The sequence below is a fragment of the Nonomuraea glycinis genome, from assembly GCF_014646515.1.
GTDB classification, from domain to species: Bacteria; Actinomycetota; Actinomycetes; order Streptosporangiales; family Streptosporangiaceae; genus Nonomuraea; species Nonomuraea glycinis.
This window is the reverse complement of sequence record NZ_BMNK01000008.1, coordinates 283,039-339,707: the sequence shown is the minus strand read 5'-3', so window position 1 is coordinate 339,707 and position 56,669 is coordinate 283,039. Positions and strand designations below refer to the sequence as shown.

The 56,669-nt window shown below is 70.6% G+C and carries 51 protein-coding genes (2 of these 51 only partly in view); 29 read left to right on the top strand and 22 right to left on the bottom strand.

Translation table 11 applies throughout. The features are described from left to right. On the bottom strand, positions 1–635 hold the 5' portion of the coding sequence (locus IEY87_RS24160) for a GlxA family transcriptional regulator (protein WP_189141028.1). 316 nt of this gene lie to the left of the window's left edge; 635 of the gene's 951 nt are visible here — the first part of the coding sequence; the start codon lies at positions 633–635; its stop codon lies beyond the left edge, outside the window. 71 nt (positions 636–706) lie between these two features. Between IEY87_RS24160 and IEY87_RS24155 the strand changes: the two genes are divergently transcribed. Together IEY87_RS24155 and IEY87_RS24150 are read left to right on the top strand one after the other, a co-directional pair. Next, positions 707–1,969, top strand: a complete 1,263-nt coding sequence (locus IEY87_RS24155) for an MFS transporter (protein ID WP_189141027.1) — start codon at positions 707–709, stop codon at positions 1,967–1,969. Further along, on the top strand, positions 1,966–2,625 hold the full coding sequence (locus IEY87_RS24150) for a peptidyl-tRNA hydrolase (protein ID WP_189141026.1): 660 nt from the start codon (positions 1,966–1,968) through the stop codon (positions 2,623–2,625). Before IEY87_RS24155 ends, IEY87_RS24150 begins: the two co-directional genes overlap by 4 nt. 209 nt (positions 2,626–2,834) lie before the next feature. Here IEY87_RS24150 and IEY87_RS24145 read toward each other — a convergent pair whose 3' ends face one another. Beyond that, complete coding sequence (locus IEY87_RS24145) at positions 2,835–3,173, bottom strand: hypothetical protein (protein WP_189141025.1); 339 nt, start codon at positions 3,171–3,173, stop codon at positions 2,835–2,837. On the opposite strand from IEY87_RS24145, the gene IEY87_RS24140 reads away from it, so the two are divergent. The 6 genes from IEY87_RS24140 (at position 3,172) to IEY87_RS24115 (ending at position 8,871) form a co-directional block, all read left to right on the top strand. Beyond that, the gene (locus IEY87_RS24140; protein ID WP_189141024.1) at positions 3,172–3,696 is read left to right on the top strand and encodes a hypothetical protein; all 525 of its coding nucleotides are present in this window, start codon (positions 3,172–3,174) and stop codon (positions 3,694–3,696) included. The two genes, IEY87_RS24145 and IEY87_RS24140, sit on opposite strands and share 2 nt — an antisense overlap. A 30-nt stretch (positions 3,697–3,726) precedes the next feature. After that, on the top strand, positions 3,727–5,664 hold the full coding sequence (gene ftsH, locus IEY87_RS24135; protein ID WP_189141023.1) for an ATP-dependent zinc metalloprotease FtsH: 1,938 nt from the start codon (positions 3,727–3,729) through the stop codon (positions 5,662–5,664). 78 nt (positions 5,665–5,742) lie between these two features. Continuing rightward, positions 5,743–6,282, top strand: a complete 540-nt coding sequence (locus IEY87_RS24130) for a DUF937 domain-containing protein (RefSeq protein ID WP_225277571.1) — start codon at positions 5,743–5,745, stop codon at positions 6,280–6,282. 9 nt (positions 6,283–6,291) lie between these two features. Then, positions 6,292–6,873 (top strand): Maf family protein, encoded by a 582-nt coding sequence (locus IEY87_RS24125; protein ID WP_189141021.1) that lies wholly within the window; start codon positions 6,292–6,294, stop codon positions 6,871–6,873. Positions 6,874–6,883: 10 nt separating this feature from the next. Further along, positions 6,884–7,627, top strand: coding sequence for an EI24 domain-containing protein (locus IEY87_RS24120; protein WP_189141020.1), 744 nt, complete (start codon positions 6,884–6,886; stop codon positions 7,625–7,627). A 155-nt stretch (positions 7,628–7,782) separates the two neighbouring features. After that, positions 7,783–8,871, top strand: coding sequence for a DUF4192 domain-containing protein (locus IEY87_RS24115; protein ID WP_189141019.1), 1,089 nt, complete (start codon positions 7,783–7,785; stop codon positions 8,869–8,871). Here the strand turns inward: IEY87_RS24115 and IEY87_RS24110 are convergent. Then, positions 8,868–9,215, bottom strand: coding sequence for a hypothetical protein (locus IEY87_RS24110; protein ID WP_189141018.1), 348 nt, complete (start codon positions 9,213–9,215; stop codon positions 8,868–8,870). The two genes, IEY87_RS24115 and IEY87_RS24110, sit on opposite strands and share 4 nt — an antisense overlap. A gap of 176 nt (positions 9,216–9,391) precedes the next feature. Between IEY87_RS24110 and IEY87_RS24105 the strand changes: the two genes are divergently transcribed. Continuing rightward, positions 9,392–9,940 (top strand): DUF1707 and DUF4870 domain-containing protein, encoded by a 549-nt coding sequence (locus tag IEY87_RS24105; RefSeq protein WP_225277529.1) that lies wholly within the window; start codon positions 9,392–9,394, stop codon positions 9,938–9,940. A 375-nt stretch (positions 9,941–10,315) separates the two neighbouring features. Beyond that, a complete protein-coding gene (gene tnpB, locus IEY87_RS24100) occupies positions 10,316–11,701 on the top strand; it encodes an IS607 family element RNA-guided endonuclease TnpB (RefSeq protein ID WP_189141017.1) in 1,386 nt (461 codons plus the stop codon). 25 nt (positions 11,702–11,726) lie between these two features. On the opposite strand, the gene IEY87_RS24095 is transcribed toward tnpB, so the two are convergent. Further along, entirely contained in the window at positions 11,727–12,626 is a 900-nt protein-coding gene (locus tag IEY87_RS24095) for a pyridoxamine 5'-phosphate oxidase family protein (RefSeq protein ID WP_189141016.1), read from the bottom strand. Between the two features lie 73 nt (positions 12,627–12,699). Beyond that, a complete protein-coding gene (locus IEY87_RS24090; protein ID WP_189141015.1) occupies positions 12,700–13,146 on the bottom strand; it encodes a VOC family protein in 447 nt (148 codons plus the stop codon). A 117-nt stretch (positions 13,147–13,263) separates the two neighbouring features. Here IEY87_RS24090 and IEY87_RS24085 point away from each other — a divergent pair, with 117 nt between their 5' ends. The 3 genes from IEY87_RS24085 to IEY87_RS24075 all read left to right on the top strand — a co-directional run bounded on the left by IEY87_RS24085 (position 13,264) and on the right by IEY87_RS24075 (position 14,852). Beyond that, positions 13,264–13,917 (top strand): CGNR zinc finger domain-containing protein, encoded by a 654-nt coding sequence (locus tag IEY87_RS24085; protein ID WP_189141014.1) that lies wholly within the window; start codon positions 13,264–13,266, stop codon positions 13,915–13,917. Next, positions 13,848–14,087, top strand: a complete 240-nt coding sequence (locus tag IEY87_RS46745) for a ferredoxin (protein WP_308426451.1) — start codon at positions 13,848–13,850, stop codon at positions 14,085–14,087. Before IEY87_RS24085 ends, IEY87_RS46745 begins: the two co-directional genes overlap by 70 nt. A 309-nt stretch (positions 14,088–14,396) precedes the next feature. Next, positions 14,397–14,852, top strand: coding sequence for a nuclear transport factor 2 family protein (locus tag IEY87_RS24075; protein WP_189141013.1), 456 nt, complete (start codon positions 14,397–14,399; stop codon positions 14,850–14,852). A 144-nt stretch (positions 14,853–14,996) separates the two neighbouring features. Here the strand turns inward: IEY87_RS24075 and IEY87_RS24070 are convergent, their stop codons facing one another. From IEY87_RS24070 to IEY87_RS24060, 3 genes are all read right to left on the bottom strand, one after another. After that, positions 14,997–15,938, bottom strand: a complete 942-nt coding sequence (locus tag IEY87_RS24070; RefSeq protein ID WP_189141012.1) for a YbgA family protein — start codon at positions 15,936–15,938, stop codon at positions 14,997–14,999. Between the two features lie 100 nt (positions 15,939–16,038). Then, positions 16,039–17,565 carry an ATP-dependent DNA ligase gene (locus IEY87_RS24065; RefSeq protein ID WP_189141011.1) on the bottom strand — a complete coding sequence of 509 codons (1,527 nt, stop codon included), beginning with the start codon at positions 17,563–17,565 and terminating at the stop codon, positions 16,039–16,041. A 164-nt stretch (positions 17,566–17,729) separates the two neighbouring features. Then, the gene (locus IEY87_RS24060) at positions 17,730–18,104 is read right to left on the bottom strand and encodes an FKBP-type peptidyl-prolyl cis-trans isomerase (protein WP_189141010.1); all 375 of its coding nucleotides are present in this window, start codon (positions 18,102–18,104) and stop codon (positions 17,730–17,732) included. Between the two features lie 67 nt (positions 18,105–18,171). Here IEY87_RS24060 and IEY87_RS24055 point away from each other — a divergent pair, with 67 nt between their 5' ends. Beyond that, positions 18,172–18,996 (top strand): SDR family NAD(P)-dependent oxidoreductase, encoded by an 825-nt coding sequence (locus tag IEY87_RS24055; protein ID WP_189141009.1) that lies wholly within the window; start codon positions 18,172–18,174, stop codon positions 18,994–18,996. A 3-nt stretch (positions 18,997–18,999) separates the two neighbouring features. Here IEY87_RS24055 and IEY87_RS24050 read toward each other — a convergent pair whose 3' ends face one another. Beyond that, a complete protein-coding gene (locus IEY87_RS24050; RefSeq protein ID WP_189141008.1) occupies positions 19,000–20,439 on the bottom strand; it encodes a GuaB1 family IMP dehydrogenase-related protein in 1,440 nt (479 codons plus the stop codon). Between the two features lie 100 nt (positions 20,440–20,539). On the opposite strand from IEY87_RS24050, the gene IEY87_RS24045 reads away from it, so the two are divergent. Then, on the top strand, positions 20,540–20,992 hold the full coding sequence (locus IEY87_RS24045; protein WP_189141007.1) for a GyrI-like domain-containing protein: 453 nt from the start codon (positions 20,540–20,542) through the stop codon (positions 20,990–20,992). Here IEY87_RS24045 and IEY87_RS24040 read toward each other — a convergent pair. Beyond that, positions 20,989–21,522 (bottom strand): TetR/AcrR family transcriptional regulator, encoded by a 534-nt coding sequence (locus tag IEY87_RS24040; protein WP_189141006.1) that lies wholly within the window; start codon positions 21,520–21,522, stop codon positions 20,989–20,991. The two genes, IEY87_RS24045 and IEY87_RS24040, sit on opposite strands and share 4 nt — an antisense overlap. A 90-nt stretch (positions 21,523–21,612) precedes the next feature. On the opposite strand from IEY87_RS24040, the gene IEY87_RS24035 reads away from it, so the two are divergent. Beyond that, the gene (locus IEY87_RS24035) at positions 21,613–22,842 is read left to right on the top strand and encodes an FAD-dependent monooxygenase (protein WP_189141005.1); all 1,230 of its coding nucleotides are present in this window, start codon (positions 21,613–21,615) and stop codon (positions 22,840–22,842) included. Here the strand turns inward: IEY87_RS24035 and IEY87_RS24030 are convergent. After that, complete coding sequence (locus IEY87_RS24030) at positions 22,822–23,943, bottom strand: CaiB/BaiF CoA transferase family protein (protein ID WP_189141004.1); 1,122 nt, start codon at positions 23,941–23,943, stop codon at positions 22,822–22,824. The genes IEY87_RS24035 and IEY87_RS24030 overlap by 21 nt on opposite strands. Positions 23,944–24,097: 154 nt before the next feature. On the opposite strand from IEY87_RS24030, the gene IEY87_RS24025 reads away from it, so the two are divergent. The 4 genes from IEY87_RS24025 (at position 24,098) to IEY87_RS24010 (ending at position 29,372) form a co-directional block, all read left to right on the top strand. Then, positions 24,098–25,648, top strand: a complete 1,551-nt coding sequence (locus IEY87_RS24025) for a serine/threonine-protein kinase (protein WP_189141003.1) — start codon at positions 24,098–24,100, stop codon at positions 25,646–25,648. Next, the gene (locus tag IEY87_RS24020) at positions 25,645–26,628 is read left to right on the top strand and encodes an NAD(P)-dependent oxidoreductase (RefSeq protein WP_189141002.1); all 984 of its coding nucleotides are present in this window, start codon (positions 25,645–25,647) and stop codon (positions 26,626–26,628) included. The genes IEY87_RS24025 and IEY87_RS24020 overlap by 4 nt, the downstream gene beginning before the upstream one ends. Before the next feature lie 121 nt (positions 26,629–26,749). Further along, entirely contained in the window at positions 26,750–28,108 is a 1,359-nt protein-coding gene (locus tag IEY87_RS24015; protein ID WP_189141001.1) for an FAD-binding oxidoreductase, read from the top strand. 4 nt (positions 28,109–28,112) lie between these two features. Further along, entirely contained in the window at positions 28,113–29,372 is a 1,260-nt protein-coding gene (locus tag IEY87_RS24010) for an SAM-dependent methyltransferase (RefSeq protein WP_189141000.1), read from the top strand. Here IEY87_RS24010 and IEY87_RS24005 read toward each other — a convergent pair whose 3' ends face one another. Both IEY87_RS24005 and IEY87_RS24000 read right to left on the bottom strand, forming a co-directional pair. Continuing rightward, positions 29,373–30,185, bottom strand: coding sequence for an alpha/beta fold hydrolase (locus IEY87_RS24005; protein WP_189140999.1), 813 nt, complete (start codon positions 30,183–30,185; stop codon positions 29,373–29,375). Between the two features lie 113 nt (positions 30,186–30,298). After that, positions 30,299–31,834, bottom strand: coding sequence for a long-chain-fatty-acid--CoA ligase (locus tag IEY87_RS24000; protein ID WP_189140998.1), 1,536 nt, complete (start codon positions 31,832–31,834; stop codon positions 30,299–30,301). A 147-nt stretch (positions 31,835–31,981) separates the two neighbouring features. Here IEY87_RS24000 and IEY87_RS23995 point away from each other — a divergent pair, with 147 nt between their 5' ends. Together IEY87_RS23995 and IEY87_RS23990 are read left to right on the top strand one after the other, a co-directional pair. Continuing rightward, positions 31,982–33,523, top strand: a complete 1,542-nt coding sequence (locus tag IEY87_RS23995) for a GMC family oxidoreductase (protein ID WP_189140997.1) — start codon at positions 31,982–31,984, stop codon at positions 33,521–33,523. A gap of 137 nt (positions 33,524–33,660) precedes the next feature. Then, positions 33,661–34,902, top strand: coding sequence for a cytochrome P450 (locus IEY87_RS23990; RefSeq protein WP_189140996.1), 1,242 nt, complete (start codon positions 33,661–33,663; stop codon positions 34,900–34,902). Between the two features lie 9 nt (positions 34,903–34,911). Here IEY87_RS23990 and IEY87_RS23985 read toward each other — a convergent pair whose 3' ends face one another. After that, entirely contained in the window at positions 34,912–36,822 is a 1,911-nt protein-coding gene (locus tag IEY87_RS23985) for a hypothetical protein (protein WP_189140995.1), read from the bottom strand. A 446-nt stretch (positions 36,823–37,268) separates the two neighbouring features. On the opposite strand from IEY87_RS23985, the gene leuS reads away from it, so the two are divergent. Further along, positions 37,269–39,719, top strand: a complete 2,451-nt coding sequence (leuS, locus tag IEY87_RS23980) for a leucine--tRNA ligase (protein WP_189140994.1) — start codon at positions 37,269–37,271, stop codon at positions 39,717–39,719. Between the two features lie 142 nt (positions 39,720–39,861). Here leuS and IEY87_RS23975 read toward each other — a convergent pair whose 3' ends face one another. Together IEY87_RS23975 and IEY87_RS23970 are read right to left on the bottom strand one after the other, a co-directional pair. Further along, a complete protein-coding gene (locus tag IEY87_RS23975; protein WP_189140993.1) occupies positions 39,862–40,830 on the bottom strand; it encodes a TIGR03557 family F420-dependent LLM class oxidoreductase in 969 nt (322 codons plus the stop codon). 33 nt (positions 40,831–40,863) lie between these two features. Continuing rightward, on the bottom strand, positions 40,864–41,316 hold the full coding sequence (locus IEY87_RS23970; RefSeq protein ID WP_189140992.1) for a hypothetical protein: 453 nt from the start codon (positions 41,314–41,316) through the stop codon (positions 40,864–40,866). A 174-nt stretch (positions 41,317–41,490) separates the two neighbouring features. On the opposite strand from IEY87_RS23970, the gene IEY87_RS23965 reads away from it, so the two are divergent. Continuing rightward, positions 41,491–44,640, top strand: coding sequence for a S41 family peptidase (locus IEY87_RS23965; protein ID WP_189140991.1), 3,150 nt, complete (start codon positions 41,491–41,493; stop codon positions 44,638–44,640). A 128-nt stretch (positions 44,641–44,768) separates the two neighbouring features. Here the strand turns inward: IEY87_RS23965 and IEY87_RS23960 are convergent, their stop codons facing one another. The 4 genes from IEY87_RS23960 to IEY87_RS23945 all read right to left on the bottom strand — a co-directional run bounded on the left by IEY87_RS23960 (position 44,769) and on the right by IEY87_RS23945 (position 47,650). Further along, positions 44,769–45,881, bottom strand: coding sequence for a MalY/PatB family protein (locus tag IEY87_RS23960; RefSeq protein WP_225277531.1), 1,113 nt, complete (start codon positions 45,879–45,881; stop codon positions 44,769–44,771). Positions 45,882–46,069: 188 nt separating this feature from the next. Continuing rightward, entirely contained in the window at positions 46,070–46,477 is a 408-nt protein-coding gene (locus tag IEY87_RS23955) for a DoxX family protein (RefSeq protein WP_189140990.1), read from the bottom strand. 185 nt (positions 46,478–46,662) lie between these two features. After that, positions 46,663–47,370: a transcriptional repressor LexA gene (gene lexA / locus IEY87_RS23950; protein ID WP_225277532.1), complete on the bottom strand. Its 708-nt coding sequence runs from the start codon at positions 47,368–47,370 to the stop codon at positions 46,663–46,665. Positions 47,371–47,398: 28 nt separating this feature from the next. Continuing rightward, entirely contained in the window at positions 47,399–47,650 is a 252-nt protein-coding gene (locus IEY87_RS23945; protein WP_189140989.1) for a hypothetical protein, read from the bottom strand. Between the two features lie 1,127 nt (positions 47,651–48,777). Between IEY87_RS23945 and IEY87_RS23940 the strand changes: the two genes are divergently transcribed. From IEY87_RS23940 to IEY87_RS23930, 3 genes are all read left to right on the top strand, one after another. Then, positions 48,778–49,056 (top strand): hypothetical protein, encoded by a 279-nt coding sequence (locus tag IEY87_RS23940; protein WP_189140988.1) that lies wholly within the window; start codon positions 48,778–48,780, stop codon positions 49,054–49,056. 835 nt (positions 49,057–49,891) lie between these two features. Further along, positions 49,892–50,347, top strand: a complete 456-nt coding sequence (gene nrdR, locus IEY87_RS23935) for a transcriptional regulator NrdR (RefSeq protein ID WP_189140987.1) — start codon at positions 49,892–49,894, stop codon at positions 50,345–50,347. After that, positions 50,344–53,154 (top strand): vitamin B12-dependent ribonucleotide reductase, encoded by a 2,811-nt coding sequence (locus IEY87_RS23930; protein ID WP_189140986.1) that lies wholly within the window; start codon positions 50,344–50,346, stop codon positions 53,152–53,154. Before nrdR ends, IEY87_RS23930 begins: the two co-directional genes overlap by 4 nt. A 72-nt stretch (positions 53,155–53,226) precedes the next feature. Here the strand turns inward: IEY87_RS23930 and IEY87_RS23925 are convergent, their stop codons facing one another. Both IEY87_RS23925 and IEY87_RS23920 read right to left on the bottom strand, forming a co-directional pair. Then, positions 53,227–53,769: a TIGR03618 family F420-dependent PPOX class oxidoreductase gene (locus IEY87_RS23925; protein ID WP_189140985.1), complete on the bottom strand. Its 543-nt coding sequence runs from the start codon at positions 53,767–53,769 to the stop codon at positions 53,227–53,229. Between the two features lie 82 nt (positions 53,770–53,851). Continuing rightward, positions 53,852–54,250, bottom strand: coding sequence for an ester cyclase (locus IEY87_RS23920; protein ID WP_189140984.1), 399 nt, complete (start codon positions 54,248–54,250; stop codon positions 53,852–53,854). Positions 54,251–54,313: 63 nt separating this feature from the next. Here IEY87_RS23920 and IEY87_RS23915 point away from each other — a divergent pair, with 63 nt between their 5' ends. Together IEY87_RS23915 and IEY87_RS23910 are read left to right on the top strand one after the other, a co-directional pair. Beyond that, positions 54,314–55,513 (top strand): amidohydrolase, encoded by a 1,200-nt coding sequence (locus IEY87_RS23915; protein WP_189140983.1) that lies wholly within the window; start codon positions 54,314–54,316, stop codon positions 55,511–55,513. A 64-nt stretch (positions 55,514–55,577) separates the two neighbouring features. Next, positions 55,578–56,669, top strand: the 5' portion of a protein-coding gene (locus IEY87_RS23910; RefSeq protein WP_189140982.1) for a PrsW family intramembrane metalloprotease. It continues 6 nt past the right edge of the window; only the first 1,092 of its 1,098 coding nucleotides appear in the window; its start codon is at positions 55,578–55,580; its stop codon lies beyond the right edge, outside the window.

Here is a 56,669-nt window from a genome sequence, read left to right as displayed (position 1 = left end):
CCGGTGCCGGTGGCGGGTGGCACGAGGCGCTCGATGTACTGGGCCTGGCCGCCGTCCCGCCAGGGTGGCATGACGCACCGCCGGGCCGCCCGGTTGGCCACCTCGCTGCCGTGGTCGCGCCTGATCACGTGCAGGCACAGGTCCAGCCCGGCCGCGATGCCCGCCGAGGTCAGCACGTCGCCGTCGTCGATGAACAGCACGTCGGCGTCCAGCTTGACCCGGGGGAACAGCTTGGCGAAGCGGCCCGCCTCCCGCCAGTGCGTGGTGGCGGGCCGGTCGTCGAGCAGCCCGGCGGCGGCCAGCACGAACGCGCCCGTGCAGATCGACATCACCCGGGGCCGTCCCTGCAGCGCCTCGCGCAGCTCGCCGTCGATGGTGCCGTCGCGCAGCACCTGCCCGCCGTGGACGCCGGTCACCAGCACCGTGTCCGCGCTGTCGAGCACGCCGAGGTCGTGGTCGGGCAGCACGGTGTAGCCGGCCGAGCAGCGTACGGGGGCGCCGCCGGGCGAGCAGGTCACCACCTCGTACAATCGCTCCCCGGCCGGCGACTCCGCGGTCCGGAACACCTGCCCCGGCGTCCCCAGGTCGAGCGGGGCGAAGCGGTCGAGCACGACGACCGCGATCCGATGCACCATGGCCGAATTCTTTCACATATTGGCCATCCGGCCACTCACGCCCGTATGACCAGATAAATCAGGATTGGCGAATGGCCCTGAGCACCACCACCAGGCGTCCCCGGCTGCACAGGGCCTGGTTCGTCGCCGCCGTCGCGTTCGTCGCCATCCTGGGCGCCGCCGGCTTCCGGGCCACGCCCGGCGTGCTGATCACCCCGCTGCAGGACGAGTTCGGCTGGAGCAAGGGCACGATCTCCCTCGCCGTCTCGATCAACCTGGTGCTCTACGGCCTGACCGCGCCCTTCGCCGCCGCCCTGATGGACCGCTTCGGCATGCGCCGCGTGGTCGCTCTCGCCCTGCTGCTGGTCGCGGCCGGCAGCGGCCTCACGACCCTGATGACGGCGAGCTGGCAGCTCCAACTGCTGTGGGGCGTGCTCGTCGGGCTCGGCACCGGGTCGATGGCGCTGGTGTTCGCGGCGACGGTGACCGACCGGTGGTTCGTCCGGCACCGGGGGCTCGTCATGGGCGTGCTGACGGCGGCGGGCGCCACCGGCCAGCTCGTCTTCCTGCCCGTGCTCGCCCACCTCGCCCAGGGGCCGGGCTGGCGGGTGGCCGCGCTGACCGTCGCCGCGGCGGCCCTGGCCGTGGTGCCCTTCGTCTGGTGGCTGCTGCGCGACCGTCCCGAGGACGTGGGCACCACCGCGCTGGGAGCTGATCCGGACGAGCCCCGTACCCTCCCTGTCAGCACGAACGCGGCGGTGCGGGCGCTGACGGTGCTGCGGTCGGCGGCGCGCACCCGCCCGTTCTGGTTTCTCGCCGGCGGCTTCGCGATCTGCGGCGCCAGTACGAACGGGCTGGTCAGCACGCACTTCATTCCGGCCGCGCACGATCATGGCATGGCCGAGCCGGCCGCCGCGGGACTGCTGGCCGTCGTCGGGATCTTCGACATCGTGGGCACGGTCGCCTCGGGCTGGCTCAGCGACAAGATCGACCCCCGGAAGCTGCTGGCCGTCTACTACGCGCTGCGCGGGCTGTCGCTGATGGTCCTGCCGAGCCTGTTCGCGGCCACTACCGAGCCCAGCATGCTGATCTTCATCGTGTTCTACGGCCTGGACTGGGTGGCGACCGTGCCGCCCACGGTGGCGCTGTGCCGCAGCATCTACGGCAGCGACGGGGCCGTGGTGTTCGGCTGGGTGTTCGGCTCGCACCAGGTGGGCGCGGCGATCGCCGCCGTCGCCGCCGGCCTCACCCGCGACCAGCTCGGCGCCTACGACTACGCGTGGTACGGCGCCGGCCTGCTCTGCCTCCTGGCCACCGGCATGTCGCTGGCGATCAGGCATGCTAGGACGCGATGAACGACGCAGAGCTGATGGTCCTGCCGCTGGTGGTCAGGATCGAACGGGCCACCCCGCCCGAGCGCACCGATGCCATGGAAGCGGCCGCGATGGCCGTGCTGAGCCTGCTCGACGACCCCGGCGAATGGGTCGCGGAGCTGCACGCCTGGGAGGTCACCGGAAGGATCCGCAAGGTGGTGCGCCGGGCCAGGGGCGCCGAGTGGCGCCGGGCGGTCGCGCTGCCGGGCCGCACGATCGAGCACCGTACGGCCGAGGTTCGGGTGCACCCGCCCGTGCCGCTGGACGCCTGGCCGCGCGACCTGGCCCGGCTGCAGGTGTCCGGCACGGAGCTGACCGACACGGCCGAGCCGGGGCCCGCCGTGCCGCCGACCCTGTGGGAAAACCCCGCGCTGGCGATGTCGGCGGGCAAGGCGATGGCGCAGGCCGGGCATGCCGCCCAGCTCGCCTGGTGGGCGAGCGATGCCGCCGAACGCGCCGCCTGGCGGGCCGCGGGGCTGGCGGTGTCGGTGCGCACGGCCGCCGCGGCGGCCTTCGAGGAGAAGGTCGCGGCGGGTCTGCCGGTGGTGCGCGACGCCGGGTTCACCGAGATCGAGCCGGGTTCGTGCACGTTCGTCGCCGAGGCTCCCTGGCTCTACGGCAAGGTCACTCGATCTTGACCACCTGACGTCCGCAGAAGGCCGTACAAATGTCAAGATGACACTTCGGTAGCTTCTGGCGCGGAACAGTGGAATATGTCGTACGCTCCCGTCGTGCTCGATGGGGATGATGAGACCGAAGGTTCCCTTGTGAGAACCGCAGACAGACCGGGAACCCCTGCCTCCTCGCCCCGGCGCTCCCGCATCGGCGACATACGGATGCGGGATGTCTACCGGGGGCTCGCCGTGGTCGCCACGCTGGCGGTCGCCGCCACAGCGGTGGTCATGGCTCTCCCGTCGACGCCGGACGAGGCCGGCGCCCGGCCGGTCGCCGCGCCATCGGTCGGGCCCGCCTCGTCCGGCCCACCGCCGTCCGCCGACGCGGAGCCGATCTCGGTCGCCTCCGTCCCGGCGGCCTCGGCCTCGGCGTCCGCGTCACCCTCCGTGTCGGTCTCGGCGTCGGTGTCGGCGTCCGCGTCACCCTCCGTGTCGGTCTCGGCGTCGGTGTCGGCGTCGGCCAGGCCGACGCCCACCCCCGGCGCGTCGCTCGCCCCCGGATACACGGCCATGGAGGCCCTGTACGCCGACGCGCGCGTCCCCAGGCTGCCCAGCAAGATCAAGCGCCTGTCCCTGCCCGCCAGGTCCAAGCGGGTGATCAAGGACAAGCGCAGCGGCCTGGTCGTGCCCGACCTCGGCAAGCCGTGGAAGACCTACCGCGCGGCCCCGTTCACCAGCCGGCAGATGCTGCCCAAGAACCGCCGCGACGGCCGGCGCGGCATGCTGCTGACCTGCCCGCTGCCCATCGAGGAGCAGGACACCCCGCGCGACACGGCGCTGCTCGCCGCCCGGTGGACGCTCAACCACCATCCCGAGGGCGCCAAGATCCGCTGGCTGGGTTCGCAGCCGGCCAAGGGCGGCTGGACGCTGGTCTATCAGGTCACTTACGGCAAGCGCAGTTCCCGGGCCGCCGTCGTGGTATCGGACGGTGGAATGGCGAAGCCGGGGCTGGCGTTTGTGTCAGTGCCGGACACGCAACGCAACCGCTGGCGCGACATCAGCCGCATCATCGCCGGGGTGCGTGACCTGGGTTAGCTGACACCGCGGCGAACAGGGGAGTGACAGGTGGAACGTGCTGGATCGCCGCAGGTGCCCAACGGCAAGAAGGCCAAGCCGCCGTGGCGCGCCGAAGGGCTGCCCGGCACCCCGGGAGGCCGACCCAAGATCAACTGGTGGCGGTTCGGCCTCACGCTGCTGGCCGTCTACGCCGCCTTCTTCTTCATCTCTTCCTTCTTCGACAGCGCGCCGGTGGAGACGGTCTCCTACACCCAGTTCACCCAGCAGGTGGACGCCAAGAACGTCAAGGAGATCTACGCCACCGGCCTGTCCGTCGAGGGCAAGCTGAAGGTCGCCGCCACCGACCCGGCCAGTGACAACGAGTCCTATACGGAGTTCCGTACCGAGATCCCCACCTTCGCCAACACCGACCAGCTCTCCCAGAAGCTGCAGTCGGCCAGTGTGGAGATCAGGGCAGAGCCGCTCGGCTCCGGCCGCGGCTTCTTCCTCAACCTGCTGCTGTCCCTGCTGCCCGTGCTGCTGCTGGCCGGGCTGTGGATCTGGATCATGCGCCGTGGCGCGAGCATGATGGGCGGCGGGGGCGGGCTCGGCGGCCTCGGCAAGTCCAAGGCGGCCAAGCCGGTCGAGGCCGGCCAGGTGCGGGTCACGTTCGAGGACGTCGCCGGCATCGACGAGGTGGAGAACGAGCTCGTCGAGATCGTCGACTACCTCAAGGACCCCGGCAAATACCGCAGGCTCGGCGCCAAGCTGCCCAAGGGCGTGCTGCTCGCGGGCCCTCCCGGCACCGGCAAGACGCTGCTGGCCAGGGCGGTCGCGGGTGAGGCCAAGGTGCCGTTCTTCTCGGCGAGCGCGTCGGAGTTCATCGAGATGATCGTCGGCGTCGGCGCGTCCCGGGTGCGTGACCTGTTCGAGGAGGCGCGCAAGGTGGCGCCCTCGATCGTGTTCATCGACGAGATCGACGCCATCGGCCGGGCCCGTGGCGGCGCGGGCGGCCTCGGCGGGCACGACGAGCGCGAGCAGACGCTCAACCAGATCCTCACCGAGATGGACGGCTTCTCCGGCGCCGAAGGCGTGATCGTCATCGGCGCCACGAACCGGCCCGAGGTCCTTGACCCGGCGCTGCTGCGCCCCGGCCGGTTCGACCGCACCGTCCAGGTCGGGCTGCCCGACGCGGCCGGCCGTACCGCGATCCTTCAGGTGCACAGCAGGGGTGTGCCGCTCGACGGCGAGGTCGCCCTCGACCGGCTCGCCAAGATCACCCCTGGCATGACCGGCGCCGACCTGGCCAACCTGGTCAACGAGGCGGCCCTGCTCGCGGCCAAGCGCGGCCGGGAGAAGGTGGGCATGGGCGACTTCGCGGACGCGCTGGAGAAGCTGCAGCTCGGCGCCGCCCGCAGCATCGTGATGCCCGAGGAGGAGCGCACCAGGACGGCCTACCACGAGGCCGGCCACGCGCTGCTGGGCATGCTGCAGCCCGGCGCCGACCCGGTCAGGAAGATCTCCATCATCCCGCGCGGCCGCGCGCTCGGCGTCACCCTCTCCACCCCCGACACCGACCGCTACGCCTACGACGAGCAGTATCTGCGCGGCCGCATCACCGGCGCGCTCGGCGGCATGGCGGCCGAGGACGTCATCTACGGGGTCATCACCACCGGAGCCGAGAACGACCTGGAGCAGGTCACCATGATCGCGCGCGGCATGGTCGGCCGCTGGGGGATGTCGGCCAAGGTCGGGCCGCTCACCATCCTGCCGAACGACGGCCAGCCGCAGGCCTCGCCCGCCACGCTCGCCATCGTGGACGAGGAGACCCGGCGGATCGTGGACGAGTGCTACGAGCGGGCGGTGCGGATCCTCACCGACAACCGCGACAAGCTCGAAGGCATCGTGGCCGCCCTGCTGGAGCACGAGACGCTGGACGAGCACAGCGCCTACGCCGCCGCCGGGCTGCTGGGCGCCGAGAAGGCCGAGCCTTTGGCGAAGAGTTAGCGTAAGACCGGATATAGGCACAGGCGGTGCCGGGCACGTCTCCCTGAACGACATTCGGGGGGACCTGCCGTGACACTGATGGACGAGCTGCTCGCCGAGCTCGGTGAGCCCGGCCTGGAGCAGATCGCCGGGATGCTCGGCACCGACCTCGCCACGGCCCGCTGGGTCATCCAGGCGGCGGGCGGCATCATCGTGGCGGGCCTGGCCCGTGGCGCTGAGCACCCGGAGGGCGCCGAGGCGCTGCGCTACGCGCTGGACGAGCACATGGACACCGACCCGTTCAACAGCGACGTCGCGTCGCTGACGCGCGACGGCCAGCACATCCTGGCGCACGTGCTGGGCGGCCAGGGCGTCGAGTACGTCGCCGAAGGGCTGGCGCGGCTCGCCGACGTCGACGTGGGCGGCCTCATGAAGGTGCTGCCGCTGCTCGCCCCGATGATCATGTCGCTGTTCGCCGGCCGGGCCGGCATGGACACCAGGACCATGACCGCCGACCTGCGCCGGGAGCGTGCGGCCGGTCCCGCCGGGCTGGAGGAGCTGATCGGCGGCATCCTCAACGGCCTCTTCGGCGATCCCGTGGCACCGGCCGCAGGCCGTGAGGGGGCGGGTGACCGGTAAGCTGACACGGTGATCGTCCTGGCCTCAGCCTCCACCGCCCGACTGGCCCTGCTGCGCAGCGCCGGCCTCGACCCCAAGGTGATCGTGAGCGGGGTCGACGAAGAGGCGTTCACCGCCCACACCCCCGCCGCGCTCAGCCTCGCCCTGGCCAGGGCCAAGGCCGCCGCGGTCGCCGAAGGCCTGGACGAGGGCCTGGTCATCGGCTGCGACTCCATCCTGGAGCTCGACGGCCGCCCCTACGGCAAGCCTGCCACCACCGACGAGGTCATCGAGCGCTGGCGGATGATGCGCGGCAGGACCGGCCGCCTGGTCACCGGTCACTGCGTGATCGACGTGCCGTCGGGCCGGCAGGCCGCCGAGGTGGCCACCACCGTGGTGCACTTCGGGCAGCCTTCCGAGGAGGAGATCGCCGTCTACGCCGCCACCGGCGAGCCGCTCCACCTGGCGGGGGCGTTCAGCATCGACGGGCGCGGCGGCTGGTTCGTCGACGGCATCGACGGCGACCACGGCAACGTCCTCGGCATCTCGCTGCCGCTGCTGCGCACCCTGTTCGACGATCTCGGCTACACGGTGACGGCGTTCTGGCGCTAGCCTGCCGGGCATGCGAGCAGTGCGCGACTTCGCCTCCGGTGTCGGCTTCTTCATGCAGGGTGTGGGCTGGGTCGCCAGAAACGGCCGCTGGTGGCTGTTCGGTCTGATTCCGGCGGTGATCGCGTTCGCCGTCTACGTGGTGGCGTTGATCCTCCTCGGCAGGAACGCGTCCGCCCTGGCGGAGTTCCTCACGCCGTTCGCCGACTCGTGGGCGTGGCGTGAGTTCTTCCGCACCACGGTCGCCATCGCCATCTTCCTCGGCGGGCTGGCGCTGGCGGTGCTCACCTTCGCCGCGCTCACGCTGACCATCGGCGAGCCGTTCTACGAGAAGCTGTCGGCCAAGGCCGACGTGCTGGAGCAGGCCGACGAGCAGCCCTGGTGGCGGACGCTGCCGCGCTCCATCAAGGACAGCCTGATCACGCTGGCGTACGTGCTGCTGTTCACCGTCCCGCTGTTCTTCCTCGGGTTCATCCCGGTGTTCGGGCAGACCGTGGTGCCGGTGCTCGGGGCCGCCGTCTCGGGGTTCTTCCTGACGATCGAGCTCACCACCCTGGCGCTGGAGCGCCGGGGGATGGCACGGAAGGAGCGCTTCGCCCTGCTGCGCCGGAACAAGGCGGTGGCGCTGGGCTTCGGCGTGGTGGTCTTCCTGCTGTTCCTGGTGCCGTTGGTGGCGGTCATCGCGATGCCGGCCGCCGTCGTGGGCGGCGCCCTGCTCGTCCGCCAGCGCCTCACCTCGGCACCGGAAACGCCGTAGACGGCGCTCTTTCCACCTGCGCTGTACGTCTTTCCCCTCGGGTCGTGCGCCCCTTCGGCGCTCTTTCCACAGGCTGTACGTCACCGCCGGCGTTCGTCCACAGAACCCGGTTCTGTGCCTTCGAGGGATGCGCCGCTCCGGCACTCTCCTTGTCCATGACGACCAACGCCTACGAGCCCTGCCTCACCCTGACCAGCCCCGCCGATGTGCTGGCCGCCGTGCCCTATTTGGTGGGGTTCCACCCGGTGGACAGCCTTGTCGTGATCGGCCTCGATCGCGGCCGGGCCAAGGTGGCGGCCCGCTGGGGGCTGCCGCTGCCGCCGGGCGCGCTGGCGCCGCTCAGGCCGCTGTTCGAGCGGGAGGCGGTGAGCGAGGTCGTCGTGGTCGGCTACGGTCCCGGCGAGCACGTCACCCCCGCCGTCGACGAGGCCAGGGGGCTGGCGGAGCAGGCCGGGGTGGAGGTGGGGGAGGCGCTGCGCGCGGACGACGGCCGTTTCTGGTCCTACGTCTGCGACAGCACGCTGTGCTGCCCGCCCGAGGGCACCCCCTACGATCCGAGGTCCAGCCGGATAGCGGCCGAGGCGACGGTGCGCGGCCTGGTCGCGCTGCCCGACCGCCAGGCCCTGGAGCACACGATCGCGCCCGTCACCGGCCCCGTCCGGGTGGCGATGCGCAGGGCGACCGCCGAGGTCGTGCGCGACCTGCGCGCCCGGCTGACCGCCTGCGGCGACGCCGATGCCTTCGCGAAGGAGTTCACGGCCGAGGGACTCGCCAGGGTCCGCGCGGCACTGACCGACGGTGGCCGCCTGGACGACGTGGCGGCGGCCAGGCTGGGCCTGGACCTCGCGGTGATCAGGGTGCGCGACGAGGCTTGGACGCTCCTTGAGGAGTGCCACGCCGGGCTCTGGAAGGATCTCACCCGCCGCCTGGAGCCGCCCTTCGTGCCGGCGGCGGCCTCGCTGCTCGCCATGGCCGCCTGGCGATCAGGAGACAGCATCCTGGCCACCATCGCCCTTGAGCGCGCCCTCACCGCCGACCCGCACTATTCCATGGCTAACCTGCTCATGCACGCCCTGCAGCACCTCATGCCCCCGGGCATGCTCAGCGGGCGCCTGCCGTCCCCGACGGAGCTCGACACCGCCATGGGCGAGGCTCGGGCCAGCTGGCTGCTCCCACTGCTCGACCGGATCGGCGACGACGATCCGCCGCCAGGGGACGGGGGCGTCGATGTCACACGTGGTTAGTCCAGGGTGCCCTCTTCACGTTTGCGACGGTCGTTGTAGGCGCGCATGCGCTGGGGATAGCCCGTGAGCTGCACGTCATAGACCGGTAAGGCAAGGTCCCGGGCCACTTTGCCGATCACCGCGGGGGAGCCGACCCTGCGCCTGGTCCATTCGCCGTCATCGGCGACGGCGACGGCCGTCGTGTCGGTCGCGAACGTCTCGGGTTCGACGTAGAACTCAACGCCACGCCGCGAACGGGCGAAGGCGATGAGCGCTTCGATGTCGGCGTCCGTCGCCTCACGATCGTACTTCGCGATCTTCGGGCCACGCCGCCGCCGGAGGCCGTAACGGTCTCGCCATCTCATGGATCCTTTTTATACCGTCAACCGGCTCAGCGCGTCGGGGTGATCTAGGGGTTACCTCCGGGATTCACCCGATGCCACATCTCTTGGCCGTACCGCAGTATGGGAGATGACAGTCCGACCGAAGGAGAGGCATGGCTCTTATGGCTGGGGTACCCACACCATCGAAGCCGGGACAGGTGCCGCCAGCACATCTGCGCGTCACCGACCAGGATCGCGAGCACGTGGTCGAGCACGTCCAGGCCGCTTACGCGGAAGGCCGTTTCGACAAGCTCGAATTCGACGAGCGGCTGGAGCGCGCGATGACGGCGCGCACGCACGGCGACCTGATGCCCATCATGTCGGAGCTGTACGGCACGCGGTCGGTGCCCCGGCTGGCTCCGCCCGCGCCCCTGGCCGGTAAGGAGACGCCGCCCGAGAGCAACGAACGCCTCGGCGCGTCCGCGGCGCACCTGCTCGCCCTCCTCGGGTTCCCCATCATCGGCCCGCTCATCATGCTGCTGACGGGCGGCAAGACCTCGCCCTACATCCGGCGCCACGCGATGGAGGCGCTCAACTTCCACCTCACGGTCACGGGCGCCACCTTCCTGCTGCCGTTCACCGTCATCGGCATCGTGCTCCTGCCGGTGATCTGGGTGGCCGCCATCGTCCTGTCCATCGTGGGCGGCGTCGCGGCCCTCTCCGAAACCGCCTTCCGCTACCCGCTCACGGTCCGGTTGATCAAGTAGTCCCGCTTTTCCGTACTCGCAACCCGCCTTCGCACCTTGAGGGCGGGTTTGTCGTTGCCAGCCCGCCGGTCTCCGCAGTCAGGTGTGGTGCTGCAGGAGGGTTGGTAACCGCTGTGGTTCGTATCAGTGTTCGTCAGTCTTCATCTGGGTTTCTGCAGCGCGATCGCGTTCTGTCACGTGGTGATCGGGGTTGGCTCAGTGGCTTGCGAGCTGGTGGACGGCATGACGAAGCGTTGTAGGGCCCGCGGCTTTGCGCCGCGCCTGCCCCACCCTTCGCCGTCACAATGTGCATGCAAAACATTACTCAACGTACGGTCATGCTGGTAGAGTCGTTCGCACACACTCTCGAATATGCGAGGGAGGGGGCGCGTCATCATGCGGGTCGTGCAGGCCTACCGTTTCGCGTTGGACCCCACCGCGCGCCAGGCCGCCGTGCTGGCGTCGCACTGCGGGGCGGTGCGGGTGGCGTTCAACTGGGGTCTGGCGCAGGTGAAGGCGAATCTGGCGCAGCGGGAGGCCGAGCGCTCCTACGGCATCGCCGACGACCTGCTCACCCCGGCCCTGTCCTGGTCGATGTACAGCCTGCGCAAACGCTGGAACCAGGTCAAGGACGAAGTGGCGCCGTGGTGGGCGGGCAACTCCAAGGAGGCCTACGCGTGCGGGCTGGCCCGCCTGGCCGACGCCCTAGCGAACTGGCGTGACTCCCGGCAGGGCACGCGTAAGGGCCCGAAGGTGGGGTTTCCCCGGTTCAAGGCCAAACGCCGTGCGGCCCGGTCGGTGCGCTTCACCACCGGGACGATCCGGCTGGACGGCCACACCCACGTGGTGCTACCGGTGCTGGGCCGGCTTAAAACGCACGAACCGGTCGGCAAACTCGCCCGCTTGCTCGCCGGGGGCGGGGCGCGGATCGCCTCGGCGACGGTGCGGTGGCAGGAGGGCCGCTGGCACGTCAGCTTCACCGTGCACACCGAACGAGCGGTGGCCGCACCTGCCCGGCCGGACGCGGTGATCGGGGTGGACCTCGGTATCAACACGCTGGCGGTCTTCTCCGACGGACGCCCGCCGGTTGCCAACCCCCGCCACCTCGACGCCGCCGCACGCAGGCTGCGCCGTCTGTCGCGGGCGGTCTCCCGCAAGCGCGGCCCGGACCGGCGCACCCGGCAACGGCCGTCGAAGCGGTGGTTGCGGGCGAACGCGGCCCGCAACCGGGCGGAGTATCGGGTGGCGGCGCTGCGCCGCGACGGCATCCACCGGCTCACCACCGGTCTGGCCCGCACGTACGGCACCATCGTGGTCGAGGACCTGCACGTGGCCGGGATGATCCGCAACCGGCGGCTGGCCCGTGCCATCTCCGACGCCGGGTTCGGGGAGATCCGCCGCCAGCTTGCCTACAAGACCGGCTGGAACGGCGGCCGGCTGATAGTGGCGAGCCGCTGGTTCCCCTCCTCCAAGACGTGCTCATCCTGCCAGGCAGTGAAAGCCAAACTGCCGCTACGGATGCGCGCCTACGTCTGTGAGGGGTGCGGCCTAACGCTGGACCGTGACGTGAACGCCGCGCTCAACCTCGCCTCTTTGGTGGAGCGTACGGTCGCCGGGAGTGGCCCGGAGACCGAAAACGGACGCGGAGCCGACCGTAAGACCCCGCCTGGCGGGGCAGGTGGCCGTGAAGCGTCAACCCCGCACCGGACACTCACTGCCCGGATCAGACGGGGACCTTCGCCCACCACGGGCGAATCACTGAGAATCCTTGAAACTCAATGAACGGTCATGTCGACGGTGACGCGCATCATGATTCCTTGTGGGCGGGATTGAAGCGGGAGTACTTGCCGAACGCCCAGCGCTGCCCGGTGGCGCCGGTGACCTGAACGACCCGTTCGACGTCGAAGTCGACCAGCCGCTGGGCGCCGGGCACCGCCGCGGCCCGCTCCGGCGACCAGTCGACGCGGGCGCGGCCGGTCAGGTGCAGGGTATGGCCGCGTTCCCAGTCGACGAACAGCTGGCCGCAGCGCGGCTCCAGCTCAAGGTTGCCCAGCGTCATGTACATCGAGTTGCCGATGTAGTCCGGCCAGGTGAGCCGCCGGTCGCCGGTCACGGTGACGAAGCCGGGGTTGCCGCCGCGGTGTGACGCATCGGCGCCCAGCCCGGCCGCGTGGGTGGCCACGAAGAACGTGTCAGCCGTGCTGATCCACCGCACCTGGTCGGCGTTCAGCGTGCGGGTGGTGAGCGCCGCCGAGGTCGTCGCGGGGAGGTCATCCTCGGCCACCGTGCGGGTCTGGATGTATTTCGGGCAGTTCGCGTACACCTGCTCGGTGTGCACGAGGAGCCGGTCGCCGTCCTTGCGGGCTCTGCCGTTGACCCGCATCCTCCGGCGGCTGGCCGGCTCGATGGCGAGCATGCCGATGTCCCGCTCGCTGTCGAAGCGACCGGCGAGCGGATCACCGTCGCGAGGCAGCGCATGCGCGACGACGGTACGGGTCGCGGGCGCGGTGGTGAAGCCCTCGGGGCCGGTGAGCAGGCCAGCCCAGACCGTCCCGTCGTCGTCGGCGGCGGCGATCACCAGCATGCGCTGCCGGCTGAGGAACTCCGCGGCCACCGGTGGGATGACGGCGCTCACGCCGGCCGACCCCCGGCCGTCACCGGTGACGCCGGCCCGGCGCTGCACGAGTCGTTCGCCTTCGTGACGCATGACTGGTCCGCCTTCGTGACGCATGACGCTCCTTGGTCGGGTCCGGGCCGCATCGGCCCCCGGATCGCTGGCTCTAGAAGAACCCGCACGTCGGTGCGCCCTGCGTGGGCGCTGGTGCGGCATCGGCGCCGGCCGGGGCGTAGATCTCCAGGCGGATGCCGTCGGGGTCCGTGAAGAACACACCGCCGGAGGACGCGCCCTCGCCATGCGGGACGATCCCGTCGTAGACCAGCTCCGCCCCGAGCTCGCGCAGGACGGCCTCAGCGCGCTGGACAGCCTCGAGGTCGGGCACCTGGAACGACAGATGGTGCAGTCCGGGCAGGCCGGTGGCGAAAGCGCCCTCGCTCTGCTGCCACAGCGTCACCTGCAGGGTGCCGTCGCGGCCGAGGAAGGCGAACTTGCGTGTGCCCTCGGTCTGTTCGCCGAAGATCTCGAAGTTGAAGACCTGCCGGTAGAAGGCGATCGAACGGGCGAGATCGGTCACGTTCAGGCCGACATGGCCTGTCTGGAGCGTGCTCATGCGGAACCTCCGGGGTCCGTCGATGACAGACTATTTTCTAATGGCTAAACTGGCCATCTAGCGTTAGATGATGGCGGATGTTTCTCACGGCGTCAAACGGCCGGTACCGTTAGAAGCATGGAAGTCGCCGATCTCCCCAGTGGCGGAGCCCCGCTCCTCGGCGAGCCGTTGCCGATCGAGCTCGGCAACACGGCCTATGCGGTGCGCGGCCAGCCCCGGGAGGGCTTGGAGACCGCCGAGCACCTGGCCGCCTGGTTGCGTGACGTACGTTCACGCCTCGCGATCCCCTTGACGGACGCCGACCTGCTCGACGTGACCGCCGACGACCTGCGCCTCACCCTGGGGTCCCGGGAGGCGATCCGGCGCTTGGCGGCCGGAGCCGCAGCCGGCCACCGCCCCGACCCCGACGCGGTCGAGACACTCAACCGCCACGCCCGCCAGGCCCCGCGCTGGCACGAACTCCGCCTCGAACGAGACGGGACCGGCCTCCAGCCGGCCGGACAGGACGCGGGCGGCACAGATCGGCCAGGGCAGGCCGAGACGCAGGTGGTGGTGTGCACCGCCGGCCGACCGGTGGCAGCCGTGCTCTCGGCACTCGCCGAAGACGCGATCATCCTGTTCGGCGGATCGTCACGACACAAGGTGTACGCCTGCCAGGGACCTGGCTGCATGCTGCACTTCGTCCAGGAGACGCGGCGCGAGTGGTGCTCGGGCGGCTGCGGCAACCGCGCGCGAGCGGCCCGCCATTACGCCAAGGTGCGACGAACCTGACCCTCTGCCAGACCCATGCTCAGTGCGTCTTCGCCGCGCCAGAGGTGTTCTCCCTAGATGAGGACGACGCACTGGTGTACGACGCCACGCCGGACGACACCGACCAGCGCGCCCTCGACGAGGACGTCCGGGCGTGTCCCGTACAGGCCATCACCGTGGACGGGACCTGACGGCGGATGGTCCGCCCGTCCGGGCTGAGGGAGGGGCCCGATGTCGGATGGCCCGCCCCTTCGGGCTGACAGGACCTGACGGCGGATATCCCGCCCGGCCGGGCTCTGCGCCCCGATCTGACGGCCAGGTCATGGCGGCTGTCGGGGCCGGGGGTGGGCGAGGCCATGTCTGCTTGTGTCGGCGGCGGCGCTCGACATGCCCGGCCGTCGGCTCCTGCCTGACCGCCTGCTCGCCCGTCGCCTACGATCGCCTCATGATCGTCAGCACAGACCGCCCGATCGCCGTACGTTGATCACCAAGGAGTACGCATGACGCGCCCGCCTGTCCCGCCCTTCACCGCCGAGACCGCCGGCGCCAAGGTCCAGTCCGCCGAAGACGCCTGGAACACCCGCGACCCCGAGCGCGTCGCGCAGGCGTACACGCCGGAGTCGGTCTGGCGTAACCGCGACCAGTTCGTCGCCGGCCGCCAGGAGATCGTCGCCTTCCTGACGCGCAAATGGGCGAAAGAGCTCGACTACGCGCTCCGTAAGGAACTCTGGGCCTTCACCGACGACCGCATCGCGGTGCGCTTCCAGTACGAGTCGCATGACGCCGACGGGCAGTGGTGGCGCAGCTATGGCAACGAGTTGTGGGAGTTCGACGAGAACGGGCTGATGGCACGCCGGGAGGCCAGCATCAACGACCTCCGGATCACCCCCGCCGAGCGCAGGATCTTCGGCCCCCGCCCGCAGGACGAGTACGGCCTGCCGTTCCCCCTGGCCTGACCGGCCCCCGGCTGACCACCCCTGCCCGACTCGCCTGCCCGGTCCCCGCCCGTCCAGGGTCGGCGGCCCGCCGGTCGATGTCCGGCTCGTCCGAGCGTGGTCAGCGTGCGGTGAGGTTGCGAGGGCCGGCTCATGCGAGCGGGGTCAGGGCGCGATGTGGTTGCGCAGGGCCAGCTCGTCTGGGTACGGGCGCAAGTATGTCTGCTCCTGCAGGTAGGCCGCCTTCTCGCCGCGTGCGTGGTGCCGGAGCAGGGCTATGGGCACGCTCAGCGCCACCTGCCTGTCCCGGTACGACTCGATCACGTCGAGAAGATCGTCGCGGCGGAGGCCGTCGAGGTCCAGCATGCCGAGGCAGTGCTGCAGGGCGTTCACGTGGCGTCCGACCGTCGTCCGGTTGGCCAGCGCCCGCTGGAACGCCTCGGCGTACTCGACGGCGAGGCGATCGCCAGGTCGGGTGCCGGACGCGGCGGCCAGGCGGCCCGTCTCCTGGTACGAGGCGTGGGACATGATCTGCATCTTGTGCCTGGCCTGAAAGGCCATCAGATCGCGGGGCCGCCAGTCGCCGTCGAGCAGGGCGCGTAGCCGGGCATGGGCGAAGACCCGTTCGACGAACGCCTCACGCAGGACCGGGTCGTGCAGCCGGCCTTCGTCCTCCACCGGCAGCAGGGGGCAGGCCGCCAGCACCGCGGCCGCGAACAGGCCGCGCTGCCGGTGGTCGACGACGGTGGGGCCCCGGTGCAGGGCCACGCCGTGGACTCCGCAGCTCGGGCTCTTGGCCTTGAAGACGTAGCCGTCGGCGTCCAGTCGCGCGATGCGGGAGGCGGCCAGCGTGCCGATCGACTCGGTGTGGTCCTGACGCGTCTTGCCGGTGATGAGGCGGGGGCCGCCCGGTGCGTACTCAAGACGCAGCGTGTCGCGGGGCGTGCCCAAGCCGATCTCCATCTCCGGGCAGATGGGCACCCAGTCGACATGCTCCGAGAGCAGGTGACGCAGGAAGCGATCCTGGCTGTGGCCGCCGTTGTACCGCACGGGCGCGCCGAGCAGGCAGCTCGAGACAGCGATCCGCGGCCGCTGACTGTCCCTCATCCCTGCCTCCTTCCCCGAACCGTCGCGGCAACGCGACCCAGGCGAAAGGGCATCGGCTGGAGGTGTCAGACCATGCTGACGGTGTCAGACCATGACGGTGTCAGAGCATCAGGGAGCGGACGGTTTCCACCGTGTCGGCGTCCTCGGCGCGTTTGTCGGGGCGGTAGCGGAGGACCCGGGCGAAGCGCAGTGCCATGCCGCCGGGGTAGCGGGGGGAGCGCTGCACGCCGTCGAAGGCGATCTCCACCACCAGCTCGGGGCGCAGGGGAACCGTCCACTCGTCGGCGGGGCCGGTGGCCAGCTCCAGGAAGCGCTCGGTCTGCCAGGCGAGGAGCTCGTCCGTCAGGCCCTTGAAGGTCTTGCCGAGCATGACGAAGCCGCCGGTGTCCGGATCGCGGGCGCCCAGGTGGAGGTTGGACAGCTTGCCCTCACGGCGGCCGTGACCCCATTCGGCGGCCAGCACGACCAGGTCGAGGGTGTGCCGGGGCTTGACCTTGATCCAGCCGGCGCCTCTGCGGCCCGCGGCGTAGGGGGAGGTGAGGGACTTGACGACCAGGCCCTCGTGGCCCGCCTTGATCACGTCGGTGAAGAACTCCGTGGCCGCCGTCACGTCGGAGGTGACCAGACGGGGGGTGAGCAGGCCCGGTGGGACGGTCGTGGCGAGGATCGCCTGCCGCTCGGCGTAGGGGAGGTCGAGCAGGTCGGCGCCGCCGACCCTGAGCGCGTCGAAGAAGAACACGTGCAGCGGCGTCTGCTCCCGCAGCCGGGCGACGTCGATCCTGCTGCGGGTGCGGGCGGCCGTCACCTGGAAGGGGTGCGGGCGGCCGTCCGGGCGCAGGGCGATCACTTCGCCGTCGAGCACCAGGTCGTCGACGGGCAGCGCGAGCATGGCCTCCACCAGCTCGGGGATCTGGGCGGTGATGTCGTCGAGGGTGCGGGTGAACACCTTGACCTCTGTGCCGGAGCGGTGCGCCTGGACGCGGATGCCGTCGAGCTTCCACTCCAGGGCCGCCGGGGTGCCGGCCTTCTCCAGCGCGGCGGCGACCTGGGGGACGCTGCCGGCGAGCATCGGGGAGACGGCGCGGCCGACCTCCAGCTTGAAGGCCCGCAACCGCTCCACTCCGCCGGCCAGCGCGGCCGCGCCGACCGCCGGCAGCCAGCCACGCAATGTCAGCGCTCGCCGCACGTCGGCGGACGGGGCGCCCGACGCCTTGGCGATCGCCTCGATCATCACGCCGTCGAGCGCGCCCTGTCGCAGCTCGCCGCCCAGCAGCTTGAGCATGAACGCCTGCTCCTGGCTGGTGAGCCCGGCGAACAGCTGCGTCACCAGGGTCTTGCGGGCCGCCTGCGAGCCCTGGCCGGACACCGCCTTGATCTTGCTCAGCAGGGCGTCGACGTCGGTGAGCGTGGCCGTGGCGGCCAGCTTGGGGCTCGGCAGGTCCTGCAGCCCGCGCCAGCCCACGCCGACCTGGCGCTGCGGCAACTCGCCCGACAGGTAGGAGATGGCGATCTCCGCCTCGTCGGCGCCCACCCGGCCGAGCGACTCCGCCAGGTGGCCGATCTTGCCGAGCCGCGCGGACGTGCGCGTCACCGCCTCGGACACCCGGACCACGTCGATCAGAAGCACACCGCTATGTTGCCTCAACCCGGCGACAATTCCGCAACCCGGGCAACGCCGTAACCAAAAGGCCGCGCCCGCCCGAGGACGAAAGCCGGGTCAGGGCAAGCACCGGCCGAAGAGGTGGGCAGGGGTTGGGTGCGGGACCCGGGTCCTGCCCACCGGGTGGCGGGTTAGCGTACGCCGAGGAGGTCCACGACGAAGATGAGCGTCTCACCCGGCTTGATGCGGGCGCCGGCGCCGGCGTTGCCGTAGCCGAGGTGCGGCGGGATGACGAGCTTGCGGCGGCCGCCGACCTTCATGCCCGCGACCCCCTGGTCCCAGCCCGCGATGACCCGGCCGCCGCCGAGCGGGAACTCGAAGGCCTGGCCGCGGTTCCAGGAGGCGTCGAACTCCTCTCCAGTGGAGAAGGCGACGCCGACGTAGTGGACGCTCACGGTGTGACCCGGCTTGGCCTCGGGGCCGTCCCCCACGGTGATGTCCTCGATCTTCAGGTCGGCGGGCGGGTTGCCCTCCGGGAAGTCGATCTCCGGCTTCTCGAGTGCCACGAAGTGCTCCTGATGACGATGGGAATGAACCCGACGACTCTATGCGCTCGGGATATGGTCATCGTCCATGGCCACCCTTTCTCCCGATGCGATCCTGCTCACCGGGCGCGTAGCCGTGGTCACCGGAGGCGCCCGAGGGATCGGCCGGGCCATCGCGGAGGCGTTCGAAGTCTTCGGCGCACACGTCGCGGTCTGTGACCGGGACCTGCCAGAGCGGGACGAGTCAAACCAGGATCGGTCGGATCGAGGCCAAGCGGACCGGGGCGGACAAAGCGGGGGCGAGGGGAGTGCCGGGCTGGCGATGACGTTGGATGTGCGGGATCCGGTGGCGGTGGGGGTGTTCGCGCAGGCGGTGGCTGAGCGGTGGGGCCGGGTGGACGTGCTGGTCAACAACGCGGGCGGGACGTTCCACGCGCCGTTCGCCGAGGTGTCCGCCAAAGGCGAGCGGACGCTGATCGAGGAGAACTTCACCCAGGTCACCGGCATGATCCGGAGCATGCTGCCGTTCATGGGCGCGGGCGCGTCGATCATCAACATCACCTCCAGCGAGGCCCATCAGGCGGCGCCCGGGTTCGCCGTCTACGCGGCGATGAAGGCGGCGCTGGAGAGCCTGACCCGGTCGCTGGCGCTGGAGCTGGCCCCGCGCGGCATCCGGGTGAACGCGATCGCCCCCGACGCCCTGCCCACGGCGGGGGAGTCGGGGGTGCGGGAACGCATGCCGGCCGGCCCGTTCGAGCCGGTACGGATCCCGCCGCTCGGCCGGTTAGGCGATCCGGGCGACGCGGCGGGCGCCGCGATCTTCCTGGCCGGCGATCTGGCCAGGTTCGTCACAGGCGTCACCGTGCACGTGGACGGCGGCATCCACGCGGCGGGCGGCTGGCGGCGGGTCTGACGGTCACCAGCTCTGGTGCAGGGGCATGCCCTCCGCGTAGCCGGACGAGCCCTGGATGCCGACGACGGCTCGCTCGTGGAACTCCTCCAGGTCCGCCGCCCCCGCGTACGTGCACGAGGAGCGCAGCCCGGCCACGATGGCGTCGATCTGGTCCTCCACGCTGGGCCGCCGCGGGTCGAGGTACATCCGTGAGGTGGAGATGCCCTCCTCGAACAGCGCCTTCCTGGCCCGGTCGAACGGACTGTCCTCGGCGGTGCGCAGCCGTACGGCGCGGGCGGAGGCCATGCCGAAGTTCTCCTTGTACTTGCGGCCGTCCGCGTCGGTGCGGGCGTCGCCCGGCGACTCGTACGTGCCGGCGAACCAGGAGCCGATCATCACGTTCGCCGCGCCGGCCGCGAGGGCGAGCGCCACGTCGCGCGGGTGGCGCACGCCGCCGTCGGCCCACACGTGCCGGCCGAGCCGCCGGGCCTCGGCCGAGCACTCCAGCACGGCGGAGAACTGCGGCCGGCCGACGCCGGTCATCATCCGGGTGGTGCACATAGCGCCCGGGCCGACGCCGACCTTGATGATGTCGGCGCCCGCGTCGGCCAGGTCGCGCACCCCGCCGGCGGTCACCACGTTGCCCGCCGCGACGGGCACGCCGGGGTCGAGCGCCCGTACGGCCGTCAGGGCAGAGATCATCTTGTCCTGGTGGCCGTGGGCGGTGTCGACGACCAGGCAGTCGACGCCGGCTTCCAGCAGTTCCTTGGCCTTGGCGGCGACGTCGCCGTTCACGCCGACGGCGGCGGCGACCCGGAGCCTGCCCCGGGGGTCGAGCGCCGGGGTGTAGAGGGTGGCGCGCAGGGCGCCGGTACGGGTCAGGATGCCGACCAGGCGGCCGTCGCCGTCCACGATGGGCGCCAGCCGGTGCCGGCCGTCGTGCAGCCGGTCGAAGGCGGCGCGCGGGTCGAGCCCGGCGGGCAGGGTGAGCAGCTCGCTGGACATCACCTGGGCGAGCTGGGTGAACATGTCCACGCCCTGGCAGTCGGCCTCGGTGACAACGCCGACCGGCCGGTTGTCCCAGTCGACGACGATGACGGCGCCGTGCGCGCGCTTGGGCAGCAGGCGCAGGGCCTCGCCGACGGTGTCGTGCGGGGTGAGGGTGAGGGGGGTGTCGTGCACCAGGTCGCGTTTCTTGACCCAGTCGACGACGTCGGCGACGACGTCGAAGGGGATGTCCTGCGGGATCACGGTGATGCCGCCTCTGCGCGCGATGGTCTCCGCCATCCGGCGGCCGGCCACCGCGGTCATGTTGGCCACGACGAGCGGGATGGTGGTGCCCGTGCCGTCGTGGGTCGAGAGGTCTACCGCGAGCCGGGAGGTGACCGCCGACCGCGACGGGACCATGAACACGTCGCTGTAGGTCAGGTCGTACTGCGGCTCCATGCCGTTCAAGAATTTCACGTTCATCCATCTTATGAGGTGACAGGGGGCACTAGAGGATTTCCCCCTTTCTCGGTGGCTTATGATCGGGCCGGGTACTTACCGGGGGATGGAGAGGCGTTTGGACGTCACGAATCGGGACGAAGTGATCGTCGTCGGCTTTGCCGTACGCACCATGAACGCCGACGAGCTGGACCCGGTCCGGGCGAAACTGCCCCCGTTGTGGCAGCGAGCGGGGGCTCCGGGAGCGTTCGCGCACGTGGCCGGCCGCGTCGACGAGCGCCTGTACGCGGTGCTCACCGACTACGAGAGCGACCACCACGGCGCCTACACCCAGATCGTCGGCTGTGCGGTGCGCACGGTGCCGCGGCTGCCCGAGGGCATGGTCGCGGTGCGCGTGCCCGCGGCCAGGGTGCTCAAGGTCGAGGCGCGCGGGCCGATGCCGCAGGCGATCATCGACGCCTGGCAGCAGGTGTGGAAGCACACCGAGTCCGGGGGCGCGCCCGCCCGGTCCTTCACCACCGACCTCGAGGTGCACCACCCCGACGGCGCGGACCTCTACGTCGCCGTCTAGCCGCTCGTCATCCCCAGCGCCGCCAGCGCGGCCGCGACGGCGACGGGGCGCACCTCGGCCGTCGGCAGGTGCGCGTACACCACCGTGCAGTCGGCCATCCCGCCGAGCGCCACGGTCGCCCTGATGTGCTGCTCCTGGGTGATCTCGGGGCCCAGCAGCAGCGAGATGATCTCCCGCCGCCAGGCGAACATGCGCCCGGCCAGGTCGGTGCCGGACAGGACCGCCAGGTCGCGCACCAGCATGACCAGGACGTCCCGGTGCTGCCAGCTGAGGTCGAAGTAGTCCTCCAGCAACGCGCGGGCGTCCCCGGGCTCGCGCTCGGCCACGAACCGGTCCAGGTCGTCCACCAGCGGCTGGATGATGCTCCTGACGAGGTCCTCGCGCGAGGCGAAGTGGTAGTAGAGGGCGGGCTTGGTGATGCCCAGCTCGTCGGAGATCTGGCGCAGGCTGGTCTGCTGCACGCCCTGCCGGACGAACAGCTCCCGCGCCACCGCCTGGATGCGCGCCTTGGTGTCACTCGGCCTGGCCATGGGACCACCCTAATCCTTACCTATCGTTAAGTAAGTCCTTGTGCCCACGGCCGACCGTGACTTACCATCCGTTAAGTAAGGAGGTTCGCCATGAACGTTCTCATCTCCGGTGCCAGCGTCGCCGGTCCCGTCCTGGCCTACTGGCTCACCCGATACGGCTTCAGCGTCACGGTGGTGGAGCGCGCGCCCGCGTTACGCAAGACCGGTGGCCACGCCGTGGACCTGTTCACCCCGGCCATGGAGATCGTGCGCAGGATGGGCGTCCTGGACCGGATCCAGGAGGCGAAGACCGGCGTCGAGTGGATGACCATCTGGCCGGAGGGCCGCGACCGGCCCGTCGAGCTGGAGCTGCGCAAGCTGATGTCGGGGGTGTCCGACCAGCACGTCGAGATCATGCGCGACGACCTGAGCGAGATCCTTTACGACGCCACCCGCGACGACGTCGAGTACGTCTTCGACGACTCCATCACCTCCATCTCCGAGGCCGGCGAGGTGACCTTCGAGCGCGCCGCCGGCCGGACGTTCGACCTGGTGATCGGCGCCGACGGCCTGCACTCCAACGTGCGCGGCCTGGTCTTCGGCCCGGAGTCTCGCCACACCACCTGGATCGGCGCCTACCTGGCCGTCCTGTCGGTGCCCAACCATCTCGGGCTCGACGGCCGGATCGAGAGCTTCAACGGCATCGGCAGGATCGCGGCGATGTACGGCGCGGCCCGGATGCCCGACGCGCGGGCCGTCTTCCTCTTCAGGACGCCGGAGCCGCTCGACTACCACCACCGCGACGTCCCCCGGCAGAAGGAGCTGCTCCGCGAGCACTTCGCCGGCGCCGGCTGGGAGGTGCCCAGGCTGCTGGAGCGGCTCGACTCCGCCTCCGCCTTCTACTTCGACTCCATCACCCAGCTCCGCCTGGACACCTGGTCGCGCGGGCGGGTCACCCTGGTGGGCGACGCCGGCTACTGTCCCGGCCCCGCCGTGGGCGGCAGCACCAGCCTCGCCGTCGTCGGGGCGTACGTGCTGGCGGGCGAGCTCGCCGCGGCCGGCGGCGCGCCCGCGCGGGCCTACCCCGCCTACGAGGCCGAGCTGGGTGAGTACGTACGGCGCAGCCGCGCGTTCGCCGTCGGGATGGCCAGGCGGCTCATCCCCGGCGGCCGTGGCGACCTGTGGGCGATGGTCCAGGGCATCCGGCTGCTCAACCACCTTCCCACCGGGCTGACCAAGGCCGCGAGCAAGCTCAGCGCCAGGAGCGTGCGGCTGCACGACTCGTTCGCGCTCAAGGACTACACCCGGTATGAGGTCGCCTCAGGCCAGCACCCCCTGTGAGCGCAGCTTGTCGGCCCGCTCCGCGCCGATCCCCCAGGAGGAGAGGTCATCGAGCCTGGTCGCGGGGGACAGGTCCTGGGGCGGCGTGCCGAGCAGGCGCGGCGCGGGCGCCGGCTGGCTCTGGCCGCCGACCTCCACGAAGGCGCCCCGGGCGGCGTTGTGCGGGTGCTCCGGGGCCTCGGCCATGGACAGCACCGGCGAGACGCACGCGTCGGAGCCCTCGAACACCGCCTCCCACTCGGCCCGGGTCCTCGTCTTGAACTCCTGTGCCAGCCGCTTCTTCAGCGCCGGCCACTGCTCCCGGTCGCCCCGGTCCGGCAGGTCCGTCAGCCCCATGAGGCTCACCATGGCCGCCCAGAACTGCGGCTCCAGCGAGCCCACCGCCAGGTGGAGGCCGTCGGCGGTCTCGTAGGTGTCGTACATGGGGGCGCCGGTGTCGAGCAGGTTGGTGCCGCGCGGACCCCAGCCCCCGCCGCGCACGCCCTGGTAGAACATCGCGAACAGGATGGCGGCCCCGTCGACCATGGCCGCGTCGATCACCCGCCCCTGGCCGGTGCGCCCGCGCTCCAGCAGGGCCAGCAGCACGCCGTAGGCGAGCATGAGGCCGCCGCCGGCGAAGTCGCCGAGGATGTTGATCGGCGGGGTGGGCTTGTCGCCCTCGCGGCCGAGCATGGACAGCACCCCGGAGATCGCGATGTAGTCGATGTCGTGCCCCGCCGTCGGGGCCAGCGGGCCGTCCTGTCCCCATCCGGTCATCCGGCCGTAGATGAGCCGCTCGTTCACCGCGTGCAGGTCGGCGGGCCCGATGCCGAGCCGTTCGGCCACGCCCGGCCTGAAGACCTCGATGACCACGTCGGCGCCCCGGGTCAGGTCCTTGAAGGCGGCCACGCCCTCCGGCGACTTCAGGTCCAGCCCGATCGTGTGCTTGCCGCGGTCCATGACGTCGGTCCGCGGCCGGTCGGAGACCGCGGCCACCCGGTCCACCCGCAGCACCTCGGCCCCGTGGTCGGCGAGCATCATCCCGGCGAACGGCCCGGGTGCGAGCCCGGCGAGCTCCAGCACGCGTATTCCGGCCAGCGGGCCCTGTCGGGCTTCGGACATGAACGACTCCTCATATGACCTCGGGGCGAACGCGACGGCATCAGTAGAACAACATTCGGTAAGCCGTGGCAAGCCGCCTTCCGGACCTGCCGTCAGACAAGCCACGGGTATGGGAAACTTGCCCACTATTGTGGGTGGTCTATAGGGGTAGGACATGGTTTCGGATAGCAGCCGGTTGATCGCCAAGCGCTACGAATTACTACGCGAACTTGGCCGTGGGGCGATGGGTGTGGTCTGGGAAGGCCAGGACACGTTGCTCAATCGGCAGTGTGCGATCAAAGAGGTGGTGCTGCCCGAGGGGCAGTCACGGACGGAGCAGGAGCGGCAGCTCGTGCGGACCGCGCGCGAGGCGCGGACGGCGGCCAAGCTCAACCATCCCGCCGTCGTGGCGATCTACGACGTGGTCGAGGAGGACGGCCGTCCCTGGATCATCATGGAGTTGGTGCACGCCCCCTCCGTCGAGGAGGTCGTCGCCACCTCGGGCGCCCTTCCGGTACGGCAGGCGGCCGACGTGGGCCGGCAGGTGCTGTCGGCGCTGGTCGCGGCCCATGAGCTCGGCATCCTGCACCGTGACGTGAAGCCGAGCAACATCCTGCTGACCGCCGAGGGCCGGGCCGTGCTCACCGACTTCGGCATCGCCACCGCCGAAGGCGACTCCTCGCTCACCAGCACGGGCATGGTGACGGGCTCGCCGAGCTTCCTGGCCCCCGAGCGGGTGCGCGCCGCCGAGGCGGGCCCGGCCTCCGACCTGTGGTCGCTGGGCGCCACCCTCTACGCCACGCTGCTCGGCCGCTCGCCGTTCGAGCGGGGCGACCCCATGGCGACTCTCAACGCACTGCTCAACGAGGAGCCGGACTACCGCCGGATCCCGCCGATCATGCACCCGGTGCTCAAGGGGCTGCTGAGCAAGGAGCCCGAGGAGCGGCTGACCGCGCAGCAGGCCGACGAGCTGCTGGCCGCGATCACCGCGGCCCGGCCCGCGCACGCCGACCAGCTCGTCCCGGAGACGAGCCAGACCGGGCAGCGCAGGGCCAGCCGCGGCCTGATCGCCGCGGCCACGGCGGCGGTGCTGGTCGTGGCGGCCGGCACGGTCACCTACTTCAGGATGGCCGCGCCCGCCGAGGGCACACCGCGGCTGACGCAGCATGTGGCCGCCACCACCCCGGTGCCCAGCCAGACGCCCACGCCCACGGAGAGCGCCACCCCCACGTCCACCCCCACCCCGACGAGCACGCCGACCGTGGTGCGGGCGCCGGTACGGGCCTACACCTCGAACGACGGCTGGTCGATCGCCCGGCCCACCGGCTGGCGGGGCGCGCGCGCCGAGGCGTACACCGAGTGGACCCGGCGCGACGGGAACGGCCACCTGGGCGTCGAGGCCGTCTACGCCAACCTCGACCCGCACCAGCTCCTGCGCGACGCCGAGGAGTCGCTCAGGCGCGACGCCGGGGACGTGCGCAGCATCGGCCGCCGGACGGTCAGGCACCAGGGGGCCAGGGCGGTGGAGTGGGAGTTCACCTGGACCCCCGGGGCGGGCGGCGGCACGGCCTGGGCCGCGCAGGGGATCCGCTACCGCGAGGTGCGGCGCGCCGTGGCGATCGGCGACACGGCCTACATCCTGTCCTGGACGGTCGCCGAGCCTCAGTGGCGGCGTAACGCCAACCTGATGCGCCGGGTGATCGGGAGTTTTACGGTAGGCGCATGAAACCGTGGCACCTGCTGGCGCTCCCGCCTCTGGACGAGGCTCTGATCCGCACGCTCCTCGAACCGCTCGGCGATCGGGTCGAGGTCCGGGTGCCGGCCGCCCGCGACCGGGCGTCGATGCTGGCCGCGCTGCCCGAGGCGGAGATCGTGCTCGGCGACTGGACGGGAACGCTGGCCCTGGACGGCGAGGCGGTCGCGGCGGCGCCCTGGCTGGCGTTCGTGCAGCAGCCCTCGGTCGGCGTGGACGGCCACGACCTGCCCGCCCTGACCGCGGCGGGCGTCCCGGTGGCCAACACCGCGGGCGTCAGCGCCATCGCGGTCTCCGAATGGTGCCTGGCCGCCGCGCTGTCGCTGTCCCGCAAACTGGGCGAGGCGGACGCCGCCGTTCGCGCGGGTGACTGGCCGCAGCAGGGGCTGCGGCCACGTGAGCTGCACGGACGGCGCGTCGGGATCGTCGGCTACGGCCCGATCGGGGTGGCGTGCGCCGCCCTGTTCCGGGCGCTGGGCTGCGAGGTGTCCTATTGGACGCGCACGCCCCGGGAGGACCCCGGCCACACCGACCTGGAGACGCTGCTGGCCACCAGCGACGTGGTGGTCGCGGTGATCGCCCTGACGCCGGAGACCCGCGGCCTGATCGACCCGGCCCGGCTCAAGCAGGGCGCGATCCTGGTCAACGCGGCCAGGGGCGAGGTCGTCGACCAGGGTGCGCTGGTGGCCGCGCTGCGGGCGGGCCACCTGGCGGGCGCCGCGCTCGACGTCTTCGAGACCGAGCCGCTGCCCAAGGACGATCCGCTGCGCGCGCTGCCCGGCGTGCTGCTGTCGCCGCACGCGGCCGGGGTGACGCCCGAGTCCACCGGCCGCCTGATCGCGGTCACCGTGGACAACCTCGTCGCCGCGCTGGACGGGCGCGAGGTGGCGCACGTGGTGAACGGCGTCTCGCCGATAATCCGAAGGAAATTCGCGGATTCGTCTGTTTTGTAGTGGTGCCAGGGGGCACGATCGAGAGTTTTCGTGTCTTTAACGACCCCGGTCTGTTCTGGGCCCAGTCAGGGAGATACCGTCTTCACGACGATCTCTACCGGCTCAAGGGGGTGCTTGTGTGATGACGACGATGTCGACACACCAACGGGCAGTAGAGCACATCCGGCAGTCCTACGCGGACATTCCCGGTGACGCCGCGCCGCGCCTGGCCAAGGCCACGTCCAACCTCTTCAGGTTCCGCGATTCGGGCAAGACCGCCAAGCTGTCGGCCAGGGACCTGGACGAGGTCATCAGCGTCGACCCCGACACGCTGACGGCCGAAGTCCAGGGCATGACCACCTACGAGCACCTGGTGGACGCCACACTGCCGCACGGGCTCATGCCCTACGTGGTCCCGCAGCTCAAGACCATCACCCTCGGGGGAGCCGTGACGGGTCTGGGCATCGAGTCCACCAGTTTCAGGGACGGCCTGCCGCACGAGTCGGTCGAGGAGCTGGAGATCCTCACCGGGGACGGCCGGATCATCGTGGCGCGGGCGGACAACGAGCATCAGGAGCTCTTCCGCGCCTTCCCCAACAGCTATGGCACGCTCGGCTACGCCCTGCGCATCAGGATCAAGCTGCGCAAGGTCGAGCCCTACGTCCGGCTCACCCACATCCGCTTCACCGACGCCGACAAGTGCATGCTGGCCATGCAGGAGATCTGCGAGAGCCGGACGTACGACGGCGAGCCGGTCGACTTCGTGGACGGGGTCTACTTCGACCCGCAGGAGATGTACGTCACGGTCGGCCGCTTCGCCGACCGCGCGCCGTACACCTCCGACTACACCGGCATGCGCATCTACTACCAGTCGATCAAGCAGCGCAACCGCGACTGGCTGACCATCCGCGACTACCTGTGGCGCTGGGACACCGACTGGTTCTGGTGCTCGCGCGCCTTCGGCGTGCAGCAGCCGGTGGTCCGCTCTCTCATGCCGCGCCGCTGGATGCGCTCCGACGTCTACCGCAAGCTCGTCGCCCTCGACCGCCGCTACGGCGTCATCGCGCGGATCGACAGGTGGCGTCATCAGCCGGTGCAGGAGTCGGTCATCCAGGACGTGGAGGTCCCTGTCGAACAGGGCGCCCGATTCCTGGAGTTCTTCCACGACAAGGTCGGCATGACGCCGGTGTGGATGTGCCCCCTGCGGGCGACCGGCGACTGGCCGCTCTATCCGCTCGAACCGGGCAAGTTGTACGTCAACTTCGGCTTCTGGGGCCTGGTCCCGTTGCCTCGGGGACAGTTCGACGGCTACTACAACCGGCTCATCGAGACCTCTGTGCACGAGCTTGACGGGCACAAGTCTCTCTATTCGACGTCCTACTACGGCCGCGACCAGTTCTGGCAGCTCTACAACGGCGACGGCTACTGGCCGGTCAAGCGGGAATACGACCCGGACGGTCGCCTGCTGGATCTGTACGACAAGTGTGTACGGGGAAGGTGATGAGATGGCTCTCGCGTCTCTCTTCGAGAAAATCGTCGGCTCTGACGCCAACATCGCGTTCACTGCCTACGACGGCAGCAAAGCAGGACCGGACGGCTCTGACGTCGCTCTGGAGGTGAAATCCCCGATCGCGGTGGCCTACCTGGCACAGGCGCCCGGGGAACTGGGGCTGTCCAGGGCCTTCGTGTCCGGGCACCTGGACGTGCGCGGTGATCTGTACACGTTGCTCGATCGCATGTGGAAGATCACCACCATCGACCTGACCGCGGCGGAGAAACTCGCCGCGGTTCGCTCGCTGGGGATGAAGCCGCTGCTGATGCGGGTGCCGTCGCCGCCCCAGGAGATCCGGCAGAGCACGCTGGCCAAGCTCGGCTCGCGGCACGCCAAGCAGCGTGACGCCGAGGCGATCCACCACCACTACGACGTGTCCAACCGCTTCTACAACTGGGTGCTCGGCCCGTCCATGGCCTACACCTGCGCGGTCTTCCCCGAGGAGTCCTCCTCGCTGGAGGAGGCGCAGTTCGCCAAGTTCGACCTGGTGGCGCGCAAGCTCGGCCTCAAGCCGGGCATGCGGCTGCTCGACGTCGGCTGCGGCTGGGGCGGCATGGTCATCCACGCGGCCAAGCACTACGGCGTCAAGGCCCTCGGGGTGACCCTCAGCAGGCAGCAGGCCGAGTGGGCGCAGAAGGCCATCGCCGAGGCGGGGCTGCAGGATCTGGCCGAAGTCCGGTTCATGGACTACCGGGACGTCACCGAGTCGGACTTCGACGCGGTGAGTTCCATCGGCCTGACCGAGCACATCGGCAGGGCCAACCTGACCTCCTACTTCAGCTTCCTGTACGGCAAGCTCAAGCCGGGCGGCCGCATCCTCAACCACTGCATCACCCGGCCCACCGGCAAGGAGAAGACGTTCAACAAGGGCGGCTTCATCAACCGCTACGTCTTCCCCGACGGTGAGCTGGAGTCGGTCGGCGTGCTGGTCAGGGAGATGGAGGACCGCGGCTTCGAGATCCGCCACCAGGAGAACCTCCGGGAGCACTACGCCAGGACGCTGAAGTTCTGGTGCGACAACCTGGAGGCCCACTGGGACGAGGCCGTCGAGGAGGTCGGCATGGGCACGGCCCGCGTCTGGGCCCTGTACATGGCGGGCTGCATCGTCGGCTTCGAACGCAACAAGGTCCAGCTGCACCAGGTCCTCGGCGTCAAGCTGGACGAGGACGGCCGCGCGGGCCTGCCGCTGCGTCCGTCGCTCGACTGGCCCTGATCAGCGATTCAGCACCTCGTGCAACGTCTTGGCGAACTCGGCCGGGTGCGTGAGGAAACCCACGTGCCCGCCGGGGAAGTCGGCGATCTCCTCGCCGAGCCGCTCGGCGAGGAGCACCGACGTGGCGTAGCCGACGGTCGCGTGCGTCTCGACGCCGTTCGCCACGGTGAACGGCCCGTCGCGCAGCGCGTCCAGGTCCGGCACGTACCGCACGAACGAGCGCAGCTCGTACTCCAGGCAGAAGGCGAGGTTGCCGGCCACCCGGGCCAGCATCTCGGCGATCGGGGCGGGCAGGTCGGCGGTGAGCTCGGGCGGCAGGCCCACGTCGCCCAGTTCGGCGTTCAGCCGCCGCAGGGCCGGCCGGGCGCCGTCGCGCCGGAAGATGTCGTACACCTCCTGGAAGGCCGCGTGCCGGCGGACCGCGTCGGGCAGCAGCTCGATGAGCAGCGGCTCGTGTGAGACCAGCCCTCTGACCTGCTCGGGGTGGGCGGCCAGGACCTCCATGCCGACCATGCCGCCGTAGCTGGTGCCGAAGAGGTAGGCGGGCTCGCGGTTCAGCGCCCGCAGCAGCAGGTGGGCGTCGCGGGCGTGCTCCTCGACGCGCTGCTCGCCGAGCGGGCCGGTCAGGCGGCTGCGGGAGTTGCCCCGGGGGTCGTAGGTGATGACGGTGTAGCCGTCGGCGAGCTGGTGGGCCAGCGGCGCGTACATCGCCGCGTCGCCCTCACCGCCGTTGATCAGCAGCAGGACCGGTCCCGACCCCCGAACCTCGTAGTAGAGCTCGGCGCCGGGTACGGCCAGCGTGCCAGTGTTCATGATCGCCTCCGCGGTCGAGTGACCCGTCCACGTTCTGATCGCTCCGGGGCCCGCGCACGTTTCGCCCGCAGGGGGAAAGCCCTCTCCCGCACGGGGAGAGGGCTGCCGGGCGATCAGCGGAGTTCGCGCTTGAGGATCTTGCCGGTGGCGGTCATGGGCAGCTCGTCGCGGAACTCGACGATGCGGGGGTATTTGTAGGCCGCCATGTTGTCCCGGGTCCAGGCGATGAGCTCCTCGTCGGTCACCGACGACCCGGGGGTGCGGATGACGTACGCCTTGATCTCCTCGCCGTGGGCGTCGTGCGGGACGCCCACGACGGCGGCGAGCGAGACGCCCTCGTGCGTGACCAGGAGCTCCTCCACCTCCCGCGGATAGACGTTGAAGCCATTGCGGATGATCATGTCCTTGGCCCGGTCGATGATCGAGTAGTAGCCGTCGGCGTCCCGGGTGGCGATGTCGCCGGTGCGGAACCAGCCGTCGCGCATCACCTCGGCGGTCGCCTCGGGCCGGCCGTAGTAGCCCTTCATGACGTTGTGGCCGCGGATGGCGATCTCGCCTGGGCCCTCGCCCTCGACCGTCTTCCAGTCGGCGTCGATCAGTTTCATCTCCACGCCCCAGATGGGCGTGCCGATCGTGCCGGGCTTGGTGGGCCGGCCGAGCTGGTTGAAGCTGGCGATGGGGGCGGTCTCCGACAGGCCGTAGCCCTCGAGGATGCTCAGGCCGAAGGTCTGCTCGAAGTCCTTGAGCACCTCGACGGGCGAGGCGGAGCCGCCGGCCGAGGCCACCTTGAGCGAGGTCGGCACCTCCACGTTCTCGGTGTGGATCTTGGTGAGCATCGCCCAGTACATGGTCGGGACGCCGGCGAAGAACGTGACCTTCTCGCGGCTCATGGCGGCCAGCGCCTCGCCCGGGTCGAAGCGCGGCATCAGCACGACGGTCGCGCCGCGCATGAAACCGGTGTTCATGCAGACCGTCTGGCCGAAGCTGTGGAACAGCGGCAGGACCGCGAGGTAGGCGTCGCCGCCCTCCGTGCGTGGGAACATCTTGTCGCTGACCATGACGTTCATCAGCATGTTCTGGTGGCTGAGCTCGGCGCCCTTGGGGCGGCCGGTGGTGCCGGAGGTGTAGAGGATCACGGCGGTGTCGTCGGCCGAGGTCTGCACGGTCGAGAACTCGCCGGACATCCCGCCCAGCGCGGCCCAGAACGACTCGCCGTACTCCGACTCGGTCGCCAGCGGCGTGGCGGGCAGCACGAAGAACTGCTCGCACCCCTCGGCGCTCTCGAAGCCGGCCTTGCCCCGCTCGCCCAGCGGCAGCTCGGCGGTCCCCTCGAAGCAGAACAGCGCCTTGGCGTCGCTGTCGTCCAGGTGATAGGCGATCTCCCTGGCGTGCAGCAGCACGTTCAGCGGCACCACGGTCGCCCCGGCCTTGAGGATGCCGAAGTAGACGAACGGGAAGTAGGGCAGGTTGGGACAGGCGAGCGCGACCTTGTCGCCCTTGCCGATGCCGCGCGACACCAGCAGGTTCGCGACCTGGCAGGCGACAGTCTCGATCATGGAGTACGGCAGCCGCATGTCACCGAAGACGATGGCGGTGCCGTCCGGGTTGTTCCTCGCACTGTCTTCCAGGACGCTCGACAGGTTCAGCATGTGTGCCTTCCTCCCATGTTTGGCCTTCGCGCGACATCCTCGCAGCAAGACATACCGGCCGGTAGGTGACGGAGGTCACAACTACGTATGGACGTGGTCCACCACGTGGAGTAAGTAAGTACCAGGTTGCTCACCCTGGGAGGGGCCATGGAGTACGACTACGTGATCGTGGGGGCCGGGTCGGCCGGATGCGTGCTGGCCAACAGGCTCTCGGCGGATCCCGAGGTGTCGGTGGCCCTGGTCGAGGCCGGGGCGAAGGACGACAAGCTGGAGATCCGCATGCCCGCGGGCTTCGCCAAGCTCTTCAAGACCGACTACGACTGGGACTTCACCACCGCCAAGCAGAGTGAGATGGCCGACCGCGAGCTCTACTGGCCCCGCGGCCGGGTCCTCGGCGGCTCCTCCTCGATCAACGCCCAGATGTGGCTGCGCGGCTGCCAGCGGGACTACGACCAGTGGGAGGTCCCCGGCTGGTCCTACGACGAGGTCCTGCCCTACTTCACCAAGGCCGAGCGGCGCGTCGGCAGCAATCACGGCGGGGTGTACGGCTCGGCGGGCCCGCTGTTCATCTCCGAGCTGCGCAGTCCCAACGTCGCCACCGCCGCCTTCCTGAAGGCGTGCGAGGAGCTCGGGTTAGAGCGGCTGGCCGAGCTCAATGGCCGCTCCAACGAGGGGTACGGCCCCACTCCCGTCACCCAGGAGCGCGGGCGCCGCTGGAGCGCCGCCGACGGCTACCTGCGCCCGGCGCGCAAACGCCCCAACCTGACGGTGCTCACCGGCACGGACGTGGACCGCGTGGTCTTCGACGGCACCCGCGCCATCGGCGTCGAGCACAGCGGCGGCTCCCTGCTGCGGGCCAGGCGGGAGGTGATCCTGTCGGCGGGCACGATTGGCTCCCCGTACCTGCTGCTGCGCTCGGGAGTGGGCGCGGCCGAGGAACTGCGCGACGCGGGCGTCGCCCTCGTGCGCGACTCGCCGCAGGTCGGCAAGAACCTTCAGGACCATCTCTCGTCCGGGGTGTTCATCTCCTGCAAGCAGCCGGTGACGCTGACCGGGGCCGAGTCGCTCGGCAACCTGCTGCGCTACCTCGTGCTGCGCTCCGGCATGCTGACCACGAACGTGGGCGAGGCCGTCGCCTTCCTGCGGACCTCGCCCGAGGAGCCGGCGCCGGACATCGAGCTGATCTTCGCCCCCGGCCCCTTCATCGACCACGGCCTCACCCCGCCCACCGGGCACGGCCTGACCGTCGGCGTCATCCTGCTGCAGCCGGAGAGCCGCGGCAGAGTCGGGCTGAACGGCCGTGAGGTGCTGATCGACCCCGGCTACCTGGCCGAGGAGGCGGACGTCAGGCGGCTGGTCGCCGGGCTGAAGGTGGCCCAGCAGGTCTTCACCACCACCGCGATGCAGCCGTACGCGGACGGGCCGATGGCGCCTTACACCGCGCCCGAGAGCGACGACGAGCTCGCGCAGTGGGTCCGCGAGCGCGGCGAGACCCTCTACCACCCGGTCGGCACCTGCCGGATGGGCGCGGACGAGGAGTCCGTCGTGGACCCCGCCCTGAAGGTGCGCGGCGTCGACGGGCTCAGGGTGGCGGACGCGTCGATCATGCCGACCCTGAACCGCGGCCACACCCACGCCCCGGCCATCATGATCGGCGAAAAGGCGGCCGACCTGATCGCCCCGCGCTGAGCCGGATCACCGAAACGCCCGCGCCGGGCCTGCTGGATCACCCGGCGCGGGACCTCCCGTGCAGGTTTTCCACCGAGTACGTACGGTGTACGTGCAAAAGCATTGACGTACGTGCCCACGACTCCAAGGATGGCCTCATGAGCGTCGTTGACTTCGACCTGTCGGACAGCCTCTTTTGGACCAGGCCCATGGCCGAGCGCGAGCAGGCGTTCGAGCTGCTGCGCGGCCTCCGGACGCCGGCCTTCTTCGCGGAGCCGGAGATCTCCTTCGCGCCCAAGGGCCCCGGCTACTACGCCCTGGTCAAGCACGCCGACATCCTCGAAGCCAGCCGCGCTCCCGACGTCTTCAGCTCCGGCCAGGGCGGCGCGACGAACATCCCGGACATGCCCGCGGAGTTCGCCGAGTACTTCGGCTCGATGATCAACATGGACGACCCGCGGCACGCGCGCCTGCGCCGGATCGTCTCGCGCGCTTTCACGCCCAAGATGATCAAGCAGTTCGAGGCCGACGTGGAGAGCGCCGCCACGAAGATCGTCGACGACCTGCTGGCCAAGGGCCCCGGCTGCGACTTCGTCACCGAGGTCGCCGCCCGCCTGCCCCTGAAGATCATCTGCGACATGATGGGCATCCCGGAGCGCGACTACGGCTTCGTCTTCGACCGCTCCAACGTGATCCTCGGCGGCTTCGACCCCGAGTTCACCGGCCCCGACATCGACAAGATCGCCGAGCGGCTGCTCACCGCCGGCATGGAGCTCCAGCAGCTCGTCCAGGACCTCGCCGTCCGGCGCGCCGACGAGCCCACCGACGACCTGACGTCCTCGCTGGTCAACGCCAACATCGACGGCGAGCGGCTGACCATGAAGGAGCTGGGCTCGTTCTTCATCCTGCTCGTCGTCGCGGGCAACGAGACCACCCGCAACGCCATCTCGTACGGACTGCGCCTGCTCACCCGCAACCCAGACCAGCGCGCGCTGTGGCTGAGCGACTTCGACCGGCACACCCCCACGGCGGTGGAGGAGATCGTCCGGCTCGCCTCCCCGGTCAACTTCATGCGCCGCAAGGTCACCCGCGACCACGAGATGAACGGCCACCTCTACCGCGAGGGCGAGAAGGTCCTGCTGTACTACTGGGCCGCCAACCGGGACGCCGAGGTGTTCGCCGACCCGGGCCGGTTCGACATCACCCGCCAGCCGAACCCGCACGTCGGGTTCGGCGGCCCGGGACCGCACTTCTGCCTGGGCGCCCACCTGGCCCGCCGCGAGATCACCGTGATGTTCCGCGAGCTGCTGAGCCGCGTGCCGCAGATCGAGGGCGGCAAGCCCGACCGGCTGCACTCCAGCTTCATCAACGGCATCAAGCACATGGAGTGCACGTTCTGACCCGGCGGCTCAGCCCTGGCTGAGCGCGAGCCGCTTCACCACGGTGTTGACGTCGGGCAGCAGGGCCTTGCCCTCCGACGGGATCGACATGTAGACGATCGCCGGCACCTGACCGCCGGTGTTGATCGCGGCCGTGACGATGGTGGCCTTCTCGGTGGGGGAGGTCAGTGAGTAGGCCATCAGCCTGCCCGTGGCGTCGCCCACCTTGATCGACTGCTGAGCGATCTTGCGGACCTTGTTGCCCGCCGGGAAGAAGCGCTTGCGCGCGTCCACCACGACCGCCTTGATCACCGGCTCCAGGTCGTCCGGTGTGCTGTAGAAGGACGTCAGCCGGGTGGGCAGCGGGCCGGTGAGGATCTGGCCGGCGGTGTCCGCGTCGATCAGCGCGTACTGGCGGGTGTCGAAGCCGTAGGTGCCCTTGACCGTGGTCCGCTGGTCGAGCCGCCAGGTGCCGCCGAGGCGCGGGACGGTGATCCCGGCCTGGGCGTTCGGCACCGTGCCGATCACCGGGGCGGCCGTGCCCCGGTACTTCGGCAGCGGACCGATCGCGTTCACCGGCTTCTTCGTCGCAGTGGCGGAGGGCGTGGCCTTGACCTCCGCCACGTTCGTCTTCGGGGGATCCTCGCCCGCCAGCGGGCCCGCGAGGAACGCCCACAGCAGCGCGCCGACGAGCGCGATGGCCACCGAACCGGCCAGCGCGTAGATCCAGATGGGCTTGCCCGGGTCGTCGTCCAGCGACTCGCCCTCGCCCATCGCCTGGTAGTTGTCGCCGAAGACGGTGTTCCAGAGCTCCTGCTGGCGCTCGGGCGGCGGGGTGCGCGAGCCGCTGATCTGCCCCGCCGTCACGAACGGCCGGTCCGGGTCGGAGGGGTCGCGGCTCAGGTTGTGACCCGGCCTGCCCGGTCCCGGCTGCTGGTCCCCGGGCTGGCCGCCGTCCGGGCCCGGCCGCTCGTCCACCCGGCCGCCGGTCTGCCCGTTCTGCCCGTTCTGTTGGGCGTACGTCATGGTCCGGTCATCGGCGGGACGGCCGCCCTGACCACCAGCGTGACCACCGCCCTGACCACCCTGACCACCGCCGTGACCACCACCGGGGCCGCCACTGTGGCCACCGCCGTGCGGCATCGCGCGGTCGTCGAGCGGGTTGGGGGCCTGGTGGCGCGGCGCGGGGTCCAACGGAGAAGCTCCCTGTCCGTACACCGCTGTCCCTCGGTCGTCCAGCGGGGTCTGGTCGTGCGTCGCGTTGTAGGTGTCGGCCCGCCCGCCCTGCGGCGGACCCTGGTCGTACGGCCCGCCCTGGTCGTACGGCCCGGCCCGGTCGTGCGGGGGCATGGCGCCGGGCACGGGCTGGCCGGGCGGCGGCGCGGGGGCGCGGTCGTAGGCGGCGTTCGCGTGCGCGGCGTCCTGCTGCGGCCAGGGGGCCGGGGAAGAGAGGTTGGCCCAGGCGGCGGGCGGCCTGGCGGGAGGCTCGGCCCAGGCCGGGACGGGGGGCTGCACGGACGGCTCCGGCCAGGGCGACGACGCGTGCGCTCCGCCGTTGTGGGCGGGCGCCGGCGCGCCGGGGCCGGTCTCGGGCCAGCCGCCTTGGCCGCCTTGCGCGGGCGGACCGGTCTCAGGCCAGCTGCCTTGGCCGCCCTGCGCGGGCGGGGCGCTCTCCGGCCAGGCGGGCTGGGCCGGCGGCGCGCTCTGCGGCCAGCCGGTGGGCACCTCGTCGCGGGCGGGCTCGGGCCAGTGCGGCCGCGCCTCGCCGGGGGCCGGCTCCGGCCACGACGGGCCCGGCTGCGGCCGGCCCCCGTCGGAGGAGGAGGGCCAGGACGTCGGGACGTCGCTCCGCGGGGGATCCGGCCACGAAGGGGCATCCTGTCGCGGCGCGTCGGGCCAGGACGGTGGCAGGTGGGGTGCTCCGGAATTCTCCGTTGCCATTGCTGCCGGCCCTCCCGAGGCTATGTCCGGATTTGAAGTGTCATGCATGATCTCATGGGATCTTCTAGGAGATCCTGCCGGTCCCGCAGGGAAACGGGCGAAGCCGTGTGGATCGGTCGGCGGATCCTGCATGGGCAGGTCGGCCTCCGAGCGTCTGGGCTCAGCTGGATACACCACGGTGACGACAGTATTCTAAAGGGACATAAGAGGTCACAACGGATAGATCACCATCAGATCTCACCAGACCTGAAGGGTCCATTGTGCCCCCGTACCTCGATCGAGCGTCTGCATTCTGTAGAAGACGTGCGCTAGGCTTGACCTATGCGTTCCGCGACCCTGCTTCTTACCGGGCCGCGACGGCTCTGAGCATCTCGCCGTCGCGGCTACCCCTCGTTGCACACGAGGGGTTTTCTTATGGGTCCGAGTCAATCAGAAGGACGACCGCCGTGAGTGAGTACGACCCGCAAGCGCTGCAGGCCAAGTGGCAGCAGCGATGGGAGGAGCTGGATCCGTTCCGGGCGAGCGAGGACGCCGCCGACACCCGGGAGCGGCGCTATGTGTGCGACATGTTCCCTTATCCCTCGGGCGACCTCCACATGGGCCACGGCGAGGTGTTCGCGATCGCCGACGTGGTCTCGCGCTACTGGTTCCAGCAGGGCTACAACGTCCTGCACCCGATCGGCTGGGACTCCTTCGGCCTGCCCGCGGAGAACGCCGCGATCAAGCGCAACGCGCACCCCGCTGAGTGGACCTACGCCAACATCGAGACGCAGGCCACCTCCTTCAAGCGCTACGGCGTCTCCTTCGACTGGTCGCGCCGCCTGCACACCAGCGACCCCGACTACTACCGGTGGAACCAGTGGCTGTTCAACCGGTTCTTCGAGCGCGGCCTGGCCTACCGCAAGGGCGGCCTGGTCAACTGGTGCCCCAACGACCAGACGGTGCTGGCCAACGAGCAGGTCGTGGCCGGCAAGTGCGAGCGCTGCGGCGCCGACGTGATCAGGCGCGAGCTGACGCAGTGGTATTTCAAGATCACTGACTACGCGCAGCGGCTGCTGGACGACATGGACCAGCTGGACAGCTGGCCCGAGCGGCTGCTGACCATGCAGCGCAACTGGATCGGCCGCTCCGAGGGCGCTGACGTGCTGTTCCAGGTCGAGGGTCGAGACGAGCCGGTCCAGGTTTACACCACCCGCCCCGACACCCTGTTCGGCGCCACGTTCTTCGTCGTCGCGGCGGACGCCGCGCTGGCCGAGGAGATCGTCACCGACGAGCAGCGGCCTGCCTTCGAGGTATACCGCGCCGAGGTCGCCAAGCTGAGCGACATCGAGCGGATGTCCACCGACAAGGACAAGACCGGCGTCTTCCTGGGCCGCTACGCGATCAACCCGGTCAACGGCGAGCGCATCCCGGTCTGGGCCGCCGACTACGTGCTGTCCGACTACGGCCACGGCGCCATCATGGCCGTGCCCGCGCACGACCAGCGCGACCTGGACTTCGCCATGAAGTTCGAGCTGCCGGTGAAGGTCGTCGTGCACACCGGCCTGGCCGACCCGGGCGAGACCGGCGTCGCCACCCCCGGCGAGGGCAAGCTGGTCAACTCCGGCCCGCTGGACGGCCTGACCAAGACCGAGGCCATCGCCAAGATCATCGACATTCTGGAGGTCGACGGCAGGGGACAGGGCACGGTCAACTTCCGGCTGCGCGACTGGCTGCTGTCCCGGCAGCGGTTCTGGGGCACGCCGATCCCGATCATCCACTGCCCCGACTGCGGCGAGGTGCCCGTCCCCGACGAGCAACTGCCGGTCACGCTGCCCGACATGCGCGGCGAGGCGCTGGCGCCCAAGGGCGTCTCCCCGCTGGCCAGCGCCACGGACTGGGTGAACGTCGAGTGCCCCAAGTGCTCCGGTCCCGCCAAGCGCGACACCGACACGATGGACACCTTCGTCGACTCCTCCTGGTACTTCCTGCGTTACTGCTCGCCGGGCTACACCGAGGGGCCGTTCGATCCCGAGCAGGTGAACAAGTGGGGGCCGATCGACCAGTATGTCGGCGGCATCGAGCATGCGGTGCTGCACCTGCTGTATTCGCGCTTCTTCACCAAGGTCCTGCACGACATGGGCATGGTGAGCTTCACCGAGCCGTTCCGGCGCATGCTGAACCAGGGGCAGGTGATCAACGGCGGCAAGGCCATGTCGAAGTCCCTGGGCAACGGCGTCGACCTGGGCCAGCAGATCGACGACTTCGGCGTCGACGCCGTACGCCTGACCATGATCTTCGCCGGGCCGCCCGAGGACGACATCGACTGGGCCGACCTGTCACCGGGCGCGTCGCAGAAGTTCCTGGCCCGCGCCTTCCGCGTCATGGACGAGGTGGCCAGCCCGCCCGGAGTCTCCTACGACGGTGGTGACCTGGCGCTGCGCAAGGCCACCCACCACACCATCGACGAGGTCACCAAGCTGCTGGACTCCTACCGCTTCAACGTCGCGGTGGCCCGCCTGATGGAGCTGACGTCGGCCGCCCGCAAGGCGATCGACTCCGGCCCCGGCGCGGCCGACCCGGCGGTGCGTGAGGCCGCGGAGACGCTGGCGGTCATGCTGTCGCTGGTGGCCCCGTACACCGCCGAGGAGGGCTGGGAGCGGCTGGGTCACACCGGCGGCACCGTGGCCAGGGCGGGCTGGCCGGTCGCCGACCCGGCGCTGCTGGTGCGGGAGTCGGTCACCTGCGTCGTGCAGGTGGCGGGCAAGGTGCGCGACCGGCTGGAGGTCTCGCCCGACGTCTCCGAGGAGGAGCTGCGGGCGCTGGCCCTGGCCTCGGAGAAGGTCCAGGGCCACCTGTCGGGCGAGCCCCGCAAGGTGATCGTGCGCGCCCCGAAGCTGGTCAACATCGTCCCCTGACCTCCGCGTCAGGCGATCGCTGGTCTCCGCGTCGGGCCGCTGCTGACCTCCGCGTCAGGCGGCTGCTGGTCTCCGCGGCGGGCCGCCGCGGAGCTCTGCGGCGAGCCGCCGCTGGTCTCCGCGGCGAGGTGCTGCGCCGCCCTCACAGGCGGCGCAGTGCGGGCAGCAGTTTCTCCTGGGCCCAGGAGAAGAACGGCTCCTGCTGGTCGGCGCCGATCTGCACGAGCGCGAGGTGGGTGAAGCCGGCCTCGACGTACTTTCTGGCCGCCTCGACGACCGCGTCCACGTCGTCGCCGCACGGCACGCTCCGCGCGACGTCATCCGGTCGTACGGTGCCGGCGGCGGCCTCGAAGTTGACCGGGCCGGGCAGCTCGGCCATGACCTTCCAGCCGCCCACCGCCGCCCAGCGCCACAGGCGGTGGGCGCGTTCCTTGGCGGCTTCGGCGTCGGTGTCGTAGGACAGGGCGAGCTGGCCGTACACCGGCTTGCCCGCGCCGCCGGCCGCCCTGAAGCGCTCCACCACCTCCGGCATCGGCTCGTTGATGACCAGGATGTCCCCGTACTCGGCGGCGAGCCGCGCCGAGGCGCCGCCGGAGGCGGCTATGCCGATCGGGACCGGCGAGTCGGGCAGGTCGTACAGCTTGGCCGAGTCCACGTCGTAGAACTCGCCCTGGAAGGTGACGTAGCCGCCGCCGAACAGCTCGCGGATGATCCGTACCGCCTCGTCGAGCATGCGGTGCCTGGTGTCGACGGAGGGCCAGCCCTCGCCGATCACGTGCTCGTTCAGGTTCTCGCCCGCGCCGAGGCCGAGGGCGAAACGGCCCTGGGTGAGCTCGCCCATGGTGGCGGCCTTCTGCGCCACCACGACCGGGTGGTAGCGCATGAGCGGGCAGGTCACGTAGGTCATCAGGGGCAGGCGTTCGGTGGCCTGCGCGACGGCGCCGAGCACCGACCAGGCGTACGGCGAGTGGCCCATCTCCTCCAGCCACGGGAAGTAGTGGTCGGAGATGACCGCGTAGTCGAAGCCGGCTCGCTCCGCCATGGCGGCGAAGTCCACCAGCCGGCGGGCGGAGGTCTGTTCGCACATCAGGGTGTAGCCGAATTCTGGCATGGTGTCCGAGCTACCCGACTTCGCCCTGGTTAGCTATGGGCAGTCGTAGATCAGTGCCGGGCGGGGGCCGCGGTCGCCGATCTCCTCCAGCACCAGGCTGAGCCCGATGCCCAGCAGCCACACGTCCTTGGCCAGGCCGATGCCCGCCTGGGTGGGCCGGAGGCTGCCCTCCTCGCGCATGCCCGGAGTCCGGAGATACAGGCCGACCAGCCCGCCCGCGAACGCGGTGAGCGCGGCCCCGGCCACCAGTGACGGCACCACCGGGATCAGCAGGGCGGCGCCGAGCGCGATCTCGGCCTTCGCCAGCAGCCGGGTGAACCGCTGCGGGTCGTGCCCGGCCAGGAAGGGGTAGGTGCCGGCGGCCATGCCGTGCACGCCGGCGGCGACCGGCTCCTCGGCTTCGTGCTTGCCCAGGCCGGAGTTCAGGCAGAAGGCCCCGGCCGCCACCCGGAGCGGGATCTGGTGGGCTCGTGTCATGACTCTCATGAATGCCTCACATGCCTACAAAAACAGGACATCATGCCCCTTCCCACGACATTTCGTCATATCCGCGCTGGTGGTGGTCTTGACGGAGACTTCAGGGCGTCGCCGCCCCGGCTCACGGCCCGGAGAGCAAGAATTTGATGAGCCCATAACGAGACCTGCTATTAGGGTTCAGCTGTGACAACTGGCGCTTACCTGAGATACCCCCATCTATATGGTGACCTGGTCGCCTTCGTGGCCGACGACGACGTCTGGCTCGCCCCCGTGACAGGCGGCCGGGCCTGGAGGTTCACCGCCGACCGGACCCCCGTGTCGAACCCGAGATTCTCCCCCGACGGCAGCCACCTCGCCTGGACGAGCAGCCGCGAAGGCGCCTCCGAGGTGTTCGCCGCCGAGCTCGACGGCTCGCAGGGCGAGCGGCTGACGTACTGGGGCACCCAGACCACGCAGGTGCGCGGCTGGAGCGCCGACGGGCGGGTGCGCGCGGTCAGCGCCACCGGCCAGAGCAGTCGCATCAGAACCTGGGCGCACGAGATCCCGCTCGACGGTGGCCCCGCGACCCGCCTGCCGTACGGATGGGTGAGCGACCTGTCCACCAGCGGCGACCGCGTGGTCACCGTGTCGCCGATGTTCCGCGAGCCGTCGAGCTGGAAGCGCTACCGGGGTGGCACGGCCGGCAAGATCTGGGTCGACGCCGACGGCTCCGGCGAGTTCACCCGCCTGTTCGCCGACAACGCCGCCCAGCACTGGGCCGCCATGTGGGTGGGCGACAGAATCGCCTTCCTCGCCGACACCGACGGCACCGGCAACCTCTACTCGTGCCTGCCCGACGGCTCCGACCTGCGCCGCCACAGCACCCACGACGAGTTCTACGCCCGCCACGCCAGCACCGACGGCGAGCGCGTCATCTACGGCCACGCCGGCGACCTGTGGCTGCTGGAGAGCCTGGACGCCGAGCCGTACCCGCTGGACGTCAAGCTGAGCGGCCCCCGCCCCGCCCGCGCCAGGAAGCCCGCGCCCGCCCGCGTCGGCTCCTTCTCACCCGACGCCACCGGGCGGGCCAGCGCCGTGGAGATCCGCGGCACCGCTCACTGGCTCACCCACCGCGACGGCCCCGCCGGCGCGCTGCGCGTCCAGCCCGGCGTCAGGGTACGGCTGCCGCGCGCCCTCGACGCCGACGGCCGCGCCCTGTGGGTGTCCGACGCCAGTGGCGAGGACGGCCTGGAGATCGGCACCCCCGGCGGCGAGATCCGCACCCTGGCCGCCGGCGAGCTCGGCCGCGTCCTCGACCTGGCCGCCTCACCGGACGGCAAACACGCCGCCGTCGCCACCCACGACGGGCGGCTGCTCGCCGTCGACCTGGAGAGCGGGCAGCTCCGGCAGCTCGACCGCACCGCGCACGGCGACATCAGCGGGCTGACGTTCTCGCCCGATTCCGCCTGGCTGGCCTGGGTGCACCCGCACCAGGAACCCCTGTCCCAGATCAAGATCGGGCGCGTCGACGGCACCTCGTCGATCGAGGTGACCCCGCTGCGCTTCTCCGACTACGGTCCCGTCTTCACCAAGGACGGCAAGCACCTGGCGTTCCTGTCGGTCCGGACGTTCGACCCGGTCTACGACGCGCACGTGTTCGACCTGTCGTTCCCCACCGGCTGCCGGCCGTACCTGGTGCCCCTGCGCGCCACCACGCCCTCCCCGTTCGACCCGAGCCTGCAGGGGCGCGGCTTCAACGGCGAGGACGACCAGCCGCCGGCGGACGACAAGCAGAAGGACGACGCCCCGCCGCGCACCGAGGTCGACCCCGAAGGGCTGCCGTCCCGGGTGGTGCCGGTCCCGGTGCCCGCCGCCAACTACGGCAACCTGCGCACCGCCAAGGACGCGCTGATCTGGCTGCGCCACCCCCTCACCGGCCGGCTCGGCGACGGCAGCGAGACCACCCGCGAGACCGTCCTGGAGCGCTACGACCTCAAGAAGCGCGCCAAGTCCGAGCTCGGCAAGGAGTTCAAGGCCTTCGAGGTCAGCGGCGACGGCACCCGGCTCGTCGTCAACGGCAAGAACGGCCTGCAGACCCGCCCCGCCACCGAAGGCGACGACGTGGTCGGCATCGACCTCGACCGGGTCGCCGTCCAGCTCGACCCCGTCGCCGAGTGGCGGCAGGGCTACCACGAAGCCGGACGGCTCATGCGCGACCACTTCTGGCGCGAGGACATGAACGGCGTCGACTGGCAGGGCGCGCTCGACCGCTACGCGCCCCTCGTCGAGCGCCTCGGCACCCACTCCGAGCTGATCGACCTGCTCTGGGAGGTGCAGGGCGAGCTCGGCACCTCGCACGCCTACGCCATCGCCGGCGGCGGGCACCTCGACCCGCGCCGCCGCCAGGGCCTGCTCGGCGCCGACCTCACCCGCGACCCCGACGGCGTGTGGCGCGTCGAACGCATCCTGCCGGGCGAGTCGTCCGACCACGGCGCCCGCTCGCCGCTGCTCGCCCCCGGCGTCGCCGTACGCGAGGGCGACGCCCTCACCGCCGTGAACGGGCGTCCCGTCGACGCCACCCACGGCCCCCTGCCTCTCCTGGCGGGCACCGCCGACCAGCCCGTCGAGCTGACCGTACGGCCGGCGACGGGCGGCGACCCGCGCAAGGTCGTGGTCACCCCGATCGCCGACGAGACCCGGCTGCGCTACCACGACTGGGTCGAAGGCCGCCGCGCCCACGTCAGGCAGGAGTCCGGAGGCAGGCTCGGCTACCTGCACGTGCCCGACATGGTGGCCTCCGGCTGGGCGCAGTTCCACCGTGACCTGCGTACCGAGATGGCCTTCGAAGGGCTCGTCGTGGACGTACGCGAGAACAGCGGCGGGCACATCTCCGAGCTCGTGCTGGAGAAGCTGTCGCGGCGGGTCACCGGCTGGACCCGGGTGCGCGGCTACGAGCCCATGCGCTACCCCGGGGACTCGCCGCGCGGCGCCATCGTCACCGTCACCGACGAGTTCGCCGGCTCCGACGGCGACATCGTCAGCGCCGGCATCAAGAACCGCGCCATCGGCCCCCTCGTCGGCGTGCGCACCTGGGGCGGCGTGATCGGCATCGACTCGCGCTACTCCCTGGTGGACGGCACCGTCGTCACCCAGCCCCGCTACTCCTTCTGGCTGGAAGGCCACGGCTGGGGCGTGGAGAACCACGGCGTCGACCCGGACGTCGAGGTGGTCATGGCGCCGCACGACCGGGTCGCCGGCCGCGACCCGCAGTTGGACAAGGCCATCGAACTCGCCCTCGCCGCCCTGGAGGAACGTCCCGCGGCCACCCCTCCGGACCTCCCGCCCCTGCGGTAGGCCCCTCTTGAGTGGCTCTCCCGCTTTGAGGTCCGTCGGCCTCTCCTACGGTCCCGGCCCGGCCTGGCCGCGCCGACGTGGACGCCAGGCCCCCCGCGCGGATCTTCCGCACGGGGGGCCTGCGGGCGTCACAGCTCCGTCTTCGCGATCCGCCGCAGCAGCTCGTCCAGGACGGGCTCGGTGGTGGCGAAGTTCAGCCGTACGTACGTCTCGCCGCCCGGCCCGAACGCGGCACCGTCGCTGAGCAGCACCTTGGCCTTCTCTTCCAGGACCTCGGCCATGCCCGTGCGGCCGTAGTCGAGCCACGCCAGATAGGTGGCCTGCGGGATCCGGTACGTCACCTCCTCGGGCAGGCGTGCGGCGATCGTGCGCCGGTTGCGGTCCAGCAGGGCGCGGGTCTCGTCAAGCCAGGCGTCGCCGTGCCGCCAGGCCGCGACCGTCGCCTCCACACCGAGCACGCTCGGCGAGCCGAACAGGAAGGGCGGCTGGGCGTCGAGTGCCTTCAGCACCCCCGGCGCGCTGACGTGCGCCACCGAGCACCGGATGCCGCCCAGGTTGAACGCCTTCGTGGCCGAGGTCAGGGTGACGGTGCGGGCCGGGAGGATGGTGGCGAACGGGATGTGGCGTTCCGGGCCGTACACCAGATCGGCGTGGATCTCGTCGGCGATGACCATCAGGTCGTGCCGCTCGGCGAGCTCGGCCAGCTCCGCCAACTCCTCGCGGGTGAAGACCCTGCCGGTGGGATTGTGCGGGTTGACCAGCAGCAGCACCTTGCACCCGGCCAGATCCGGCACCTCGAACCGCCACGAATCGCCGTCCGGCCGGGCCTGGATGGGGCGCAGCGGGCGGCGCATCGACTCCAGCGTGCCGAGGAACGGATGGTAGGCCGGGGTGTGCACGGCCACCGTGTCACCCGGTTCGGTCCATACGTGGAGCAGTACCTGGAGTGCCTGGTTGATGTCGGAGAAGGGGCGCACCAGCGCCGGGTCCGGGCTCCAGCCGTATCTGGCGGCCATCCGCCCGGCGAACGCCTCCGCCAGCGGGCCGCCCGTCGGCTGCTCGAGCCAGGAGGGATAGCCGAGGTCGCCGGCGGCGCGGCGGTGCAGCGCCTCGATCACCGCTGGGGCGGTGGGCAGGTCCATGTCGGCGACCCAGGCCGGGATGACGTCGGGCCCGGCCTTGGCCCACTTGAGTCCATCGTTGGTCGACTTCAGATTTGCGCCCACAAATGCGTCGCTCACCAACCCAGTCTAGAAATACCGGGATAAGTCCCCCTGAAGCGGTCCACCCCTGACCCCACGTAGGGTGCATGGCCGCCGGCGGCCGATGCCCGACTGCGGGGCATCGGCCGCCGGCGCCCGATGCCCCGCAGTAGGGCGATGGCGTGTCAGTGCTGGCTGGCCAGTGCTCGCAGTCGGGTGATGGCGTGTCAGTGCTGGGTGGCCAGTGCTCGCAGTCGGGTGATGCTGGCTCGGCGGCCCCAGGCGATCGCTGCGGACATCATGAGCAGTACGAGCGGCATGACCACACCGCCACCGGTCACGAACGCTTCTGTCACGACGGCAGCGGCCATCAGCCCGACGAACGCCAGCGCGGCGAGACCAGCCAGCAAGGGGACGAACAGCGCCACGACCCCAGCGATCTCAAGAAGGCCCACCAGATTGCGGAACCAGTCGCCCCATCCGATCGCCTCGAAGGTAGAGGCGGACGGTTCGGCGCCGGTCAACTTGGCGGCCGCCGCCAGGAGGAGCGGGCCGGCGGTGAGCACTTGAAGCACCCAGAGAGCGATGTTGCGTGCGCGACGTTTGGGGAGGTCTTTCGCTTCGATGAGTGTCATACCGGCGACGTTACGGAGCGGGGTTCACCCGAGGAATCACGCTAAGTGCCGGATGGGGGTGCACCTAGGTGCAGGGCCGCCCCGGAAGTATCGCCGTACCTTCGCAGCCGGGCACGGTGCGACTCTCAGTCGCACCGTGCTGGGGCGTCACCCGGGCCGGCGCTAGCAGGTGGGGCTTGGGTGGGTCAGAGGCGGCGGAGGACTGCCACGACCTTGCCCAGGACGCTGGCCTCGTCGCCGGGGATCGGCTCGTAGTTGGCGTTGTGCGGGACCAGCCAGACGTGGCCGTCCTTGCGCTTGAAGGTCTTGACCGTGGCCTCGCCCTCGATCATGGCGGCCACGATGTCACCGCTCTCCGCCACCGGCTGCTGGCGGACCACGACCCAATCACCGTCGGCGATGGCGGCGTCGATCATGGAGTCACCGGCGACCTGCAGGAGGAAGAGCGTGCCCTCGCCGACGAGCTGCTTGGGGAGGGCGAAGACGTCCTCCACGCTCTCCTCGGCCAAGATCGGGCCACCGGCGGCGATGCGACCCACCAGCGGAACATAAGCGGCGGTGGGCCTGTTGATCGGGGTCTCGTCATTGCTGGCGTCGGGGTCGACCCAGAGCACCGGCTCGCCCGGCAGGCGAACCTCCAACGCACGCGGGCGGTGCGGGTCACGCCGCAGATAGCCCTTGCGCTGCAAGGCGGTCAACTGGTGCGACACGCTCGACGTGCTGGTCAGCTGCACGGCCTCGCCGATCTCACGCATGGAGGGCGGATAGCCGCGCCGTTGCACCGACTCGCGAATCACCTCGAGGATCTTGCGCTGCCTGGGGGTCAATCCCAGGGAGTCACGTCGGCGCACCGCGAGGTCCGCGACCCCGTTTGCGTCATCCCGCTCGCTCATGCTCTGCCTCCTCGCCCGACGGCCTGCCTCACCGGCAGACCTCCCGGTCCGTGGTCCTGATGTCGCACACAGCGACCGTATCGCTGTTGAAGATCATTTTCAAACAATTGTTCGAGTCTTCCTCGAAATTGCTTGCAGCGTGGTGTACAACATCGTACGGGAGTTCGATCGACATCGTGTTCGATTTGCCGATCTTTATGTGGCGTTTCTCGGGCCACGACGGCGGGAGGTCAATCGTGCGAGCGACCACAATCACAGACCCGACCAGCGGCGACGTCAAGCGCCTCACCCTCGTGATGGAGGCTGTCCAGGGGAGAGGCGGCTGTACGGACATTTCTGATCAAGACCAGACGCGTGCCTGTACGGGCGATATTTCAGGTGATATGGCGGCGGTGTGTTCGAGTTCCGTAGATGGGCGGATACAGGACGAAGTCACAGACCCGTGCACCACCCACGGGAGGTGCACGGGCGACGATGTCACCCAGGGTGACGGTCGCCGGGACGCAAGCGCCGGGAGCGACGGCAGGGCGCGCCTTGCCGGGGACTTCGTCCGAGAGGCCACTCCAGGAGAGACCGTCCCGAGAAGGGGGGTCGCGAAAGCGGGCGTCTCAGGATCGGGGGTTGGGAGGGTTCCCGTCGCGGGCTTTACGGCCGTGACAGTTTCCGGTCTGAACGTTTCGGGTGGGGGCGTTCGGGGTCAGGATGCTCCGAGTGAGGGTGTGTGGGGCGAGAGTGTCACGAGCGGGGGCGCTTTGGGCGAGCTGGGGCCGAGGGGTGGCGCGCCAGGCGATGAGGAGTCGCCGGGGGAGGGTCGCCACGACGTTGCGGATGACGCTGTCCCTCACGCCGAGGTTCGGGGGGACGGGGGCGCGGAGGCCCGGAAGCCGGTAGCGCGGAACCGTGATCGGGTGGAGAGGGGCCCGTCGAAGGGGCTGGGCGCCCGTCCAGCGGCACCTGCGGGGAGGCCACGCTTGCGGCTCGTGCCTTCGCCTCGCGCGGACTCTGACACCCTCCCGCCGTCGCCGTCGCCGTCGCCGTCGCCCTCGCCGTCGGCCAGGCTGCGGCCTGCGGGTGCGGACCAGTCGGCCGGTGTACGCGTACGGGATGCGCGAGCCGGAGCCCGTGCGCGTGACGACGTGCGGACAGGGTCACGCCGGACGGACGATGAACGGCTTGAGGCGCCAAGGCGTACCAATGATCAGCGGGCCAGAGTGCGGGCGCGCGGAGGCGAGGCGGTCGGAAGGCGGCGTGTGGCCGGAGATGAGCGATCCGGGGTGCGGGTGCGCGACGGTGCGGGGGGCGGAGGGCGGCGTGTGGCAGGGGATGAGCGGGCCGGGCTGCGGGTACCCGGCGGTGATCGGACTGGTGGGCGGCGTTCGGCCAAGGAGGAGGGGCTGTGGGCGCCTGATGGTGACCATGCCGGAGGGCGGCGTACCGCCAAGGAAGAGCGGGCCGGGCGGCGGCGTGCGGGCGAGGACGGGCGGGCCGGGCGGCGGCGTGCGGGCGAGGACGGGCGGGCCGGGCGGCGGCGTGCTGGCGAGGACGGGCGGGCCGGGGGACGGCGGGGTGAGCGGGTCAGCGATGGGCCGTACGACCAGATGGCGGATGGTGGACGGCCGGCCCGGGGCGAGACGCCTGCCGGGCGTGGCGGTGACTCGGCGAAGTCCGGTAGGCGCCCGGCTGTGAAGGCTCGCCGAGGGGCGTGGAGAGCCTCGGGGCAGCGCCGTGCGGCCGGGCTGGTGGACGCCTCTCGGAGTGGTGCCGAGGTCTATGACCTGACGGCGGTTCGAGGCGTGGGTGGTTCTCGTGGGAGGGGCGGCAGGCGGCCCGCCCCCGTCGGAGGCCGTGGCACCCTCCAGGACGCGGCTCCCAAGACGCCTCCGGTGCGGCTCACGCGCCGGGGCAGGGCCGTGCTCGTGCTGGCTTTGGCGCTGCTGTCGCTAGCCGGGTTCTGGCTCGGGATCTTGGCGGCGAGCCACGCATCCGCCGGACCGACCGGCGCGAGCCGACCCTGGACCGGATCAACCAGCGCGACCGGTGCGGGATCGAACAGCGCGACCGGCGCGAGCGAGGCTTGGGTGGAGGGTCTTCAGGGGAGTGCGGTGTCAAGGGTGCGCTCAGGTGGTTCGGGCGCGATGCCGGGCTGAGTCGGTGTCCGGTGCTGGGTCGTACGTGCTGGACCTCTTTGACGGCAGTGAACGTTCGAGCCGTATGTGAGCGGGATTCACCGACGTGACGTGCAGCAACCGGAGTGACACGCGAGCCCGAGTCAGGAGCGACACGCCCGGGGCGAGTGGGAAGGCTGGGGTTGATCAGCGGGTTCCACGTTGGGGTGCTTTCCAACTTGCGTTCATGCTCGCACCCTCCTACGGTTGGACCACAACATCTAGTAGTTACACCGATGTAGTTCACCACACCTAGTGTTTCGACGACCGCACCATGGCAGGCCATGGCGCGTGCGAGAGCCTATGGTGACGCGGGTTTCGCGCCGGTGGTGACCCCGGTTCGAGGAGGCGTAAGCGTGCACTGTCCGTTCTGCCGCCATCCCGACACCAGGGTCATCGACAGCCGCTCCACCGAGGACGGCGCCGCCATCAGGCGTCGCCGGACGTGCTCCAAGTGTGGCCGACGATTCACCACGCAGGAGACCGTACTGCTGATGGTGAACAAGCGCAGCGGAGTGACCGAGCCCTTCTCGCGAGAGAAGGTCGTCGCGGGCGTGCGGCGGGCCTGTCAGGGCAGACCGGTGAGCGAGGACTCCCTGGCCCAGCTGGGTCAGAGCGTCGAGGAGGCCATCCGGGCCAGGGGCGCGGCCGAGATCGCCGCCAACGAGGTGGGGCTGGCGATCCTCGGGCCGCTGCGCGAGCTCGACGAGGTGGCGTACTTGCGTTTCGCATCGGTGTATCGCGGTTTCGAAAGTCTGGCGGATTTCGAGGCCGAGATCCAACAGTTGAAGGCGGAGAAGGGGGAGTCATGACGGAGACGTCCAGTGGTTCAGTGGCGCGCGGGGGCAAGCGTCCGCGCAAGGGCCTGAAGATGAAGCGGATCTTCACCACGCCCGGCGTGCACCCGTACGACGAGATCGCGTGGGAGCGCCGCGACGTTGTCATGACCAACTGGCGCGACGGGTCGATCAACTTCGAGCAGCGGGGCGTCGAGTTCCCCGAGTTCTGGTCGGTCAACGCGGCCAACATCGTGACCACCAAATACTTCCGCGGCGCGGTGGGCACGCCGCAGCGCGAGTGGAGTCTGAAGCAGCTCGTCGACCGCGTGGTCGGCGTCTACACCAGGACGGGGCTGGAGCACGGCTACTTCGCCAGTGAGGAGGACGCCGAGATCTTCGACCACGAGCTGAAGCACGCCCTGGTCCACCAGGTCTTCGCCTTCAACTCCCCGGTCTGGTTCAACGTCGGAACCCAGTCACCTCAGCAAGTGAGCGCTTGCTTTATCCTCTCCGTGGACGACCAGATGGAGTCGATCCTGGAGTGGTACAAGGAAGAGGGCGTGATCTTCAAGGGCGGCTCCGGGTCGGGGGTCAACCTCTCCCGCATCCGCTCGTCCAAGGAGCTGCTCTCCAGCGGCGGTACGGCCAGCGGCCCGGTGTCGTTCATGCGCGGCGCGGACGCCAGCGCGGGCACCATCAAGTCCGGCGGCGCGACCCGCCGGGCCGCCAAGATGGTCGTCCTCGACGTGGACCACCCGGACATCGAGGAGTTCATCGAGACCAAGGCGCGCGAGGAGGACAAGGTCCGCGCGCTGCGGGACGCCGGGTTCGACATGGACCTGGGCGGCAAGGACATCGTCTCCGTGCAGTACCAGAACGCCAACAACTCGGTGCGCGTCTCCGAGGAGTTCATGCGCGCGGTCGGCAAGGGGGACGCGTTCGGTCTGCGGGCCCGCCTGACCGGCGAGGTGATCGAGACCGTCGACGCGCGTGAGCTGTTCCGCAAGATGGCCAAGGCGGCGTGGGAGTGCGCCGACCCGGGCGTGCAGTACGACGACACGATCAACGACTGGCACACCACCCCGGAAACGGGCCGCATCACCGCGAGCAACCCCTGCTCCGAGTACGTCCACCTGGACAACTCCTCGTGCAACCTGGCCAGCATCAACCTGCTGAAGTTCCTGAACGACGACAACTCCTTCGACATCGCCGGCTTCGTCAAGCTGACCGAGCTGATCATCACCGCGATGGACATCTCGATCACCTTCGCGGACTTCCCGACGGAGAAGATCGGCGAGACCACCCGCGCCTACCGCCAGCTCGGCATCGGCTACGCCAACCTGGGCGCGCTCCTCATGGCGACCGGCCACGCGTACGACTCCGACGGCGGCCGTGCGGTGGCCGGAGCGATCACGTCGTTGATGACCGGGGTGTCCTACCGGCGCAGTGCCGAACTGGCCGGCGTGGTGGGGCCGTACGACGGTTATGCCCGTAACGCCGAGCCGCACAAGCGGGTCATGCGCAAGCACGCCGCCGCCAACGACGACCTGCGCACGGTCGGCACCGTGGACGCCCAGATCCACGCCGAGGCGACCCGCCAGTGGACCGAATGCCTCAAGACCGGCGAGAAGAACGGCTACCGCAACGCCCAGGCGAGCCTGCTGGCCCCCACGGGGACCATCGGCTTGATGATGGACTGCGACACCACCGGGATCGAGCCGGACCTGGCGCTGGTCAAGTTCAAGAAGCTCGTCGGCGGCGGGTCGATGCAGATCGTCAACCAGACGATCCCGCGCGCGCTCAGGCAGCTGCACTACCAGCAGGAGCAGATCGAGGCCATCGTCGAGTACATCGCCGAGCACGGCCACGTGGTGGACGCCCCCAGCCTGCGGCCCGAGCACTACGAGGTGTTCGACTGCGCGATGGGCGAGCGGGCCATCGCGCCCATGGGTCACGTCCGGATGATGGCCGCCGCGCAGCCGTTCCTGTCCGGCGCGATCTCCAAGACCGTCAACCTCCCGGAGTCGGCGACGATCGACGACATCGAGCAGGTCTACATGGAGGGCTGGAAGCTCGGGCTGAAGGCGCTCGCGGTCTACCGCGACAACTGCAAGGTGGGCCAGCCGCTGTCGGTGGGCGGCACGAAGAGCGAGTCGAAGACGGCCGAGGCCGAGCCGGAGCCCGAGGTCAAGGTCATCGAGGTCAACCGGCCGACCAGGCGCCGGATGCCCAACCAGCGGCCCAGCACCACGACCCGGTTCACGGTGGGCGGCGCCAAGGGCTACATGACGGCCTCCTCCTACCCTGACGACGGGCTGGGCGAGGTCTTCCTCAAGATGTCCAAGCAGGGTTCGACGCTGGCGGGCGTCATGGACGCCTTCTCGGTGGCGATCTCGATCGGCCTGCAGTACGGGGTGCCGCTCGAGACGTACATGAGCAAGTTCGTCAACATGCGCTTCGAGCCCGCCGGCATGACGGATGACCCGGACATCCGGATGGCGACCTCGGTGATGGACTACATCTTCCGCCGCCTGGCGCTGGACCACCTGCCCTACGACGAGCGGGCGGCGCTGGGGATCTTCTCGATGGCCGAGCGGGCGGCGCAGCAGCGCGGCGAGGACCCGTCGGCGCTGCAGGAGTCGGTCGACCGCGAGGCGCTGGCCCAGTCGGCGCCGATCGAGGAACGGCCGAAGCCGGAGGCGGTCAAGGAGCTGACGCTGGAGAGCCACCAGCGCTTCACGGCGGACGCGCCGCTCTGCATGACGTGCGGCACGAAGATGCGCCCGGCGGGCAGCTGCTACGTCTGCGAGGGCTGCGGCTCCACCAGCGGCTGCAGCTGATTTCACGTCCAGGTGAGAAATGCCTGATCAGGGCAGGGGGCCTGCATCTCTTCGGCTCCCTGCCCCGGGAGGTCACCAGGGTGGCCGGCCCGCGAGACCTTGGAGCGGGGCGGCCGCCGGCGACGGCCAAGGGGACGGCGCGGACGCCGCTTCCCCGGTGACGTCCAGTGCGGTGCCGTACAGGCGGGTGACCTGAAGCCGGATGGTCATCCGCCGGTCGTTCACCATCTGCCGGAGGAACGCCTCCTGGTCCCTGGGGGCGTTCGGCTGCATGGCGAGGAGTTCGAGGCCGGCCTCGTCGCCCGGCTCGGTGCTCACCGGTGACAGCTCGGCCTCGCCCTCGGCCACGGCGTAGGACCAGAAGTCGTCGCTGGCGACGTAGAGGGCGCCGTGCGGGTCGCGCTGGAGCTGGCGGACCTTGAGGCGGTCGGCGATGGTGGAGATCCTGACGACCTGCCGTTCGGGGTCCCAGGTGTAGGCGACGGTGGACAGATGCGGCCGGCCGCTGCTCTTCTGCGTCGCGAGCGCGCCGAAGCGCTGCCGGGCGAGCAGGTCGGCCAGCTCCGTGTCCTGGAGCGCGCGGGGGGCCGGGCCTGCCCCGGGGCCATACGACACAAATCCTCCTTTATCCGCCTTCGACCCACAGTAGTAGGAGCAGTCAGCCCCTGCCGAGTCGTTGGCCAGGAGGCGCGCGGTATCAGCCCATGCCGAGTTGCTGGGACAGGCGCTGGGTGTCGGAGATGACCCAGTATTCGGCGAACCGGTCACCCTCGGCGCGGAGGATGTCGTGGCCGCTGAAGGCGATCCGGGTGCCCTCCGGCACGGTCGTGCCCGGCAGGCCGCCCCGGTAGGAGCCCGCGAACGTCCACCGCGCCGCCACGGTCGCCCCGTCCACGATCGGGCCCATGTCGAGCGTGACCGTGACGCCGGAGAACGGCGCGTGCCCCTGCTCCAGCGTCGCGATCAGCTCGTCGGGCCCACGTACGTCCATGCCCGGCCAGTGACCGACGAAGCCGGGGCCGACCAGGTCGTGCGCGAGCCGGAAGTCCCCGTTCCACATCTCCAGCAGCCAGCGTTCGTACAGTTCGGCGATCATCTTGACCGGCTACCCGGCAGGCGCGCACATTCACGTCCGGGTCGCGCAGATAGGTTGTGGGCCATGAATCTCGCGATCACCCATGGGTACGTGGTCCCCGTGGACGGCGACCCCATCGACGACGGCACCGTCCTGATCAGGGACGGGAAGATCGTCGAGGTGGGCCGCGATGTGGAGGTGCCGCCGGACTGCACGGTGGTGGACGCCGAGGGCGGCTGGGTGCTGCCCGGGTTCGTGGAGGCGCACGGCCATCTCGGCGTGTACGAGGAGGCCGAGGGCTGGGCCGGCCGCGACACCAACGAGACGACCGACCCGAACGGCGCCCGGCTGCGCGCCCTGGACGCCATCAACCCGGCGGAGCTGGGCTTCGCCGACGCGCTGTCCGGCGGCGTCACCACGGCGGTGATCAAGCCGGGCTCCGCCAACCCGATCGGCGGGCAGACGGTCGCGATCAAGACCTGGGGCAGGACCGTCGACGAGATGCTGATCAGGGAGCCGGTGAGCGTCAAGAGCGCGCTCGGCGAGAACCCCAAACGCGTGTACGGCGACCAGAAGAAGCTGCCGTCCACCCGGCAGGGGGTGGCCGCGGTGATCCGCGAGGCGTTCATGAAGGCTCAGGACTACCGGGCCAGGCGCGCCGCCGCCCGCGAGGAGGGCAAGCCGTTCGACCGGGACGCCACGCTGGAGGTGCTCGTCCGGGTCCTCGACGGTGAGCTGCCCTGGTGCCAGCACACGCACCGGGCCGACGACATCGCGACCGCCCTGCGGCTCGCCGACGAGTTCGGCTACCGCCTGGTGATCAACCATGGCACCGAGGGGCATCTGCTGGCCGACCTGCTGGCCGAGCGCGGCATCCCGGTCATCATCGGCCCGCTGTTCACCAGCCGGTCGAAGGTGGAGCTGCGGCAGCGCTCGCTGCGCAACCCCGGCATCCTGGCCCGTGCCGGGGTCGAGCTGGCGATCACCACCGACCATCCCGTGGTGCCCATCCACTTCCTGGTCCACCAGGCCACGCTCGCGGTCAAGGAAGGGCTGGACGCGGCGGAGGCGCTGCGCTCGATCACCGTCAACCCGGCCCGCATCATGGGCATCGACGACCGGGTGGGCGCGTTGCGGCCGGGGCTCGACGGTGACGTGGTCATCTGGTCGGGTGATCCGCTCGACGTGATGAGCCGGGCCCTGCGGGTGTTCGTGTCGGGCCGGGCGGTGTACGCCTACCCGGAGGGGGTCGTCGATCCCTACTACAGCGAGGCCCGCAAGTGATCGGCAAGCGAGCGTCGATGTGGTTGCGTCACAGTGGGAGCCCGAAACGAAGGAAGGCTCCGCGATGACCGCTCCGCCCCCCACGACGACGCACGATCAGCGCCCCAGCAAGGCGTTGCTGATCTGCCTGGTGATCTCCAGCGCGCTGGCCCTGGTCGTCCTGGTGTTCCTGCTGCTGGAGGGCGGCCCGGCCGGGTTCGGGGTGTCGGCGGCGCTGGCGGTGACGCCGCTGCCGGTGCTGCTGGCGGCGGTGCTCTCACTGGACCGGCTGGAGCCGGAGCCGAAGCTCCACCTGCTGTTCGCGTTCGCCTGGGGGGCGGGGGTGGCGGTGGTCCTCGCGATCGTGCTCACGATGGCGGGGCAGGCGCTCTTCGCCCGGGCGGGCTACGGGCCCGAGCAGGTCGACGTGGCCGGCACGGTGTTCCTGGCCCCGGTGATCGAGGAGGCGCTCAAGGGCTCGGCGCTGCTGCTGCTCCTGCGCAGGAGGCGGGAGATCGACGGGCTGACCGACGGCATCGTGTACGCCTCGATGGCCGGGCTGGGCTTCGCCGTCGTGGAGAACGTCGGCTACTACCTGCTCGCCTACGGGCAGGACGGCCTGGAGGCGGCCGTGCAGCTCTTCGTCATCCGAGGGCTGATCGACCCGCTGGGGCACCCGGTCTACACCTCGATGATCGGGGTGGGCGTCGCCTACGCGCTGACCCGCCGCAACGCCTTCCGCTTCGCCGCGATTCCGCTCGGCTACCTGGGCGCGGTCCTGCTGCACGGCCTGTGGAACGGCGCGGCCACGATGGAGTCGCTGCCGGCGCTCGGCATCGCGTACCTGGTGATCATGGCAGTGCTCATCTGGCTGATCATGATCACCGTCAGGGAGCGTCGGCACTTCGTCGCCAAGATGGCCGTCTACCTGCCCGGATACGAGCAGACCGGGCTGGTCACGCCGCCGGACATCCGCATGCTGTCCACCCTTCCGGCCCGCCGGGCGGCCCGTAAGTGGGCCAGGCGCGCCAGGCTCGGCCGGGCGATGAGCGACTATCAGCAGGCGGCCACCGAGCTGACCATGCTGCACCTGCGCACCGAGCGCGAGGGCATGGACGCCGGGCGGTTCGAGGCCGAGCGGGACGCGCTGCTGGGGGCCATGGCGAGGGCCCGGCGC

Coding starts and splice junctions, on each gene's coding strand:
- IEY87_RS23915 (WP_189140983.1), top strand. CDS start 54,314: ATGAATCTCGCGATCACCCATGGGTACGTGGTCCCCGTGGACGGCGAC.
- IEY87_RS23920 (WP_189140984.1), bottom strand. CDS start 54,250: ATGATCGCCGAACTGTACGAACGCTGGCTGCTGGAGATGTGGAACGGG.
- IEY87_RS24025 (WP_189141003.1), top strand. CDS start 24,098: ATGGTTTCGGATAGCAGCCGGTTGATCGCCAAGCGCTACGAATTACTA.
- IEY87_RS23940 (WP_189140988.1), top strand. CDS start 48,778: ATGGTGACCATGCCGGAGGGCGGCGTACCGCCAAGGAAGAGCGGGCCG.
- IEY87_RS24015 (WP_189141001.1), top strand. CDS start 26,750: ATGACGACGATGTCGACACACCAACGGGCAGTAGAGCACATCCGGCAG.
- IEY87_RS24020 (WP_189141002.1), top strand. CDS start 25,645: ATGAAACCGTGGCACCTGCTGGCGCTCCCGCCTCTGGACGAGGCTCTG.
- IEY87_RS24130 (WP_225277571.1), top strand. CDS start 5,743: ATGGACGAGCTGCTCGCCGAGCTCGGTGAGCCCGGCCTGGAGCAGATC.
- IEY87_RS23930 (WP_189140986.1), top strand. CDS start 50,344: ATGACGGAGACGTCCAGTGGTTCAGTGGCGCGCGGGGGCAAGCGTCCG.
- IEY87_RS24010 (WP_189141000.1), top strand. CDS start 28,113: ATGGCTCTCGCGTCTCTCTTCGAGAAAATCGTCGGCTCTGACGCCAAC.
- IEY87_RS23970 (WP_189140992.1), bottom strand. CDS start 41,316: ATGAGAGTCATGACACGAGCCCACCAGATCCCGCTCCGGGTGGCGGCC.
- tnpB (WP_189141017.1), top strand. CDS start 10,316: ATGCGGGTCGTGCAGGCCTACCGTTTCGCGTTGGACCCCACCGCGCGC.
- IEY87_RS24085 (WP_189141014.1), top strand. CDS start 13,264: ATGGAAGTCGCCGATCTCCCCAGTGGCGGAGCCCCGCTCCTCGGCGAG.
- IEY87_RS24030 (WP_189141004.1), bottom strand. CDS start 23,943: ATGTCCGAAGCCCGACAGGGCCCGCTGGCCGGAATACGCGTGCTGGAG.
- IEY87_RS23955 (WP_189140990.1), bottom strand. CDS start 46,477: ATGACACTCATCGAAGCGAAAGACCTCCCCAAACGTCGCGCACGCAAC.
- lexA (WP_225277532.1), bottom strand. CDS start 47,370: ATGAGCGAGCGGGATGACGCAAACGGGGTCGCGGACCTCGCGGTGCGC.
- IEY87_RS24070 (WP_189141012.1), bottom strand. CDS start 15,938: ATGAGGGACAGTCAGCGGCCGCGGATCGCTGTCTCGAGCTGCCTGCTC.
- IEY87_RS24155 (WP_189141027.1), top strand. CDS start 707: ATGGCCCTGAGCACCACCACCAGGCGTCCCCGGCTGCACAGGGCCTGG.
- IEY87_RS24000 (WP_189140998.1), bottom strand. CDS start 31,834: ATGCTGAACCTGTCGAGCGTCCTGGAAGACAGTGCGAGGAACAACCCG.
- IEY87_RS24095 (WP_189141016.1), bottom strand. CDS start 12,626: ATGCGTCACGAAGGCGAACGACTCGTGCAGCGCCGGGCCGGCGTCACC.
- IEY87_RS23990 (WP_189140996.1), top strand. CDS start 33,661: ATGAGCGTCGTTGACTTCGACCTGTCGGACAGCCTCTTTTGGACCAGG.
- IEY87_RS24040 (WP_189141006.1), bottom strand. CDS start 21,522: ATGGCCAGGCCGAGTGACACCAAGGCGCGCATCCAGGCGGTGGCGCGG.
- IEY87_RS24120 (WP_189141020.1), top strand. CDS start 6,884: ATGCGAGCAGTGCGCGACTTCGCCTCCGGTGTCGGCTTCTTCATGCAG.
- IEY87_RS24005 (WP_189140999.1), bottom strand. CDS start 30,185: ATGAACACTGGCACGCTGGCCGTACCCGGCGCCGAGCTCTACTACGAG.
- IEY87_RS24150 (WP_189141026.1), top strand. CDS start 1,966: ATGAACGACGCAGAGCTGATGGTCCTGCCGCTGGTGGTCAGGATCGAA.
- IEY87_RS24115 (WP_189141019.1), top strand. CDS start 7,783: ATGACGACCAACGCCTACGAGCCCTGCCTCACCCTGACCAGCCCCGCC.
- IEY87_RS24145 (WP_189141025.1), bottom strand. CDS start 3,173: ATGGCCGTGTATCCGGGGGCGAGCGACGCGCCGGGGGTGGGCGTCGGC.
- IEY87_RS23995 (WP_189140997.1), top strand. CDS start 31,982: ATGGAGTACGACTACGTGATCGTGGGGGCCGGGTCGGCCGGATGCGTG.
- IEY87_RS24035 (WP_189141005.1), top strand. CDS start 21,613: ATGAACGTTCTCATCTCCGGTGCCAGCGTCGCCGGTCCCGTCCTGGCC.
- IEY87_RS23985 (WP_189140995.1), bottom strand. CDS start 36,822: ATGGCAACGGAGAATTCCGGAGCACCCCACCTGCCACCGTCCTGGCCC.
- IEY87_RS24055 (WP_189141009.1), top strand. CDS start 18,172: ATGGCCACCCTTTCTCCCGATGCGATCCTGCTCACCGGGCGCGTAGCC.
- IEY87_RS24140 (WP_189141024.1), top strand. CDS start 3,172: ATGGAGGCCCTGTACGCCGACGCGCGCGTCCCCAGGCTGCCCAGCAAG.
- IEY87_RS23975 (WP_189140993.1), bottom strand. CDS start 40,830: ATGCCAGAATTCGGCTACACCCTGATGTGCGAACAGACCTCCGCCCGC.
- IEY87_RS24075 (WP_189141013.1), top strand. CDS start 14,397: ATGACGCGCCCGCCTGTCCCGCCCTTCACCGCCGAGACCGCCGGCGCC.
- IEY87_RS24110 (WP_189141018.1), bottom strand. CDS start 9,215: ATGAGATGGCGAGACCGTTACGGCCTCCGGCGGCGGCGTGGCCCGAAG.
- IEY87_RS24090 (WP_189141015.1), bottom strand. CDS start 13,146: ATGAGCACGCTCCAGACAGGCCATGTCGGCCTGAACGTGACCGATCTC.